General features: G+C 51.6%; 60 protein-coding genes. 44 read left to right on the plus strand and 16 right to left on the minus strand.

Annotated elements, in window-relative coordinates; genetic code table 11:
* Positions 1-156: 156 nt before the first annotated feature.
* The 3 genes from NBH16_RS17055 to NBH16_RS17065 form a co-directional block, all read right to left on the minus strand.
* The gene (locus NBH16_RS17055) at positions 157-921 is read right to left on the minus strand and encodes a TIGR03915 family putative DNA repair protein (RefSeq protein ID WP_005858438.1); all 765 of its coding nucleotides are present in this window, start codon (positions 919-921) and stop codon (positions 157-159) included.
* Positions 922-947: 26 nt separating this feature from the next.
* Positions 948-2,207: a putative DNA modification/repair radical SAM protein gene (locus tag NBH16_RS17060; protein WP_005868650.1), complete on the minus strand. Its 1,260-nt coding sequence runs from the start codon at positions 2,205-2,207 to the stop codon at positions 948-950.
* Between the two features lie 631 nt (positions 2,208-2,838).
* The gene (locus NBH16_RS17065) at positions 2,839-3,465 is read right to left on the minus strand and encodes a WG repeat-containing protein (protein ID WP_224262758.1); all 627 of its coding nucleotides are present in this window, start codon (positions 3,463-3,465) and stop codon (positions 2,839-2,841) included.
* 259 nt (positions 3,466-3,724) lie between these two features.
* Between NBH16_RS17065 and NBH16_RS17070 the strand changes: the two genes are divergently transcribed.
* From NBH16_RS17070 to NBH16_RS17105, 8 genes are all read left to right on the plus strand, one after another.
* The gene (locus NBH16_RS17070) at positions 3,725-4,027 is read left to right on the plus strand and encodes an immunity 17 family protein (protein WP_008627610.1); all 303 of its coding nucleotides are present in this window, start codon (positions 3,725-3,727) and stop codon (positions 4,025-4,027) included.
* 30 nt (positions 4,028-4,057) lie between these two features.
* On the plus strand, positions 4,058-4,576 hold the full coding sequence (locus NBH16_RS17075) for a hypothetical protein (protein ID WP_008627612.1): 519 nt from the start codon (positions 4,058-4,060) through the stop codon (positions 4,574-4,576).
* Positions 4,577-4,799: 223 nt separating this feature from the next.
* Positions 4,800-5,645, plus strand: coding sequence for a helix-turn-helix domain-containing protein (locus NBH16_RS17080; RefSeq protein WP_009040051.1), 846 nt, complete (start codon positions 4,800-4,802; stop codon positions 5,643-5,645).
* Positions 5,646-5,792: 147 nt separating this feature from the next.
* Complete coding sequence (locus NBH16_RS17085) at positions 5,793-6,629, plus strand: RteC domain-containing protein (RefSeq protein ID WP_004327325.1); 837 nt, start codon at positions 5,793-5,795, stop codon at positions 6,627-6,629.
* A 238-nt stretch (positions 6,630-6,867) separates the two neighbouring features.
* Positions 6,868-7,296, plus strand: a complete 429-nt coding sequence (locus NBH16_RS23460; protein WP_032581435.1) for a helix-turn-helix domain-containing protein — start codon at positions 6,868-6,870, stop codon at positions 7,294-7,296.
* Complete coding sequence (locus NBH16_RS17095) at positions 7,259-9,358, plus strand: bifunctional DNA primase/helicase (protein ID WP_009040054.1); 2,100 nt, start codon at positions 7,259-7,261, stop codon at positions 9,356-9,358. Before NBH16_RS23460 ends, NBH16_RS17095 begins: the two co-directional genes overlap by 38 nt.
* The gene (locus tag NBH16_RS17100) at positions 9,333-9,692 is read left to right on the plus strand and encodes a helix-turn-helix domain-containing protein (protein WP_004327328.1); all 360 of its coding nucleotides are present in this window, start codon (positions 9,333-9,335) and stop codon (positions 9,690-9,692) included. Before NBH16_RS17095 ends, NBH16_RS17100 begins: the two co-directional genes overlap by 26 nt.
* A gap of 408 nt (positions 9,693-10,100) precedes the next feature.
* Positions 10,101-10,592, plus strand: coding sequence for a dihydrofolate reductase family protein (locus tag NBH16_RS17105; RefSeq protein WP_008627633.1), 492 nt, complete (start codon positions 10,101-10,103; stop codon positions 10,590-10,592).
* A 248-nt stretch (positions 10,593-10,840) separates the two neighbouring features.
* Here NBH16_RS17105 and NBH16_RS17110 read toward each other — a convergent pair whose 3' ends face one another.
* From NBH16_RS17110 to NBH16_RS17130, 5 genes are all read right to left on the minus strand, one after another.
* A complete protein-coding gene (locus NBH16_RS17110) occupies positions 10,841-11,224 on the minus strand; it encodes a type II toxin-antitoxin system RnlB family antitoxin (RefSeq protein ID WP_005647599.1) in 384 nt (127 codons plus the stop codon).
* A 1-nt stretch (position 11,225) separates the two neighbouring features.
* Complete coding sequence (locus NBH16_RS17115; RefSeq protein ID WP_008627639.1) at positions 11,226-12,287, minus strand: type II toxin-antitoxin system RnlA family toxin; 1,062 nt, start codon at positions 12,285-12,287, stop codon at positions 11,226-11,228.
* A gap of 130 nt (positions 12,288-12,417) precedes the next feature.
* The gene (locus NBH16_RS17120) at positions 12,418-12,894 is read right to left on the minus strand and encodes a hypothetical protein (protein WP_009040056.1); all 477 of its coding nucleotides are present in this window, start codon (positions 12,892-12,894) and stop codon (positions 12,418-12,420) included.
* Complete coding sequence (locus NBH16_RS17125; RefSeq protein ID WP_008627642.1) at positions 12,891-14,993, minus strand: type IA DNA topoisomerase; 2,103 nt, start codon at positions 14,991-14,993, stop codon at positions 12,891-12,893. Before NBH16_RS17125 ends, NBH16_RS17120 begins: the two co-directional genes overlap by 4 nt.
* Positions 14,994-15,082: 89 nt before the next feature.
* Complete coding sequence (locus tag NBH16_RS17130) at positions 15,083-16,603, minus strand: DUF4099 domain-containing protein (RefSeq protein WP_008627643.1); 1,521 nt, start codon at positions 16,601-16,603, stop codon at positions 15,083-15,085.
* A gap of 277 nt (positions 16,604-16,880) precedes the next feature.
* Between NBH16_RS17130 and NBH16_RS17135 the strand changes: the two genes are divergently transcribed.
* The 17 genes from NBH16_RS17135 (at position 16,881) to NBH16_RS17215 (ending at position 28,374) form a co-directional block, all read left to right on the plus strand.
* Positions 16,881-18,011, plus strand: a complete 1,131-nt coding sequence (locus NBH16_RS17135; RefSeq protein ID WP_172884490.1) for a tyrosine-type recombinase/integrase — start codon at positions 16,881-16,883, stop codon at positions 18,009-18,011.
* A gap of 53 nt (positions 18,012-18,064) precedes the next feature.
* Entirely contained in the window at positions 18,065-19,147 is a 1,083-nt protein-coding gene (locus NBH16_RS17140) for a leucine-rich repeat domain-containing protein (RefSeq protein ID WP_115649216.1), read from the plus strand.
* A 64-nt stretch (positions 19,148-19,211) separates the two neighbouring features.
* Positions 19,212-19,838 carry an SMI1/KNR4 family protein gene (locus NBH16_RS17145; RefSeq protein WP_032851662.1) on the plus strand — a complete coding sequence of 209 codons (627 nt, stop codon included), beginning with the start codon at positions 19,212-19,214 and terminating at the stop codon, positions 19,836-19,838.
* Positions 19,839-19,887: 49 nt separating this feature from the next.
* Positions 19,888-20,469, plus strand: coding sequence for an SMI1/KNR4 family protein (locus NBH16_RS17150; RefSeq protein ID WP_250788906.1), 582 nt, complete (start codon positions 19,888-19,890; stop codon positions 20,467-20,469).
* 84 nt (positions 20,470-20,553) lie between these two features.
* Complete coding sequence (locus NBH16_RS17155; protein WP_250788906.1) at positions 20,554-21,135, plus strand: SMI1/KNR4 family protein; 582 nt, start codon at positions 20,554-20,556, stop codon at positions 21,133-21,135.
* 96 nt (positions 21,136-21,231) lie between these two features.
* Entirely contained in the window at positions 21,232-21,603 is a 372-nt protein-coding gene (locus NBH16_RS17160) for a hypothetical protein (RefSeq protein ID WP_118430375.1), read from the plus strand.
* 82 nt (positions 21,604-21,685) lie between these two features.
* On the plus strand, positions 21,686-22,249 hold the full coding sequence (locus NBH16_RS17165) for a hypothetical protein (RefSeq protein WP_004295267.1): 564 nt from the start codon (positions 21,686-21,688) through the stop codon (positions 22,247-22,249).
* 70 nt (positions 22,250-22,319) lie between these two features.
* Positions 22,320-22,697: a hypothetical protein gene (locus NBH16_RS17170; protein WP_117682415.1), complete on the plus strand. Its 378-nt coding sequence runs from the start codon at positions 22,320-22,322 to the stop codon at positions 22,695-22,697.
* A 69-nt stretch (positions 22,698-22,766) separates the two neighbouring features.
* Positions 22,767-23,765, plus strand: a complete 999-nt coding sequence (locus NBH16_RS17175; RefSeq protein WP_004328534.1) for an SMI1/KNR4 family protein — start codon at positions 22,767-22,769, stop codon at positions 23,763-23,765.
* 72 nt (positions 23,766-23,837) lie between these two features.
* Positions 23,838-24,458: a hypothetical protein gene (locus tag NBH16_RS17180; protein ID WP_032568665.1), complete on the plus strand. Its 621-nt coding sequence runs from the start codon at positions 23,838-23,840 to the stop codon at positions 24,456-24,458.
* A 70-nt stretch (positions 24,459-24,528) separates the two neighbouring features.
* Positions 24,529-25,044 carry an ankyrin repeat domain-containing protein gene (locus NBH16_RS17185; RefSeq protein WP_229532197.1) on the plus strand — a complete coding sequence of 172 codons (516 nt, stop codon included), beginning with the start codon at positions 24,529-24,531 and terminating at the stop codon, positions 25,042-25,044.
* 42 nt (positions 25,045-25,086) lie between these two features.
* Positions 25,087-25,440: a DUF7716 domain-containing protein gene (locus NBH16_RS17190; protein WP_032581402.1), complete on the plus strand. Its 354-nt coding sequence runs from the start codon at positions 25,087-25,089 to the stop codon at positions 25,438-25,440.
* Between the two features lie 79 nt (positions 25,441-25,519).
* Positions 25,520-25,921 (plus strand): SUKH-3 domain-containing protein, encoded by a 402-nt coding sequence (locus tag NBH16_RS17195; protein ID WP_032581404.1) that lies wholly within the window; start codon positions 25,520-25,522, stop codon positions 25,919-25,921.
* Between the two features lie 79 nt (positions 25,922-26,000).
* Positions 26,001-26,372 (plus strand): DUF2750 domain-containing protein, encoded by a 372-nt coding sequence (locus NBH16_RS17200; protein ID WP_005647538.1) that lies wholly within the window; start codon positions 26,001-26,003, stop codon positions 26,370-26,372.
* Positions 26,373-26,439: 67 nt separating this feature from the next.
* Positions 26,440-27,390 (plus strand): hypothetical protein, encoded by a 951-nt coding sequence (locus NBH16_RS17205; RefSeq protein WP_032581405.1) that lies wholly within the window; start codon positions 26,440-26,442, stop codon positions 27,388-27,390.
* A 32-nt stretch (positions 27,391-27,422) separates the two neighbouring features.
* Positions 27,423-27,917 (plus strand): SMI1/KNR4 family protein, encoded by a 495-nt coding sequence (locus NBH16_RS17210; protein ID WP_028728885.1) that lies wholly within the window; start codon positions 27,423-27,425, stop codon positions 27,915-27,917.
* Between the two features lie 73 nt (positions 27,918-27,990).
* On the plus strand, positions 27,991-28,374 hold the full coding sequence (locus NBH16_RS17215; protein ID WP_009017663.1) for an Imm44 family immunity protein: 384 nt from the start codon (positions 27,991-27,993) through the stop codon (positions 28,372-28,374).
* Positions 28,375-28,489: 115 nt separating this feature from the next.
* On the opposite strand, the gene NBH16_RS17220 is transcribed toward NBH16_RS17215, so the two are convergent.
* The 4 genes from NBH16_RS17220 to mobA form a co-directional block, all read right to left on the minus strand.
* Positions 28,490-28,885: a hypothetical protein gene (locus tag NBH16_RS17220; RefSeq protein WP_120010839.1), complete on the minus strand. Its 396-nt coding sequence runs from the start codon at positions 28,883-28,885 to the stop codon at positions 28,490-28,492.
* Between the two features lie 115 nt (positions 28,886-29,000).
* Complete coding sequence (gene mobC, locus NBH16_RS17225) at positions 29,001-31,007, minus strand: conjugal transfer protein MobC (RefSeq protein WP_129698451.1); 2,007 nt, start codon at positions 31,005-31,007, stop codon at positions 29,001-29,003.
* 274 nt (positions 31,008-31,281) lie between these two features.
* Entirely contained in the window at positions 31,282-32,577 is a 1,296-nt protein-coding gene (mobB, locus tag NBH16_RS17230) for a conjugal transfer protein MobB (protein WP_120010842.1), read from the minus strand.
* Positions 32,574-33,002 (minus strand): conjugal transfer protein MobA, encoded by a 429-nt coding sequence (gene mobA, locus NBH16_RS17235; protein ID WP_028728881.1) that lies wholly within the window; start codon positions 33,000-33,002, stop codon positions 32,574-32,576. The genes mobB and mobA overlap by 4 nt, the downstream gene beginning before the upstream one ends.
* Positions 33,003-33,045: 43 nt before the next feature.
* Here mobA and NBH16_RS17240 point away from each other — a divergent pair, with 43 nt between their 5' ends.
* From NBH16_RS17240 to NBH16_RS17330, 19 genes are all read left to right on the plus strand, one after another.
* Positions 33,046-33,378: a hypothetical protein gene (locus tag NBH16_RS17240; RefSeq protein ID WP_172884488.1), complete on the plus strand. Its 333-nt coding sequence runs from the start codon at positions 33,046-33,048 to the stop codon at positions 33,376-33,378.
* 367 nt (positions 33,379-33,745) lie between these two features.
* Positions 33,746-34,525 carry a ParA family protein gene (locus NBH16_RS17245; RefSeq protein ID WP_009017669.1) on the plus strand — a complete coding sequence of 260 codons (780 nt, stop codon included), beginning with the start codon at positions 33,746-33,748 and terminating at the stop codon, positions 34,523-34,525.
* Positions 34,506-34,910, plus strand: coding sequence for a DUF3408 domain-containing protein (locus NBH16_RS17250; protein ID WP_036632654.1), 405 nt, complete (start codon positions 34,506-34,508; stop codon positions 34,908-34,910). Before NBH16_RS17245 ends, NBH16_RS17250 begins: the two co-directional genes overlap by 20 nt.
* A 19-nt stretch (positions 34,911-34,929) precedes the next feature.
* Positions 34,930-35,517, plus strand: a complete 588-nt coding sequence (locus tag NBH16_RS17255; protein WP_117899802.1) for a DUF4122 family protein — start codon at positions 34,930-34,932, stop codon at positions 35,515-35,517.
* An 18-nt stretch (positions 35,518-35,535) separates the two neighbouring features.
* Positions 35,536-35,835 carry a DUF4134 domain-containing protein gene (locus NBH16_RS17260; protein ID WP_004327362.1) on the plus strand — a complete coding sequence of 100 codons (300 nt, stop codon included), beginning with the start codon at positions 35,536-35,538 and terminating at the stop codon, positions 35,833-35,835.
* Between the two features lie 11 nt (positions 35,836-35,846).
* A complete protein-coding gene (locus NBH16_RS17265) occupies positions 35,847-36,170 on the plus strand; it encodes a DUF4133 domain-containing protein (RefSeq protein WP_004327363.1) in 324 nt (107 codons plus the stop codon).
* On the plus strand, positions 36,167-38,668 hold the full coding sequence (locus tag NBH16_RS17270; protein WP_250788907.1) for a TraG family conjugative transposon ATPase: 2,502 nt from the start codon (positions 36,167-36,169) through the stop codon (positions 38,666-38,668). The genes NBH16_RS17265 and NBH16_RS17270 overlap by 4 nt, the downstream gene beginning before the upstream one ends.
* A 208-nt stretch (positions 38,669-38,876) precedes the next feature.
* Complete coding sequence (locus NBH16_RS17275; protein WP_057097671.1) at positions 38,877-39,239, plus strand: DUF3876 domain-containing protein; 363 nt, start codon at positions 38,877-38,879, stop codon at positions 39,237-39,239.
* 4 nt (positions 39,240-39,243) lie between these two features.
* Entirely contained in the window at positions 39,244-39,873 is a 630-nt protein-coding gene (locus tag NBH16_RS17280; protein WP_004327366.1) for a DUF4141 domain-containing protein, read from the plus strand.
* A 52-nt stretch (positions 39,874-39,925) separates the two neighbouring features.
* Entirely contained in the window at positions 39,926-40,930 is a 1,005-nt protein-coding gene (gene traJ, locus NBH16_RS17285) for a conjugative transposon protein TraJ (protein WP_117899799.1), read from the plus strand.
* A 48-nt stretch (positions 40,931-40,978) separates the two neighbouring features.
* The gene (gene traK, locus NBH16_RS17290) at positions 40,979-41,602 is read left to right on the plus strand and encodes a conjugative transposon protein TraK (RefSeq protein WP_117599371.1); all 624 of its coding nucleotides are present in this window, start codon (positions 40,979-40,981) and stop codon (positions 41,600-41,602) included.
* 5 nt (positions 41,603-41,607) lie between these two features.
* The gene (locus NBH16_RS17295; RefSeq protein ID WP_117599372.1) at positions 41,608-41,892 is read left to right on the plus strand and encodes a TraL conjugative transposon family protein; all 285 of its coding nucleotides are present in this window, start codon (positions 41,608-41,610) and stop codon (positions 41,890-41,892) included.
* Positions 41,867-43,033 carry a hypothetical protein gene (locus NBH16_RS17300; protein ID WP_117899798.1) on the plus strand — a complete coding sequence of 389 codons (1,167 nt, stop codon included), beginning with the start codon at positions 41,867-41,869 and terminating at the stop codon, positions 43,031-43,033. Before NBH16_RS17295 ends, NBH16_RS17300 begins: the two co-directional genes overlap by 26 nt.
* Before the next feature lie 20 nt (positions 43,034-43,053).
* Positions 43,054-44,445 carry a conjugative transposon protein TraM gene (gene traM, locus NBH16_RS17305; RefSeq protein ID WP_117899797.1) on the plus strand — a complete coding sequence of 464 codons (1,392 nt, stop codon included), beginning with the start codon at positions 43,054-43,056 and terminating at the stop codon, positions 44,443-44,445.
* Between the two features lie 36 nt (positions 44,446-44,481).
* Positions 44,482-45,420: a conjugative transposon protein TraN gene (traN, locus tag NBH16_RS17310; RefSeq protein ID WP_057097677.1), complete on the plus strand. Its 939-nt coding sequence runs from the start codon at positions 44,482-44,484 to the stop codon at positions 45,418-45,420.
* Positions 45,421-45,423: 3 nt separating this feature from the next.
* Positions 45,424-46,005, plus strand: a complete 582-nt coding sequence (locus tag NBH16_RS17315) for a conjugal transfer protein TraO (protein WP_149944399.1) — start codon at positions 45,424-45,426, stop codon at positions 46,003-46,005.
* Positions 46,006-46,029: 24 nt separating this feature from the next.
* On the plus strand, positions 46,030-46,479 hold the full coding sequence (locus NBH16_RS17320; protein WP_004326117.1) for a DUF3872 domain-containing protein: 450 nt from the start codon (positions 46,030-46,032) through the stop codon (positions 46,477-46,479).
* Positions 46,466-47,122 carry a hypothetical protein gene (locus NBH16_RS17325; RefSeq protein WP_132140434.1) on the plus strand — a complete coding sequence of 219 codons (657 nt, stop codon included), beginning with the start codon at positions 46,466-46,468 and terminating at the stop codon, positions 47,120-47,122. The genes NBH16_RS17320 and NBH16_RS17325 overlap by 14 nt, the downstream gene beginning before the upstream one ends.
* A 31-nt stretch (positions 47,123-47,153) precedes the next feature.
* A complete protein-coding gene (locus tag NBH16_RS17330) occupies positions 47,154-48,002 on the plus strand; it encodes a hypothetical protein (RefSeq protein WP_250788908.1) in 849 nt (282 codons plus the stop codon).
* A 151-nt stretch (positions 48,003-48,153) separates the two neighbouring features.
* On the opposite strand, the gene NBH16_RS17335 is transcribed toward NBH16_RS17330, so the two are convergent.
* The 4 genes from NBH16_RS17335 to NBH16_RS17350 form a co-directional block, all read right to left on the minus strand.
* Complete coding sequence (locus NBH16_RS17335) at positions 48,154-48,597, minus strand: JAB domain-containing protein (RefSeq protein ID WP_149944401.1); 444 nt, start codon at positions 48,595-48,597, stop codon at positions 48,154-48,156.
* Between the two features lie 376 nt (positions 48,598-48,973).
* On the minus strand, positions 48,974-49,195 hold the full coding sequence (locus tag NBH16_RS17340) for a DUF7688 family protein (protein WP_149944427.1): 222 nt from the start codon (positions 49,193-49,195) through the stop codon (positions 48,974-48,976).
* Entirely contained in the window at positions 49,192-49,794 is a 603-nt protein-coding gene (locus NBH16_RS17345) for a hypothetical protein (RefSeq protein ID WP_118032922.1), read from the minus strand. Before NBH16_RS17345 ends, NBH16_RS17340 begins: the two co-directional genes overlap by 4 nt.
* 109 nt (positions 49,795-49,903) lie before the next feature.
* A complete protein-coding gene (locus NBH16_RS17350) occupies positions 49,904-51,553 on the minus strand; it encodes a ParB/RepB/Spo0J family partition protein (RefSeq protein ID WP_502921422.1) in 1,650 nt (549 codons plus the stop codon).
* Positions 51,554-51,662: the final 109 nt, after the last annotated feature.

Consider the following 51,662-nt stretch of genomic DNA (forward strand, 5'->3'; position numbering starts at 1 on the left):
TGATAATAAGAATGAAGAAGATGCAATTTCTCTTCTTCGCTGTAATGCTCATGTTTTTTGCGCATAATAATTACACATTTTATTGTTATTGAATGTGTCTACCTATATCAGCATAAGACAAAAACTGTAATTGACTGATTAATAGCAATTATACTATTATCTCTTCTCCGGCATATATTTCCAAAAACGAGCCGGCATATGTTGGCGATGAAGCCGTGGGTTTAAACGCTCCTTGATAGCGATAGACTTAAAATACTCTTTCCACATACTTTGAAAAAGTTTCTCATCCTTATCCATGATATCCTCACTGAGCAATCCGGTCAATAAGTGTGAATCTTTCTCTTCGAAACGGACTTCTATCGTATCGTTAAGATCATAATAATATCCATACTCTCTTTTTAAGTCGTAAATGAGCCATTGCTGATCAGCGAAACGGTCTTGCGCATAAGGTAATACCAAAGGTAATACGTTATATATAGGTGCGATGGCAGCAAAGTAAGTTCCATCCGCCGCTTTTTGGAAACGAAAGAATTGCATCACTCGCAAGCGTTCGTTGTTTACTTTCTTCCAGATCTTGGCCGTTTCCAATATGTCCGGGTCACCAAGATTGAACTCAATCGTGGCTGGAGCGTCGATCGCTTTGCGGATATATCTGAATAACAACAGGTCTACTTCCGGTAATTCCGACAACCAAGTTACCGTCAGCCCGGAAAGAGAAGACTTGGAGATTTTCTTCTCAAGCCCTTTCCATACCCGTTCTGCTTTCCGGTCGTCCGTATAAATCCGGATCGCCTCGTCATAGAACAATGGAAATGGCTCGCCCTCGGTTACTAACAAATCCGGAAAAGTTCGACGGGAATAGGCATCGAATACAGCGGTAAGCAATCCCTCAAAAGTCTTGTCGTAAACAAATATAATCATTATCAATCCTTCTTATAAAACAGGCGTTAATCTATAAAAGGCAGTATAAGCTGCCGATCGTCTACTTTCTTTCCGCTCTTTCTCGTCAATAGTTGCCGGACGGTTTCAGGGCTGACCTCATTCACGGTCTGCGTCGGGAGTTCCCGGCAAGTAATAAAATAGCTAGCCTTTTTCATGACCACTCCTATTTTCTTCAACTGCTCTGAACCGAGATTAGCGTAACGCCGGGAAACGATTATGATCTTTGCCGATTTCACGCCAATTCCCGGAACCCGAAGAAGCATCTCGTAATCCGCTTTATTGATATCTACCGGGAAGACCTCCGGATGCCGCAGGGCCCAAGCCAACTTCGGGTCCACGTCTAGATCCAGATCCGGATATGCGTCATTGACAATCTCATCTACCTTGAATTGATAAAAACGCAATAACCAATCCGCTTGATATAAACGATTCTCACGGACCAGCGGAGGCGTGGTAAGTGCCGGAAGACGGTTATCATACGCATTTACCGGAATGAATCCCGAATAGTAAACACGCTTCATCGTAGGTCTCTGATATAAGGCCGATGATAGACGAAGTATGTCCTTGTCGGTATCCGCCGTAGCGCCAACGATCATCTGCGTGCTTTGCCCGGCGGGAGCGAATCGTGGGGCATACCGGAAACGCTTGCGTTCCTCGGCGCTTTGTAATACGCCTTGTTGGATATAACGCATAGGGGCAAATACGCTTTTAAAATCCTTTTCCGGAGCTAGAGTCCGCAAGCTCGCCTCATTCGGGATCTCTATATTCACGCTTAAACGATCGGCGTAAAGCCCAGCCTCATTTACCAATTCTTGGCTGGCTCCGGGGATACTCTTCATATGTATGTATCCATTGAAGTGATGTACGAGGCGCAAATCCTTGATGGCTCTCACCAACCGTTCCATCGTATAATCTGGGTTTCGAACCACGCCGGAGCTTAAAAACAATCCTTCAATGTAATTACGTCGGTAAAACTCGATCGTGAGATTCACCAACTCGGTAACGGAAAGCGTAGCTCTCGGTAAATCATTACTTCGCCGGTTGATGCAGTAGGCGCAATCATACATACAATAATTCGTCAGCATGATCTTTAAAAGCGAGATACACCGTCCGTCCTCAGCGAAACTATGGCAAATACCCCATCCCGCGGCACTTCCTATAGCCCCGCTCTTATGCGAACGGGAGGTTCCGCTGGAAGCGCAGGATACGTCATATTTTGCCGACTCGGCCAAGATTTTCAATTTCTCGAGCACTTTTTCGTCCATAATTTCACCGATATGTTTCGTACAAAGATAATGATCTCATGGGAAAAAGCCTCCATTTATAACTTCCTCATTATTTTTTTTGAGAAAAACAATCGTTTTTTTGTAATCGGTTGGTAGATAAGACTTAAAGAGTAGAAAGTTCGGTAGCCGGTAGCGATTTGGTAGCTGTGCGGGTTTCGCTGCATTGCTTCGCTCTGCTCTTGGAACTGATGCAAATATAGGAATTTTGACCGAAAAAGGGAAATGTTTCGGGGATTTTTTATTTTTCGGGATTACCGGATTACAGGAAAAGCATAAAATCAGGAGGCGGTGCAAAAAACGAGGTTGCACCCGTGGTTTTACTCGAAGTGTAAAATGTTGATTTTCAGTGTGTATTTCTGTGGTGCAAGGTGCAGCTATATTTATATATATAGCTGCACCTTGCACCAGCCACACAGGGCTGTTTTGCGGCTTGCACCGATATTCTTTTAAGTTTCTGTAAATGAGTTGGTTTTGAGTTTTGGTGTTTGTTTCGGGGGAAAGGTGGGATGAACGGGATGTTCCGATAGGGCTTGGCGGCTTCGTGTTTGCCCTGCAAGGGCTTGGCAGGTGGGGTGGCTGGAATGTCGGGCTTAGGGCAGTCTTGGGGCTTTTATTCAATCCTTTGCCCTTTGCGGTCGATGTAATACCAATCATCGCTTTCCCAATAGTGGTATTCCCCATCCGAACCGGGAGCTTCTTCCAGTTCTCCCGTGTCGGTTACTTTCGCCTTCCCGTTCTCGAAAGGAAAGCCAAAAGCGAAGCGTGGTTCTACGAGGGTATTGCCATGCTCGTCCGCATATCCGATACGCCCTTTTTCATCGACGATGCGGTAAACGCCTTCCTGCACGGGGTCGTTGCCGTTGTCATACCGGTACGGGACATAGAGGCTTGCGGGATGGCTGTTGCCGGAGGATATGGCCGTGCAGCGGTCATGATAAAGGGTGAACAGCCGTATTTCAAGCAGGATGGCAAGGACTGCAAGCACCGTGCAGACAAGGAAACGGAGGCGATAGCGTTGCCGTACCGATACATGGAACGCCCCGTAATAGTCGTGCATCATGCGGTAACGCTCCTCGGTATAGATGCGCATATTCCTCCAGAGCAATACGGGGAACGGCAGTATCAGCGGGAAAAGCGTAAGGCGGTCGTCTGTTTCGTAAAGGAAGCGGACAGCCGGAGTGCCCAAGAACTGTAAAGCGATGGCGACAGGAAACAGGAGGCAGGCGAACTGGACCACACTGATGACCGCAAAACTACGATCCGGGAAGCCGTGCCGACAACTGCGCCACGCCCAATAAAAGAGGTGGTCGAAGAATCCGGGGAGCTTCGGCCGACTGGTTCTTTTATGTGGGGAGGCTTTCTTCATACGTTGCGGCTATATAGGTGCAAATAAAACGTATTTCTTCCAAACGGAAAAGATTTTTGCGGTGAAACTTTTTGAGTGATTGGACTTTTCACTATTTTTGCTTTGATGTATAACGGTTCGTCCGTAAGGTATGAATTTGGCTTTTTCTGTTATTGCTATGGAATGGTTCGATAAGATAAGCGAGTTTATGGAGGGTCTGCCGGAGTGGTTGCAGGCGCATCCGAGGTACGGCTACCTGATCGTGGCGGGAATCCTGCTGCTGTGGCTTGTGGGGATTGTCTGCGGATGGCGGTGGACGTACTCCCGTCCGGGAAGTTGGGAAGGGAATTTCTGGCTGGGTACGCTGGGTGAAAGGAGTTACCGTTTCTGGCTGGGGCTGATCGTTGCCGCCGCAACGGGATGCGCCCTGTTGCTGTTCTTCGTAACGGGATAAGCAAGCGGAAAACAAGGAAAGGAGGAAGCTATGTTCAAGGAACCGGCATACTGGATGTATTACTTCTGGAGCAAGAACAAACGTGCAAGGAAAGACAAGGCGGTTATCTCCAATGCCACGTGGACGATGGCAATCCTGTGGCTTCTTAACCTGATGGCTCTCCATCTTTTGTTCGAGGCATGGGGATGGGATATGCTGACGGGCTGGTTCTCTTCCCTGACGGACAAGGTGGAATGGAGCAGGTTCAACCCGGTTGCCTATCTGTTCGCCGCAGCGACGCTCGCTCCTTTTATCTGGATTGCCAGAAAGCTGTATTACCGTCCTGCGAAGCTGAAAGCGATGCAGGCGAAGTACGAGACAGTGGGCGAATACCGGAAATTGCTCGGTCAATGCCTGTTCTGGCTGTATGTTATCGGCAGTTTTGCATCGTTCTTCATTATAGCCGAACAAAAGAACCATTCCAAGGAGCAACCACTGATCGAAAGGTTGCAGGAGATACGGGACGGCAAATATCCCGTTGAAAAGACGCACTCACCAACCGGCGAATGACTTTCTTCCGGCTCCCCCTGCTTACTGTCATGCCGTTCTGCGGGTGGAACCGGTACAGCCTTTCTGTTTTTTCACGACTGAATATCCGAACCTATGGAGCAAAATCCGAATCTGTAATTCAAGGAAATATCGTGACCGATACGGGGTGTCGGCAGGACATCTATTGCAAACAATTTGTAATTTCGTGTAAGATTTGTATTATTTAATATCGTGTTGAAACAAAATGAAACAGAATCTTACACTAATTCTAATGAATGAAGCCGTCCGGGAGGGATGGCGGGAATGGATGGAAAAGGTACGCAGGGTATTGCCGCAAACGGATGCGGAGCGTCCGGTGACATGGATTGCGGCGGAACGGCTCGCACGGGAGAACGGACGGATGGTGCGGCTGGTGGAGCTGCTGCGGGAACACTGCCCCGTACTTTCGTGCCGGGTAAAGGAGGAAGCCGGGCTGCTGATACTGGTCGCCTATCACCGCCACGGAAGCTCGTCAGACTTCCTGCTGGAAACGGCGGAGGCGTATTTCCGGGAGAAGGACTGCAGAGGATTCCTGTTCCTCTGCCGGATGCAGGCAAGCATCAACGCCTACGACGAATACCCGCACCTGAACGTGCTCTGCAACCGTCTGGCGGGACTGCTGTTCCGCTTCCGCCGTGAACGGGCGTCCGAGTACCGCAAGGGCATACCGCCGATGTTCGGCAAGGCGGACTTGCAGGAGGTGGAAAAGTACCTGCCGCACCTGCGGGGCTGCTCGTTCCGGGAAGAAATCGCACTGGCTCTGCCCAAGGTGAAGAACGTGGAGGAACTGGCACGGGAATGCGCCATGTCGGTCAATACGCTGGGACGGCGTTTCAAGGAGGAGCTGAACACCACTCCGCACCGCTGGCTGACGGAACAGCGGAAAGCGCACGTAACCTCCCTGCTGGCGGACACGGACATGCCCCTTCAAGAGATTGCCGACGTGTGCGGCTTCGCCACTCCGAGCTACCTGTGGGACTTCTGCAAGAAGCACCTGAAGGCTACTCCTGCCGAAATCCGTGAAATCGCCCGGTGCGCCCGTACAGTTTAGCCTCCCTTTTCCAGCCCTGCCGTGAAAAACCGACCGTCCGGGGTCGATTGGCGGACAATCCGAATCCGGCGGTGAGGATTCAGAACGTCCGTTTCCCTGCCGTCCGCTAACTTTGCGCCCTTATAAACAACATGAAACAAGATTTATATGGAAGAATATTTTAACGGGCTGCTGAAGGAGGTGGATCAGCGCATGGCGACCACAGCCCCCGGCATGGACGGCAAGGAGGTGATAGGCGTCTGCCGTGAGATGGTCTCGTACCTGAAAGGCAAGAACCGGGAACTGAAGGAGTACGCCCTCGCCCATCCGTTCGCCGGGGACGCGAAGGAGATCCTCTACTTCAAGTATTACAAACCCGCCCTGACGGGCAGGCTGCTGTACTATTACCGGGTGTACCAGATAGAGAGCGGCTGCCCCGCCTGCCTGCGTGTCGCCGAACCGTACTACCGCAAGGCGATGGAGCGTGCCGAGCGGATGATGGAACGCTACCTGCCCTTTTACCAGTATTATCACAGCGGGGCGACGTACCGGGACAGCTACTATTTCCTGCGGGCGAAGGGCGAGCTAAGCCCCGAGAGCGGCAGCTTCGTGCTGGACGAGGAGGCGGAGTTCTCCACGGGCTACGACATACTGGCGGCACGGCTGATCTCGGTGGAGATGCTGCTGGTACACTTGAGCCGCCGGATGGAGCGTGCGGCGCAGGGGACGGAGACGGAAGCCGTGCCGGAGAAGGAACACCGCTGGACGAACACGAAGGTTGCCGCCATACTGCTCGTCTATGGCATACACGTGACGGGAAGCGTGGACGAGGGCAACGCCGAGATCGGCGAGCTGGCTGCGCTGTTCGAGAAGCATTTCCACGTGGATCTGGGCAACGTGTACCACGCTTTCGGCAGGCTGCGGGGGCAACAGAACCCGACGGCGTTCTTGGACGAGATGAAGGAGAGGCTGCTGAAAAAGATGCGGGACATGGATAGCCGGTAGCAAGTTGGCAACGGGGCGGCAGAGACGGCAGGACACGGGAAGGGAGCGTCCGAAGGGCTGGAAAGAGCCTTCCGGACGCTCTTTTTTACCCCGTCTCGGTCCTTTTTACCGCCCGGAACGGCGGCAAGGGCGAAAATGCGCCCCGAAAAAAAATCTTTGCCAAGGTGCTGGTATAGTGGCAGGAAAAACCGGCGAATCGGGCGACATTTGCGGCAGAAACCTAAAAATGAGTACGACAATGGAAATAATGACCATCGAGAGCAACGCCTACCGCCTGCTCGTGGAGAAGATCGAGAAGATAACCGCCTACGTGGAGGAATCCCGGAACCGGGAGGAAACGGAGCGCAAACGGAAAGAGGAAGCGGAAAGCCCTGTGACCAAGGGACGGAAAGCCGACCCGAAGTGGATGACGCACAAGGAGGTGTGCGAGGCGCTGGACATCAGCCACCGCACCCTGCAACGCTACCGCCAGAAGAACATCGTCCCCTATTCGATGATCGGGCGGCAGATACGCTATCCCCGGCAGGCTGTCGAGAGCCTGCGTGAGCGGTGGATGGTGGAGACGCCCGCCGCCAAGATCGACCGGATGATAGCGGAACATCCCCTGCATAACCGAAAAAACGGAAGCTATGGTAAGAAAGGAAGAAGTGCTGGCAAGAACCAGTAACGGGCTGGACGTGTTCCGCCACTACCTGCCCGTGAAGTGGCGGGTGGGCAGGAACTTCCTGAACCCGCTGTACGCCGACAGCAAGGCTTCGTGCAACGTGTATTACGACCGCCGGAGCGGTACGTACCGGATGAAGGACTTCGGCAACGGGGACTATTCGGGAGACTGCTTCTTCCTCGTGGCGAAGCTGAAAGGGCTGGACTGCCGGAACGCCGCCGACTTCGTGGAGGTGCTGCACACCATCGACCGGGAGCTGTGCCTCGGACTGGACGGGGACAGCCCGACCGACGGGACGGTGGGAACCGGGGGCTGTCGGAGATTGCGGCTCGTGCCGGGCGCAAGGGGCGGCGGTGCCGGGGAAGCCGGAACGGACACGGAAGAGGCGGCTGTGTCCGCCGACCGTCCCGAACCGAAGCCCTACCGGGCGGCGGAGAAGCCCTTCACCGAGGGGGAGCTTGTCTACTGGGGCGCATCGGGCATCACCGTGGAGGTGCTGCGCCGCTACGGGACGGTATCGCTCGCCGAGTACCGGGGCGAGACGAGGGAGGGCAAGGCGTTCGGCTTCAGTTCCACCCCGGCGGAACCGATGTTCGGGTACAGGGGGAAATGGGGCGTGAAGGTCTATCGCCCGATGTCGGAGGTGCGCTTCGTCTATGGCGGGCACACGGGCGACAACTACTGCTTCGGGCTGGAGCAACTGCCCTCGAAGGGCGACCTGCTCTTCCTCACGGGCGGCGAGAAGGACGTGCTGACGCTGGCGGCGCACGGCTTCCACGCCATCTGCTTCAACTCGGAGACCTCGGTCATCCCGGCGAAGACCGTGCGCAAGCTGGTCTATCGCTTCAAGCACATCGTGCTGCTGTACGACACGGACAAGACGGGGCTGGAATGCTCGGAGAAGCACCGTGCGCAACTGGCGGAGTACGGGGTGAAACGGCTGGTGCTGCCATTGTCGGGGACGAAGGCGGAGAAGGACGTGACGGACTACTTCAAAGCCGGGCACACGAGGGAGGAGCTGATGGGGCTGTTCCTGAAACTGCTCGACACGCTGTACGGGGACACGCTGGCGATGCTGAAATCGTGCGAGATCGACTATGACCACCCGCCCGAACAGGCGGTCGCCATCGTTACCGCCGGGGACGTGCCGTTAGGCTCGGAAGAGAACATCCTCTGCATCACGGGCGGTGAAGGGACGGGCAAGAGCAACTACACCGCCGCACTGGTCGCCGGGGCGATCATGGAACGGGAGACGGACGCCGATCTCTTGGGGGTGCGGGTGGAACCGAACCGCAAGGGGCGTGCGGTGCTGCTCTACGACACGGAACAGAGCGAGCAACAGCTCCACAAGAACACGGGGCGGCTGCTGCGCCGTGCCGGGCGTGAGCGGATGCCGGAGTATCTGCACGTGTACTGCCTGACGGGGATGTCGAGAAGCGAGCGGTTGACCGCCATCGTGCAGAGCATGGACCGGTACTACTACCTGCACGGGGGCATCCATCTGGTCGTCATCGACGGGGTGGCGGACCTGATCCGCTGCGCCAACGACGAGGCGGAGAGCGTGGCGCTGATTGACGAGATCTACCGGCTGGCGGGAATCTACCGCACGTGTATCGCCGCCGTGGTGCATTTCGTGCCGAACGGACTGAAGCTGCGGGGACACCTCGGCAGCGAGCTGCAACGCAAGTCCGCCGCCATCCTCTCCATCGAGAAGGACGAGAACCCGGAGGTGTCGGTGGTGAAGGCGTTGAAGGTCAGGGACGGCAGCCCGCTGGACATTCCGCTGATGCAGTTCAGATGGGACAAGCAAGCCGGGATGCCCGTCTATGTGGGCGAGAAGCCGAGGGCGGAGAAAGAGAAGCGCAAGGAGAAGGAGCTGGCGGAGATGGCACGGGAGGCGTTCGCCCGGCAGGAGAAGTACGGCTACATCGAACTGTGCGAGCTGATACAGGAGATGCTGGAAGTGAAGGAACGGACGGCGAAAGGCTACATCCGCTATATGCGGGAAAAGGAAATCATCGAAAAGGAGGGCGACTGCTATGTACACGGACAGGGAAGAGTTTGAGGGCTGGATGGAGCGCATCATGGAACGCTTCGACCGGACGGAGAAATTGCTGGAAAGGGTGCTGAAGAAGAACAACACGCTCGACGGCGAGGAGGTGCTGGACAACCAAGACCTGTGCCTGCTGCTGAAGGTGGGCATCCGCACGCTGCAACGCTACCGTGCCATCGGGGTGTTGCCGTACTTCACCATCAGCGGCAAGGTGTTCTACCGCACGAAGGACGTGCACGAGTTCATCCGCACCCGTTTCGCCGACGTGGAGGAACGGGCTGCGAAACGCAAGGAGAAGGAAGCCCGGAAAGAGGAAAGGCGCAGGAAAAGGGGGTTGTTCCCGTGAAAATGACATTTTTCTGACGGTGCTTTTGGTGGATGAAGCCCTGCCGGATCGTGAGATTAGGCGGGGCTATTGTTTTGTTATTCGGGAAGTTTCGCTATCTTTGCTCCACGAAGACAGAAGGCGATGCTTTCGGGCACGCCCGCTGTCGTGACATAGAAGATTCATGCCCGGCTTGGAAACAGGCAGGGATTGATATACATATTGTACGTTCGCTGAACGTCTTGGAATAGAAAACTGGTAATTTTTGACAAACAGGACGGATGGTGTAATGCACATGCTGTATGCTTATACGGCGTGCGCTTACCTATTCTGTTTGTCGGGTATACCAGTGCCTCTATTCCGGAATAGCGTGAGTTCACGCCGTTCTTTTGGGTGCGAGGCGGACATAATCCTTAAAAACACATTGATATGAAACAGATTACCTTGCACGTGTACCAATCCATTGACGGTTGTCCGGTCAGATCGGACAAGTATTTCGATGCGGCGGTGGACGCCTCCGGCTGCGTGCTGATCGACGAGGAAACCTACCTGCGCATTTACCTGAACCATCTGGGCTGGCCGCTCACGGCAAAAGAAACTTTGGTCGTGACGGACGGCTGTATTGATTTGACGGAGAAGGAACGGGTGCGGTTTGTTACAGGGGATGCGGCAGCGGAACTGCGGGGAATAAAAGCGGACGGCGAAGGTACGGTAACGGCTTACGGAGCGGAAACCGGGGCTTTGCTCTTGGATAACGGGCTGGCGGACGAAATCGTGGTGATAACCGTGCCGGTACTGGTCGGCGGCGGTGAGAAGGCACTGGAGTGCGGGCTGAATGACGACAGGACGTGGGTCGTGCGGTCGAGCAAGGTATTGGAGGACGGGAAAATCCGGACGGTGTACGGAAGGGTATGCCCATGAAATGCAAAAAGCCACTGAAAAGTGGCTTGGGTCATTCAGGAAAGGATGACGGGTTATAAAAAAACGACCCGCCGATTTGAGCATTATCAAGAGGCTTGGCGGGTTCTATTGGTGCAAAGATAAGGTAAATTCTTTGAAAGACAAAAGAATATTAAATTTAGGTAATACCGTTGCCTAAATTTGAGGTACAAAATAACAAAGGTGCATCAATGATGCACCTTTGTTGTATAATATGTAACTGACAAACATTACAATGCCGTTGGCAATGACTGAGTGTCAATAATTCTCTTTTTATAAAAGATTTTTTGGAAAGAAGACAATACACTACTGTCAATCCATTTAGAATGTGAAGCAAAAAAAGTATCGGCAACCTTGATATATTCTTTGGGTGCCTCACATTTTCTTAATGAATTGGAAATTAACATCATCCCTTTAAGTTTAGACTTAAAGAATCTATTTTTTAATCCATTGCGGTACAGAAAATCAAAATAGACCTCTGCATCGGCAATGTTGAGATTTGCCAATTCAGTCTGAAGCTCTTTCCAGTAGTAGTTCGTCATTTCTGACGATAAAATAACCACTAACAAGCTCCGTCCTTGCAAGGGGATTATTTGAAATTCTTTATTTTCCATTTTACCAATTATTACATATATTATTAATAATAACAAGGCAGTCCTTAATAATGTTTACGGCTTCATCGTATTCAAGGGTTCTACTTGTTTCCACATTAAAACTGTCCACATGGAATGTCGAGTGCCTATGTTGATTGAAGAATGAATATCCTTGTTCCAAAGCCTGCTTCAAATGTAGATTGTTGTCATACGTTCCGATACCACTTTTAAAGCAATACGCCCCACTATTATTTTTCTGAAAATATGTCCCGTATTCGTCAAAATCAGGCGCATCTTCCAAAAGACGAGTGCGCAATACCGCATCTAACGCTTTCAAAATGCCAAAAGTATAACATCCATAATCATCCACCTTAACCGCAGAGTTAGCCAAATTGATTGAAGTATTGATAAAGTTTTCTATCACACTTCCATCAATATGCTCTCTGTTTCCAATATACTTGCTAAGATCGTTGTCTAATGCATAGCCAGCACGTGCTTGGATAGCAAACACTTCTTCTATAGCTTCGGAAGGAATGGAAGATATAGCTTGCAACACTTCGGTTATAAATTCCACATAAAATGATGTGATACATCCTTGTACCATTAATGTTCCGTTATTATAAAAGATAACAGAAACCTTAGCATCGTATTTCCCTTTCAGATGATATTGGTTCCGGATGTTCGGACTCTTATCCGTGTTTACTTCGGAAACAACAACATTATTATATTCTTTTACCGCTGAAATCAATGTATCAAAATCATCGCTCCTTACACCTTTCAATTTGAAGCATTTTTGATCCATATCCGGTATCGCAGTCTGTTCCACAATATACTCCCAACAATCCTTGCAAATTCCATTCAAAGTTCCATTTTTGCCTTGTATATTATGAGAAACTTGTCCACCAGTAATAAAACAATTTAATGTGCTTTTTTCCTGATTTTTTATATTGATAATCTCTATCTGCTTTTGCTTTCCTTGGTTACATTCCTTTATGTGAAGCGTATAAGCAGGGCGGGCAGCAATAAATTCTTTTGCTACTTCATCTATTTTCTCAATAGCCAGAGAGTATTTTTTAGTCGCCATTACATTCAAATTGGTCTGCAAAGTTATACATTTTATTTATATTACAATGTAGATCAGTATATTATTAACTATATTATTAATTTACAAGAGAACTACATGGTTGTTTTTTAACAATTGTGCTTAAAAGCCTTTACGGGTACAAGACCTTGAAATCCCGTGGGCTGCCGCCGTCTGTCAAGCCGTCCTGCCGGAGCCGCCGGAGGGTCTCGGCTGCCGATCCGCTGCCGAAGTTGCGGACACAGTACAGGCGGGAGAAGCGGAAGCGGTGGAGGTGGACGAGCAGGTGCTCCACGGTGAAGACGCCCAACTCCCGGCACGCCCGGACGATGCGCTGCGACAAGCCGAAGGTGTCGAGCGGGGTATCGAGCAGGCGGCGGAGCCTGCCCGGTCTGCCGGGCTTGCCCCGCTGTTGCGCCACGTCTTCGTAGATGGTGGCGACCCGGTTGCGGCTGAACAGGGCGGCAAGGGATGCGCCGTCGATCATCAGGATGCCGTCGAAACGGGCGTAGGCGATGTGGTTGCCGTTCATCCAGAGGGTGATGCGCAGCTCGTCCGTGCCGCAGAGCCGGGCGGCTTCCGCCACGGTGATCCAACCGATGCCGTTCATCGCCTGCGCTCCTTTCCTTTGGGCTTGTCCGTGCGGGGCGGGAACCCGTACACGGTGCGGAAGTCCTTGTCGAAGGTGAGGTACGCATCGAAGGGCTTGCCGTCCCTGCTCCTGAAGCCTTTGATAAGGGATGTTTTGCCTTTGGTCACGAGGTCGGCAATCTGGCTGTCGGTGAGCTGCTTCTCCCCCTTGTTGCGGAAGACGGTAAGCCCACAATCGACGTTGCTGCACTTGGCGACCTTCGGGTAAAGGAGGATGCGACCGGAACGGCACTTGGGACACGGGATATGTCCGCCGTCCGCCACCGATACCTGCACTTGCAGGAGTTCTTCGGTAATCTGGGCGGCATAGACCTCGATGCCCTTGCGGAAGGTGTCGGGATTCATCTCCCCGCTCTCGATCTTGGCGAGGGCGGTCTCCCACTGCCCGGTCATCTCGACATCGGCGATGCGCTTGTCCTTCACTATCTGGTACACGGCAAGCCCCTTGCCGGTCGGTACGAGGCTCTTCTTCTCCCGGCGCACGTAGTCCCGGGCAAAGAGGGTCTCGATGATGGAGGCACGGGTGGCGGGCGTGCCGATGCCGTTCCCTTTCAGGCTGTCCCGCAGCTCGTCGTCTCGCAACTCCCTGCCGCAATGCTCCATCGCCGAAAGGAGGCTGCTCTCGGTGTGCAGGGGACGGGGCTTGGTCTGTTTCTCCACGCACTCCGCCGATTGCAGGGGGAAAGCCTCGCCGGGCTGCAAGGGCGGCAAAGCGGCTGTACCCTCGTCGTCCTCGTCCCGCTCGCCACGCACGGCACGCCATCCGGCAGACCTGACGACCGTTCCCTTGGCGGTGAACACGCTGTTTCCCGCCGTGAAGGAGACGGTGGTAACATCCTTGAGGCAACGGGCGGAGAAGGCTTCGAGCAGGCGGGCGGCTACCATGTCGTACACCGTGCGCTCGTCGGCGGACAGCTCGCCGGGCAGACACTCGGTGATGATGAGCGCATGGTGGTCGGTAACTTTCCCCGCATCCACGCTGCGGCGGTTGAGCGAAGCCCCTTTCAGGGCGGCGGCATGGGCGGCGAAAGCCGGGTACCGCTTCAGCAGTGCGATGCGGTCGGGTATCTCGTCGAACACATCGTCCGAGAGGTAGCGGGAGCCGGTACGGGGATAGCTCAACACCTTCTTCTCGTAAAGCGACTGGGCGACGGAGAGGGTCTTGTCCGCCGAGAAGCCGTACCTGCCGTTCGCCTCTTTCTGCAAGGCGGTCAGATCGTAGAGCAAGGGAGGCTCTTGGCTCACTTCCCTGCGCTGCACGTCGGCAACCTGCACCGTCCCCGTTGCGGTAACAGCGGCGAGGGCGGCGTTTGCCGCCGGAAGGGTTTCGTAACGCAATTCAGAGATGGCGGCGAAGGGCGTGCCGTCCTTTTCCGCCGTAACCTTCAGCCGGAAATAGGTCTGCGGGGTGAAATCCCTGTTCTCCAGATAACGGGAGCAAATCATCATCAAGGTGGGCGTCTGCACCCGTCCGAGGGAGTAGATGCCCTGCCCGGCGGCGATGGAAAGCGCTTGAGTCGCATTCAATCCAATCTCCCAGTCGGCGATGGCACGGGCTTCGGCGGCACGGTAGAGGTTGTCGTAGTCGCTGCCGGGTCTGAGGTTGTCCAGCCCTTCCCGGATGGCACGGTCGGTCAGCGAGGAGATCCAGAGGCGCAGGCAGGGTTTGCGGCAGCCAAGGTAATTGTAGATGTACCGATGAATGGCTTCGCCCTCACGCCCGGCGTCGGTCGCCACGACGATACGGTCGGAACGGTCGAAAACCTCCCTGATGACCTTCAACTGTTTGAGCACGCCGGGGTCGGGCTTGTACTCCTTGCCCTCCCGTATCTGGCGGGGGATGTACTTGAACTCCTGCGGCAGAATGGGCAGGTTCTCACGCCGGAAGCCCGTGTAGCCGTATGCTTCGGGCATGGCGAGCTGGACGAGATGGCCGAACGCCCAGGTAACGAGGTAGCCGTTACCTGAGAGGTAGCCATCGTGCCGCTCCCGGACATTCAACACGTTTGCTATATCCTTCGCTACGGAAGGCTTTTCAGCGATGACTGCTGTAATCATATTTCTTTAAAATTTAACGGTTTGACAAAAGTTATCCCGCCGCTCGGACGGGATAACCGGGTAATTCATTTACAGAATGGCGGGGGAAATCATCGACGGACACCCCGGCTGCGCTTGGGCTTGTCGGGCTGTTCCTGCTTCTGTGCCTGTTTCCGGTCCTCTTTCTGCTCCTGCCTGCGCTCCTGCTGCTGTTTCTGCTCCCCGGTGGGTCGCTGCTGTGCGGATTGCAGGGCTTCTTTCAGGTTGCGGGTCGCCTCGACGGTCTTGCCCTCGGAATTGACCGCCACCTGCACCTCGTTCTCCACGGCGGGCTTGACACGCCCCTCTTCGAGCGCCGCCTTGTAGTCCTTGGGGAACATGAAGGCGGGCTTCTCGCCGGGCTTCCATGTGATGTAGCCTTGGTAGGCTTTTCCTTTCTTGTCCACCAAGCCGGAGACCTTGACCGTTCCCCCGGCTTCGAGTTCGAGGCGGGACTTCTCGGTAAGCTCCTGCTTGCGGAAGGTCTTCGGTACCTCCTGATTGGCGGTCTGTTTCAGGTTCGCCTTGTACGCATCCATCGCCAGCCTGCCCCGGTCGCCGAAGAGAAATTCGAGCTGCATCTTGGCTGCGCTGAACTGCACGGGTGCCGGGTAGAGCTTGGGCTGCTCCCCCTCCTTGGCTCTGGAAAGGAACTGGCAGACCACCGCCTCGCCCTGTTTGAGCCGGGCTATCTCGTCCGGGGTGAAGGTATGCCCGTTCTTCTCCGCCGGGATATTGACCTTGGAGAGCGGGAAGGCGACCAGCTCGTTGGTCTTGAGGTTGCGGCTGACAAGGGCTTCGACCTGCTCGCCCGCCCGGTTGGTGACAGTCGCCGGATGCCCCATGTTGCCCGTCTGCCGGAGCACCTGCTTGTCGGAGTCGGTGATGTCGTAGCCGAAGAACTGCTTCTGCATCTTCTCCGGGTCGAGGATGCCGTGGCTGCACACGGTCAGCCTGCCGTCCGTGCCGGGCTTGAGCGAGAGCTGGCTGTCGTTGCTGTGCGAGATGCCGTCGAAGTGGAAATGCACCCGGACGGTCTTGTCGGTCTGGAAGCCCCGGAGCATCTGGTCGAGCATCCCGTTGCCCTCGATCTGCTCCCGCTGCACGCCGAGGGCGGCGAGGCTGTTCCAGTCGATGTCCTCCGGGCGGTACTTGTACTGCGGGTTCTGTTCGGTCTGCCCGGCGGACTGCTGCGGCGCACCCTCCGGCTGTTGCTGCTGCCCGGCTTGGGTCTGCTGCTGCGCCTGCACGGGCGGCTGCACCTCGTACTGCGCAACGAGCGGCTCGCCCGTCTTGACGGACTGGCTCTCCCGTTGCCGGAAATCGGCGGCTACCCGCTGCACCTCCTCTTCCGGCACACGGAAGAAGTGGAAGCGGGTCGGGTCTTTCAACTGGTTCCAGAGGTTGGAAAAGAAATTCGAAAACATATCGCCGTGGCGATCCACCCGCAGGAGGTCGTTGTTGTCCTCCAGCGGGTTCTTGGTCTGTAACTCGCCGTCCTTTACTCCGCTGACGGCTTGGAGCGTGCCTTTCTCGTCCATGACGAGCAGGATGTCCATCAACTGCTGGCTGCTGTCCGGTCGTTCGTCCATAATCTAATGTTTTTAAATGGTGAATACTATTGGTTCTCAAGTGAAACCGGGCGTAAATATAGAGGGAGAAACACGGGGAACGTGCAAGTCCGGGGCGGGCTGTCCGCACTTGTCGTCCGGTTCGCAGGTTTGTCGCAGCCCTTTCCTGTGAAAAATACAAAAAAATCATGCCCCACACGCATTTTTCTCCTCCGGAAAACGGCGATAATTCGTTGTTTTCTCTATATTTGTAAAATATGGGTAATGAGGGACACGGTCTGTCATTGCCACCCATGCGATGCGTATGAAAGTTTATCAGAGCAAACCGAGAATAACGCTTTCACCTGCCATCCGTGACGGGCAGAAATACGTGGAAGTGGAGTTCGACGAGGACGATGCCATCCGGCTGTCGCTGTCGAAAGAGAAGGGCGTGCGGTTCGAGGGGGACAGAGCCTACCTGCCGGAAGAAGGCTTCGACCTGTCCGGCTTTTTCGACCGCCATGTGGAAACGGCGTATATCAATTACTCCGCCCTGAAAAACACCTTGCCCAAGAAGAGCGGGAAAACCAGCCCCGCCATCCCGCCCGGCTATGCCGAGACGCTGCGGCAACTGCGGTACAGCGAGCATACCGTCCGTGCGTACACTGTCTATTTCAGGGAGTTCCAGCAATACTTTGCGGGAAGAAACCTTCGCTACATCCGACCGGAAGAAATCAACGCCTACATCGTACACCTGATTGACACACGGAGGATCTCGTCGTGCCAACAGAACTTGCGCATCAACTCGATCAAGTTTTATTTCGAGAAGGTGCTGGGACAGGAACGGAAATGTTACGAGGTAAAGCGAGCCAAACGGGAACGGACGCTGCCCGACGTGCTGAGCAAGGAGGAGATAAAATCCATCCTTGACGCAACCGGTCCGGACATCCGGCTGTTCTGCATGTTCTCGTTGCTCTACTCCGCCGGGTTGAGAATCAGCGAGCTGCTGGACTTGAAGCCCCACGACATCAACGTGAGCCGTTCGCTGATACGGGTACGGCAGGGCAAAGGGAGGAAAGACCGCTACACGCTGCTGTCGAAGCCCCTTGTCAGGAAGCTGACCGAGTACGCCAAGCTGTACAAGCCGCAGGAATGGCTGTTCGAGCGGTACAAGGGCGAGCCGTTCACGGAGAGCATCGTGTCGAAGAAGCTGAAAGAGGCGGCGAAGGAAGCCGGAATCACCAAGCGGGTGTACCCCCACCTGTTGCGACACTCGTTCGCCACGCATCTGATCGAGCAAGGCACGGACTTGAAAATCGTAAAAGAGCTGTTGGGGCACAACCAACTGAAAACGACGGAAATGTACGTGCATATAGCCGACACTTTCAAGAGCAGCATCCGCACTCCATTGGATGATATTCTTGAAGGTGATAATGAGATAGTTAAATAAGAAAATAACAGCGAAAACCGCTGATAATTACATGTTACCCACGTAGTAAAGATATGTTTAGAACACAAATTGAAATATTTACTCCTCGCAGTTTTGGAAGAATTCCAAGACATCCCGAAGATGGTTACATGGCTGAAGATGTAACTGAATCCATAATTCATCAAATAAGCGAGGAAAAACTTATCAAGAGAGTTCAAATAAGCGATTATATTCCTAATACTGTTCTCGAAAAATTGAATCGCTTATTTATATTACGTCCTGATATTTCTTTTCGTGTATATGGAGGGGCTGACAAAAAATTTGGATATGGAGATGATTTCAATGGTTGGAATCTGGATTTCCTGCGATTTGTTCCTGATGTACAAAATATCGTAATAGGCGATTTTGAATATAAGAATACTGGCTTATCTATTCTTTCAAGTTTGTCAAATCTAAAATCATTGACATTAGATATTTATGATTTAAGGGGTTTTTCTTTTGTCAATACTTTGCCAAGCCAGTTGGAACATTTACATATAGATGCGGATTTGAAGAGTGGAAAGCCTGTGTTTGATTGCCAATGGCTTTTGCGCTTGAAAAATCTCCAATCCTTATTCCTTGGGAAATTAGATAAGAATCTTGAAGCTATCGTAGGTTTAAGTCAGTTGAGAAAGTTAGAATTAAGAGCTGTCAAAAATAAGGATTTGTCTTTCTTAAAACAAATGCTTATCAAGGACTTGTCTATTCTGTGGTGTGACAGTTCAAAAATAGACTTGACTGTTTTGAGTGATTTTAGAACTTTGCGCCAACTGAAACTTTTTAGAATATCCAAATTGGATGATATTTCATTCGTCAGTACACTCACAGGACTTGAAAAACTCGAATTGATTTGGTTAGCTAATATTACTAAGATACCCAACTTAGCCAATCTAAACAACTTAGCTGAAGTCTGTATTGATACGTTAAATAAGTTGGTTGATATTACAAGCCTTGTAAATGCTCCAAAATTGAGAAAAGTAAAGATGTTAAGCGTTAAAAGTATGACAAAAGAATCTGTATATGCAGTGTTGGATAATCTGAATGTGGAAGAATTACTCTGTTTTGGAGGAAAAGCAGAAATAAGCGATATACATATAAATCGAAAAAATAAAGAATAAATACGTGGGTAACAAGCGGATAAATCTCTCCGGAAAATTGATTATCCACCGGACATTAGTGATTATGAATCAAAAAAAGGAAATATTAGAAAAATTGGCTTTCATAAGACGCCATAAAGAATTTGCATCTTTTGGAGTAAAGGAACAAGAGGTATCTTATAATCCTTGTCTATCTGAAGAAGATATTAAGGAGTTTGAGCATAAACATTGTATAACTCTTCCTGATGATTACAGAACTTTTATTTCTGAAATAGGAAATGGAGGTTTTGGACCGGGATATGGATTATTGCCTCTTGATAAAGCTATTGTTGATTTCAAATTAAGAGACAAACCTAATATTTCCTTGAATGAAAAATTCCCATATCAAGATAGTTGGAATGAAGAATGGATAACCTCCTTTAATTGGAACGAGGGATACCCGGAAACGGAAATTGTTAATGCGTATATTAGTACCGCACATATTGCAGGCTGTCTGCAAATAAGTCATTTCGGACATGGATGTACATTTCTATTGGTGGTGAATGGAAATGAAAAAGGACATATTTGGTTTGATGGACGAGCTGATTATAGTGGACTTGTACCGAAATTAAAAGATGGGCAAAGAATATCATTTATAGAATGGTATGTAACCTTTCTTGATATGGAAATTGAGAACATAAATGAATCACTAACAAACAGCACTACCGCTTAAAGCAGAACGCTGACAAACATTAGTCGCTTGAAAAATAAAAAGAAAAAATATGAGTGCATTTACAGAAATAATGGAATACATTCAGACTTTTGAAAAGTATGGATGTAAAGAATATGAAAACGGGACAAAAGAATACGGTCATGCACCTTTCATTGCTCCTGAAGCATATAATTTTTGCGTCTTTGCTACGCTAAATGAAGATGATATTGTTGAGTTAGAACGAGATTTGAAAAGAGAAATTCCGTCTCAATTCCGCTCGTTTCTAATGACAGATACAAATGGATTACATCTTTTCCACCATTTCAGTTTATATGGAATGAGAAAATCTTACAACCGAGATTTAAATGCAACTCCGGAGCCTTTTGGCTTACTTGAGCCGAACATTTACGAAAAACCTAAAAATGCAAAAGACACTTATTTTTTCATAGGCGGATATAGATATGATGGTTCGAAGCTCTATATAGACTCTGAAGATGGAAAAGTTCATTTCTGTAAACGTAGAGATGCTTCATCTCTTTTAGCTTGGGATTCATTTGAGGATATGCTTTTATCTGAATCCAAAAGAATATTTACTCTTTATGATGATAGAGGTAGAATGCTTGTGCCAAGCGAAAAAACACTACCGATATAGAATTAAGCGACTAACAAACAGCACTACCGCTTAAAGCGGAACGCTGTCAAACCATTAGTCGCTTGAAAAATAAAAAGAAAAAATATGAGTGCATTTACAGAAATAATGGAATACATTCAGACTTTTGAAAAGTATGGATGTAAAGAATATGAAAACGGGACAAAAGAATACGGTCATGCACCTTTCATTGCTCCTGAAGCATATAATTTTTGCGTCTTTGCTACGCTAAATGAAGATGATATTGTTGAGTTAGAACGAGATTTGAAAAGAGAAATTCCGTCTCAATTCCGCTCGTTTCTAATGACAGATACAAATGGATTACATCTTTTCCACCATTTCAGTTTATATGGAATGAGAAAATCTTACAACCGAGATTTAAATGCAACTCCGGAGCCTTTTGGCTTACTTGAGCCGAACATTTACGAAAAACCTAAAAATGCAAAAGACACTTATTTTTTCATAGGCGGATATAGATATGATGGTTCGAAGCTCTATATAGACTCTGAAGATGGAAAAGTTCATTTCTGTAAACGTAGAGATGCTTCATCTCTTTTAGCTTGGGATTCATTTGAGGATATGCTTTTATCTGAATCCAAAAGAATATTTACTCTTTATGATGATAGAGGTAGAATGCTTGTGCCAAGCGAAAAAACACTACCGATATAGAATTAAGCGACTAACAAACAGCACTACCGCTTAAAGCGGAACGCTGTCAAACCATTATCGGCTCAATAAAATGTTCAATTTTTAATTGGAAGAAAAATGAATACTAAAACAAATGATTTAAAAGAAGTTATCAAAAGATGGATTGTCAATATTGATAAAACAGAAGAATTGCCTTCTGATATTGTGGCTTTGAGCTTTAATCTTTATGAACCTTATGGCTTAGAAATGGTCGGTTCTACTTGGTTTGATGAAAAGGATGAAGATTGGGCATGTGATGAAAGTTTTGAACCAACTCAAAGAAGTTGTCCTAATTTTGAAATTTCAGACAAACTAAAATGGGAAGAAGTGTTAGAAATAGTTGTAGCTATTCTTAAAGACTTACTCAATGAACTTGCTGACTTAAATATTTTTAGAGTAGAACATATCGCAGTTGGATTTGTAGATGGTGATTTGATTATCATTAAATAATCAATATGCCGATAACACGCACCGCAATCGCCTAAACGGTGATTAGCTGCCGGACATTATAATAAATAAAAATCAAAGCATTATGGCAAAATATGAGTTGGGGGCAATTTATAAAATTAATGGTCGAAGTGGTGAATTGTATTATGTAAGACTTTTGACAAACGACTGTTATGGCGTTTTTTCATCATTAGAAGGCGAGCTGAATGAAGAGACATTTGCTCAAACCCATTATCGTCTCTATTTTAGCTGTAACTCTTTTCCTATAAAACGAGGTATATGGGAAAAAGTCGTATCATCTCCAAACTGTACAGATATTGCACGGTGGCAACGCCCTCAATATTTAGCTAATTTTGCTAATTTCAACATGAAATTATTTCTTGATCAATGTAGAGTTTTTCATGAAGATGGGAACCTTTATCAATGTGAAAGTAAAGAGGAGTTTATTAGATTAGTAAAATCCGGTAAGATTTTATTTTGTTTTAATACTTATGAAATTATACCAGACTTTCTAATGAGGTATTACAAGGATTTCCCCAATAGCTATATTGTAAATAAAGATTTTATCCATAGTGGAACTTTGGAATACCAAAAAGAACAAACAAATGTATTAAAAGAATTAGGCTTTGATATTGGAAACTTATTATAACAAGCGGCTGAACATTCCTATAAAGGTTAGTTAGCCACCAAACATTAGCAGTCAATAAAAAAAGGAAGAAATGGAAAACGAAGAAGTATTAAATCAATTTGGAAAAATGTATATAGAGAGTGTGAGAGATAATAGTTTACACACTCTTGATAATATCCTTAATGGAGGTGCAAAAGCTTCATCAATAAAAAAATTGAATGAGGAACTAAAAAGTCTATCTCTTACTACCGATACCATAAAACTAATTCAGAGGATTGCGACACGGATGGTTGATGCAACTTTGCATAATACACTTTTCCTCTTTGAGCAAGAACTTGATGGCTGGCAAATTTCAAATCCAGACGAAGAGATAGATTCGATAACCAATATTTCTGATGGCTTGTCAGGCGAACTATATTCGTCAAACGGATGGATTAAGAAATATAGTCGTTATGAAGATTGTGAATGAGACTGCTAACAAACAGCAAACCGACTGAATAAGCGGAACGCTGCCGGACATTATCTGCCCATAAAAAGAATGAATATGAAAATAGAATTAGAAAATTGTCAAAAAAGTCTTACTCTCAAAGATTTTGAAGAAGTTGAGAGCAAGTTGGGTCATGTTTTGCCGGAAAGACTGAAAGAGTTCTATTTACAATATAATGGAGGAGAACCTAAACAGCAAACCATCTCCATAAACAAATATTACGAAGTGGAAATTAGAATTTTCCAACCGTTCAAATATAATAAGAGTTTTAAGAATGCTCTTTTTCATACTGTTGAAGGAGAAACCTTGGAGCATCGTAGTTCTAATTCGATTTCTGACAATATTCTGCTATTTGCCAGTGGACATAACAATTTGAGAAATATTGGTGTAATTGCAATCAATATAAAAAACAGAGCTGTATATTTTTATAAAATTATTGGTTTTGTAAAAAATAGCGATGCATTTATTTTTGATGAACCTCAATTGATAGCGGATTCAATAGATGATTTTTTCAATAATCTCGTTGCTTTCCCAAAAATCGAAGAGGAACAACAAACGGAGATTATAGAAATAGAAGGTGTAATGCCTGAACTTTCGGACTGTTCGGCTTCGCTAACAAAAGAAGATATAAAGAATTTTGAGGTTGAGTTGAATGTAAAGATTCCGGCAGGCATGAAGAACTTTTACCTCAAGTTCAACGGTGGTATGCCATCACCATATTGTTTTCAACCGCAGGACGAGGATTTGGATTGGGTGGAGATAAATGCGTTCTTTCCGATAAAGGAACGCACCAATGCTTTTGAAACAATTGAAGTCATAGCCAAAGACATGTGGAGCAGAAATCTAATGCCAAGCAACCTGTTGCCTTTTGCTATGGATTCGGGTGGAAACTATTATGCGTTGAACTTGAAGAATAAAAAGATTTACTATTACTTGACTGACGAGTGGGACGAAAACGCTTCAAGAGAATACAACTTTGAAACAAATACTCGTTACATCGCCCAGTCATTCAATTACTTTATAAATCATTTTATCGAAGAAGAGGAATAAAGCGGGCAGATAACAAGCGGATCAATCTCCTTTAATGATGATTATCCACCAAACATTAGCAACCCCAAAAAGATGGAAATGATTGGAGAAACTATAAGAATTGAATTTGAAGCATTGAAAAATGACTTTGAAACCATAAGGCAACAAATAGAAGACGATGTTGTCAGGACTGAGTTGTATAAGGGTGAGTTTTATGAACTTACTCCATATTCCTATCAGCGTAATGGTTGCAAACAAGGAAAACCTGTAAAGCGTCCTGATACAATAAAAAGCACCAAAAATCTTTGTATCTACGGATTTAATAACCAAAATCAAATCGTAGAAGTTAAGGTTGGTTGTTCTATTGAAAATCAGTTTTATCACACCTTCCTGTATTATACAGACAATCTTGTGAAAAGTATTTTATACGATAATGGAAAACATTTGATGAATGTATGCCATTACTTTTTTGAGGGCGGAAAGCTGAAACGGTCACAGTTATGTGGTAGGTATGGTTGCCGTGAAGAGAATTATATCTATAAAGAAAATGCTTTGACACATATTGAAGTCAAACAATATGATATTGAAGGTAATAGTGGTAATGATTTAATTCATATATTCCAATATCAAGACGATGGGGCTTTAGAAAGTATTACCAAATCATTTCCAAATGGATATTCTGAAATAATCTATAAAACGAAAAGAAGTTGCTAACAAGCGGCTTAACTACCCCTGAAAGGTCGGTTAGCCACCAAACATTATCAAATTCTAAAATAAAGCAGTTATGAGTACAAAATATAACGAAGAAGCAGAAGATCTGATGTTTGAATTATTCGACGAAGATGATTTTACAAAAGTCATATCATTTGTGGATAAGTATGGATGTGATTTTGTGGATAGAGATGGAAGAAATCTATTAATGAATTTCATTGTCGAAGGAAAGAGTACGTTTGCCATTGAACTAATAAAGCAATACAAAATGAATGGTTTGAATTTGGATTTGCAAGATGACTCTGGGTGGACGGCGTTGCATTTCGCTGCTCAAGAGAATAGCCCGGAAATTATAGAACTTCTTGCAGGGTCAAAGGCAAACTTAAATATCCAAGAAGAAAATGGTCGTACCCCGCTATTCATTGCCATTTTTGATAGAAATGACAAATCTGCGATTACATTATTGGAAAATGGTGAAGATATAACAGTGAATAATAATTCAGGTGTTTCTCCAATGTCATTTGTAACGAAAAAAGTAAAGAAATGGATAAATGAGAATTTGATAACAAACAGCAAACCGACTGAATAAGTGGAACGCTGCCAAACATTAGCATCATATAAAATTGAAATTATGAAAGAATTAGAATTAAGAAAACCATATCGTTTACAAGAAATTATCGAAATAGTTTCTAAAAATATAGCTAATAATGGCTTCACTGACTCTAACTATTGCTTATACTCCAATGAGGGTACAGCCCAATTGAATCAATTATGCTATTTGGAACTATATCCTACGATAGATGATAATGATGAGGAAGTATATCCAGATTTTGTAAGAGATAAGTCTTTGGATTTATTTTACTACGGGCAACAATTTGAAGATGTATTGATGTCCGTATTTGATCAAAAAGAAACTGCATCAATTAATGACTATATTGATGCGTTGAACTATTATATGGAAAATGATACGTTTATGGATTTCTGATGATGCTAACAAACAGCAAACCGACTGAATAAGCGGAACACTGCCAAACATTATCAATGTGCAAAATAAAAAAAGTAGTATGGAACTGAAGCAATATCTTAAAACGAATTGCCACTGGGAAAATCGGGTAATCATAAGCCCGAATGAACTTATGGCAATTTATTCTAAAGCAAACTACCAACCGACTTCAAAGTTGATAGATTTCCTTATTTATTTCTACAATCAGGAATTTCAGTTTCCAAAAGTGGATGTGCATTTTAATCTAAAGAAAACATTAAACGATAATCCGCATTACTTATTCTACGACCAATTTTGTGAACTACTCCATGTTTCGGATATTTGTCCTTTTGGGGAATACGAACATGGATATATGGTCTTGCTTGTTGATAGTAAAAACAACATATACGGCGTAATGGATGATTATGTTGAAGGGTTTGGAAATGATTATTTCAAAATGCTAAATCAACTTTATAATCGGTAAGGCATTGATAACAAACAGCAGACCGACTGAATAAGCGGAACGTTGCCGAACATTATGGTAGAAGTAAAAGAATAAAAATATGAGAAATAGTAAAATTGATAATGTGATAAATCTGACGGCATCGGAAAGATATGATTACTTCATCCGTAAAGTTGCAGATTTTGAAGAAGTCTGGGGCTTAAAGGATGCAGAAGGATGGGCTTTAATGGGAAGTGAAGAACAAGTATTGTTTCCAATATGGAGTGAAAAGGAATTTGCTGAATTGTGTAAATGGGATAATTATCAGCCAACTCCAATTCCTCTTGATGACTTCATGGAAAAATTACTGCCTAAGTTAGAGAAAGACAGTGTTATGTTGGCTGTATTCCCTTTAACACAAGGAAAAGGTATTATTCGTAAAGTTCAAGAGGTAAAATCTGATATAGAACAAGAATGTGAACAATATGAATAAATTACCATAACATACACATACGGATTAATCTCCCTAAATGATCGGTTAGCCAATAAATATTACAGCTATGGATATAACGAATAGAATTATTCTCGCCTTACTGGAACGAATGAAAAGTAGAAACAAAAACTTTTCATTATCAAGACCTAAGTTTCATCGGTTGTTTCAAATAAATCCCGATGGCTACTTATGGTATGGCGAGAAACTGGAGCGGCATTTACTTAACAAATATGGAGAATCGGCTGATACATTGAAATATCTTGATATGTATTATTTCATTGACAATATTGTGCGGTTGTATTACATGCCTAAAAATTCAAATTCGGAGGAAAACGAGTTTGGAAAGCTATACGCTTATGGCTCCATAATAGGGTTACACCGTTGTCATATTCCAGATAAGCGAATATATCTGAACCGATTGTTAAACACTTTACTGTTCTGTTGTCCGACTTCTGAAGAATATATCCGTAGATTCCGCTGGCAAAAAAACGGTATATATTACAAATCGCAGAATGTGGAAGTTCTTATTGCCGATACATTTACAGAAATACGGGAATCGGACAAACAATCAGAATCCATTGAAATAGTTGAGTCAATAGTCACTGAGACATACCGTTATCTGGTAGGCTCAAATACGGGGCTTCCATTTGTCCGTTCGGAAACTTTATTGCACTACAACCTGAATCCATCTGATTATATGTGGCTGTATCAGCACGATAAGGAATTGTTTTATACTTGTCTTGATACAGCAGCATTACAGTCGGAGATTTTCAGTTACAAGTCATTTGTGTACAATTTCAACCTGTATATTCTAAAAGACGCAAATATATTGGATGAATTGTCCAGATATTCCAAATGTTATGAAGCCGTTTTAGAACTGCTTTTCAAATCCGATTCAATTATGCAGAACTCCGTTATTCGGCAAATCAAATTATGTAGAAATGAAGATACCATTAAACAGAATAACAGATTGGGTGCTATTAACAAATGGTTCAACTCCCTAAACAAGATTGGTTAGCCACAGAACATTATAAATTCGTAAAATAAAATATGATTGAAGCACTGAAAAATATAGGATTCGTCGTTACAGAACGATTGGAAAGAAAAGAATTAAGCTCTGATTTACAAAATCGGTATTCCGAACTTCCTGCGGACTATCAGGAGTTTTTACAACGGTTTCAGACAATCACGAATGAAAGTGATAATGTATGGTTTAATTCCATAGAGGACTTTAACGGAGAAAGCGATAGCGGATTCCGTTGGAATGAATTTGAGCTGATGGGACTTGAGGCGTTGGCAGATGATAAGGAATCCTGTGATATGATACGCCTGTTTTGGGATAGCCATATTCCTATTCTTATGTCAGTAAAAGATGGATACCAATATTTGTGCATAGATTTATCTCCGGAAAATTACGGTAAAATCTATTATGGAGTTGAACCTGAATTTGAAGATTCGGCAGAATTTGTTTGCGATAGCTTCAATCATTTATTGGAAATGTTGTCTTCCAATAAAAAGAATGATATACTGACAAATTTCAAATAGGTTTATAACAAGCAGATAAATCTCTCTAAAAGATTGATTGTCCGCCAAACATTACTAACGATAACAAATTTGTATGAAAGTTTTTATTGGAGGTGAATTGGAACATAGTATTTCTGATAAGTTTCGTAAAGCAAGAAACTCTGTAATAGAATATATGGATTGTCTATGTGATATTTCATATATTAATGAACTAAGTTTCTATGTATTCTGCTTAAAAGGATTTACTGCAAATCCATTAAGTAGATATTCGAAAAAACGTAATCGGATAGAATTGGAAATTCTACTCCCATTTGATAAATTTGAAACAGCAAATGATTCTCAATGCGTTGAGATATTGAAACAAAGTATTCTTGATGCTATTGAGAACTATAAAAATAAAAACATTCCACAACAATATATTGATGTAATTGTAGAAAAAATGAAAGCATCAATTAATGAATTCGTTAGTAACAAATAGCACTACTGCTTAAAGCGGAACGATGATGATGTTTCGGCTTCTGCCGTGAAATGGAAATTAGCCGATATGTAAGTAATCCCAAAGATAGAACCGATGCTTATTCTCCTGCCATTTATCATGCCCAATGTATAAATCCAAGGTGAAACATCAGTGCGACATTCACCACGGTCAGGGCGATAGCGATAAGGACTATTTTGGCGAGCTTCCTGCCGGGATGTTTCATCTTTCCGTAATATTCACGGAGTGCTTCACGCCGCCCGGCTGTGTAGCGGAGTTGGCAGAACAAGTCGGGAAGAAAGCAAAGAATCATCACTATGGCAAAAGCAACAATCCAACTGAAATAGCGAAACATCAATGGTGTTCCAAGCGGTACGAGTATGGCAAAGAGCCAGCAAAAGAACAACAGCATACGCCCGTTAAGGTTGGTATGCTCCCTTTCGTGCCATATCTCGGCTACATACCACATATAGTCGATGAAGCAGAACCGGTATTTGCGATTGTCCTTATCCATCTTGTTACAAAAATAGTGTTTTCTACCCACTTAATCATTACTTCATACCGAAAAACACCACGCAAAATAAAAAATACCCCGTCGGCTTGTTCTTGCCGACGGGGTATTTTTATCCTCACTTGTCCTTAATCAAGTGCGACAGCTCCGGATCAGCCTTGATGCGCTCAATTTCGTCGGCGACAATCTGCCTGACCTCGTTCTTGATGCGGTAGTAGTTGGCATCAATCTGCTGCTGCATGGTGTCGTTGCCGTCCTTGTCGGTGAAGTCGATGATCTGCGGTATCTTCACGTAGCGGGCGGTCTCCCGCTTGACCTGCTCGTTGTCCACGACAATCTCGGCATGGAAAATCTTCTGCTCGATACGCTCGTCGAAGTTGTCGGCGACCGCCCCGACGAACATACCCTGCGTGAGGTTGGAAATTTTGCTTGCCGGAATGAGGCTGTCCATCTGGGTGTTGATGGAGACGGAGGTCTCGTTCCGGTTGATGGTCATGTTCTGCCGTTTCTGCAAGACCTTGCCGAAACGTTCACTTAACGTTTTGGCGGTTTCGGCAACTACCTGACCTGCAAATACATTGCCGACGGTATTGCAGATTACAGCGGACTCTTTGTCCCCGTAATCACGCTTTAGCTGGCTGAAATCCTGAAAGCCGAGCATGACGGCTACCTTGTTGCTTCGGGCGGTGGCAATCAGGTTATCCAGCCCACGCATGTAGATGGTGGGCAGCTCGTCGATAATCACGGCGGATTTGAGCCGTTTCTTCTTGTTGATGAGCTTCACGATGCGGGAGTTGTACAGTCCCAATGCCGCCCCGTAGATGCCCTGACGGTCGGGATTGTTGCCGACTACGAGCACCTTCGGCTCTTCGGGATTGTTGATGTCGAGGGTGAAATCATCCGCCGTCATCACCCAGTAGAGCGCTGGGGAGATCATGCGGGAAAGCGGTATCTTGGCACTGGCAATCTGCCCCTGCAACTGCTCCACCGCCGAGGATTCCCATGCGTCCATGAAGGGAGAAAGGTAGTTCTCCAGCTCCGGGTACGAGGTCAGGATGGGGAAAATGTCGGCGTACTTGCGGTTCAGGAACTCGATGGCATGGGGAAAGGTGCAATACTTGCCGTTCTTGTAGATTTTGAGATACCATATAATACTGGCTAACAGAATGATAGGCGATTCAACAAAGAAGTCGCCCTGTTTGGAAATCCACGTGCGGTTCAAATTTAACATAATCGTGTAGGCACTCTCGTAGGCATCGCTGATGTCGGTCATGAAGTCCGGGTGGATGGGGTTGCAGCGGTGGCTCTCCCTCGGATTGTCGAAGTTTATCACGTAGAACTTGGGCTTGACCTTGTAGCCGTCCAAATGGGCGAGCAGGTGGTTGTAGGCTATCTCGGAGAGGTCGGGGTACTTGAAATCATACAGGAAAAGCGAATAGCCCTTCTCGATGGTCTGTTTTATGTATTGATTGATAATTGCATAGGACTTGCCCGAACCGGGCGTGCCCAAGACCATCGTCGCACGGAAGGGATTGACAAGGTTGATCCATCCGTCATACGCCCTGCCCCGGAACCAGAAGCGGGTGCGGAGATTGACGGAATATTCGTTCTCCTTCAGCTCGGTCTCCTGCATGAAGGATTCGTTCTCTACATTGAACACGTCTTCGAGCAGGTCGGTCTTCAGCAGACGGGACATCCACAGCCCCGCCATGAGCAGGCAGATATACCCGGCGGTAAGGGTAGCGATATACAGCACGGTGTCCGCCGGAAGCGGCAGAGGAAGGGCGAGCAACCACCAGTTGCCGAAAAAGAGCAGCAAGCCGGACACGCCGCAAAGGATGATCCTGCGCCACGTGATTTTCTGTTCCTTCACGCCCTTTGTGCCGAGGCAGCTAAGGGCGAGGAACAGCACGGCGAAGAGCTTCGTCCAGAGGATATTGGAGAACAGCCCGGCGGTACGCTGGAAGCCGAGCAATATCCTATCGACAACGCCGATGTCGATGCCCCACTCCCGGACGGACTGGTAACAGAACCAGTAAATATTTACCACTACAAATAAAATGCTTATCGCACGCATGAACTCCATGACTTTGGCGAGTCCACGCAAATCGTCTTCGTTTTGCATAATTCGTTGAAAATTAATGATAAAACTTCGTTTTATTATGTATATGTACTTTTTCTTTTGTCTTGACACAAAAGAAAAAGATACCAAAAAGAAAAAGTCAAGACTGCATTTTCTCCGCTACTCTCTTCCTGCGTTTCGCTAAAGAAAAAGAACTCGCTTCGCTCAAACAGCTTTTTCTTTTTAACGCTACACTCCGGTCGTTCGCTTTACGCTGCGAAAATGAGGTCGGTATGCCATGCGGATGGTTGCTTGGTTAATGCTATCTTTTTGTTCTTTATTGCTGACGACCGTATCGTCGTTTTTTCTTCCTTTTTCGGGGCGGTACGGGCTGGTCGCCGGACGCTCCGCCGGGTACGGGGGCAAAGAGGTTGAAGGCGGCCGCCACGTTTTGGGTGGTGCCGTCCTTGTGGTCGGGACGATAGCCGGTATCGTGTCCGTCCCATTGGAAGGCGCCCGTATGCTCCTGCTGCCGGATGGGATGTTCCACCCCGGCGGAAGGTTGCGGCAGGTGAATACCTTCCTGCCCGGCGAAAAGGTCGTTGAACACGCCTGCGGAGAACTCCTTGCCCAGACGGGAGCCGTTGAAGACGGCTTTGGCGGCATGGTCGATGAAGGTCGCCCCATAGATGCGCCCGGTTTCATTCTGACGGAATACCACGCCGATACCCTGCCGCATGAGTTCCCGCTCGAACTGCGCCCGGTCATGCCCTGCGCTCTGCATGGCGGCTGCAACCTTTCCGGCGGTGGCGGCGGCGACCTCCTTGTGGGTCTTTTCCCATGCGGCAGCGTTGTGCATCCGCCTTTCGAGGGCTGCGACGCCCGCCTCCTTGCCGAACACGGAGGACTTGAAGGGCTTGCCGACCTTGTTGCCCTCCCTGTCGGTTGCCGAATAGGTCAAGCCGTGATACTCCCGCCCGCCGTATTCCCCCTTCACCTCGTCCACCGTGATGCCGTAAAGGGAAAGGACGGCACGGTATTCGCCCAATGTACGGAAACGCCACTCCCGGGCAAGCGGGCGGATGACTCCCGCCAACTGTCCCTTGAGGTTGCCGCCCCCGTAACTGACGGGCGACAAGGGCAGCCCCTCCTTCCACTGCTTGGGCGTAGCCGGGACAAGACCGAACTGCCGTTCCAGCTCCCGGCAGACCTTCATCGAACGCCCGTGCTCGTAGCTGTCGGAAATGGCACGCCCGGTTTCGTCCACCCGGACGGAGACGATGTGCAGGTGCTCCCGCCCGATGTCGTTGTGGCGATAGACGATATAGGGCTGGTCGCCGAAGCCCATGCGCCGCATATACTCCTCCGCCAAGCTGACAAACCGCTCCTCGCTCAAGCAATCCTTCGGGTCGGGATTGAGGGAGATGTGCAGGACGGGTTTCTCGGTCTTGCGGTTGGCTGTGAGGTAGTCACCGAACGAGCGGGAAAGATGCCCTATCGTGTAGGGGTTATCGCCCTGCGGCTCGATAATCCGGCTGGTGAAAAGCACGTCGGCGTGCCGTTCGTCCACCTTCAACTGGTTGTAGGCAAGCACCCCGTACAGGCTGCTGCCGTGCGAGATCTTGGCTATCATCGGACGGGGTATTTGCTCCGGAACTCCTCCACCAGTGCGGAAATCCGCTTGCTCAACTCGACCAGTTCGAGGGTGTGCCGCTCCAGCTTGTAGAGGAAAGCGAGGGCTTTCTTCTCCGAGAAATTGGATTTGAGCGCACGCACGCATTGGTTGTAGTTCGTGCCTATGGCACGGAACTGCGAGTGGAAAGTGGTCAGGCGCATGTAGAAATCCTGCGTCCCCTTATCCAGTTTAATGACCTTAATCTCCCTGCCGAAAAGTGCGGAAACGATAAACTCCGCCTTGGTCGCCTTGCCCGACTCGTCGAAAAGCGCGAGGAAACGGGCGTTGTCCCCGTCGTCCAGACGGAACACGTAGCGGTGGCGCATCTTGTCGGGCTTGGGCTTTCGCCCGTGGTTGCCCGCATACTTCTTCTGGTTGTCCATCATCCTGTAAAATTTTAAGTGAAACATGGTCTGAAAACGCCGTATGCCTACGGCTCTCCCCCGTGAGCAGCCCCCGACTCCGGAGGGGGATGCCACATCGAGGGGGCAAGGTGGTGGTGAGGCACGAAATTCATTTCGAGTGCCGCAGCACACAACTTGCCATTTTCGTTTGAAAATAAAATCCGTCCTGCCGGACAGATTGGGGATGCCCTTGCCTGCTGCGGAGTGCCGGGGCACTCCTTCGGGCGGTTGCCGCTCTTTTTCATTCTTGCTCCATTTTGGTTTCCGCCTGCAAAGTAACAGCCCTTTTCCCGTCCGGACACCATGCCCGGATGCGACAAACCTACGGGTGGGAAGACAATGCACGACACGCTGATAATCAAACGGATAAACTACCGGTATTTTGATATTCCTTTGCGCCGTGGAAGCGGTGAAACGACTGTCCGGATAGACAAGGAAACAGCCGGATAGCCGACCGGACGGACAGCCGAATGGCTGATTGTCTTGCCGGACAAACGGACGGACAACCGGATAACCAGCCGGATGATTGGCTAAACAGCCAAACGGCTAAATGACTAAGCGGCTAAACGGTCAAACGGCTGAACAGCCGGACAAGCGGACAGCCGGATGCCTGAACGAATGAACGGACGAATGACCGGCAGAGTGGCTGAAAGGCTGACAGATTGAGTGAACAGAGAAGCGGCTGCCCGGGCAGCCGGATGAATAACCAACAGAATGACGATATGGACAGACAGACATTGAACGTGGCTTTCGCCACACAGAAAGGCGGCAGCGGCAAGACGGCTATCACGGTGCTGGTGGCGGGCTACCTGCACTACCGCTTGGGGTGTCCGTTAGCGGTGATCGACTGCGACTTCCCGCAGTACAGCCTGTACGAGATGCGGGAACGGGACAGCCGGGCGGTACTGGAGAACGAATACCTGAAACGGGCGGCTTACGAACAGATGCGGCAGCCGGGGCGTGCCGCCTATCCGGTGCGCAAGTGCCGGGTGGAGCAAGCCCCCGACACGGCAAGGGAGCTGGCGGCGGAAGGCTGCTACGACCTGCTCTTCTTCGACCTGCCGGGCACGGTGAACTCGGCGGGCATCCTGCGCACGATCGCACAGATGGACTACATCTTCGCCCCGGTGAGTGCGGACAAGGCGGTGCTGGAAAGCACGCTCTCCTTCCTCGACGTGCTGCAACGGATGATGCTGGGCAAGGAAACGAGCCGCCTGAAGGGGCTTTACCTTTTCTGGAACCAAGTCGACAAGCGGGAAACGAGCGGACTGTACGAGAAGTACGGGCAGGTGGTCGCCGACATGGGGCTACCGATGCTGCAAACCCGCATCCCCGACACGAAACGCTTCCGCAAGGAGGCGGACGGCACGGGACGGACGGTGTTCCGCTCCACGCTGCTGGCTCCCGACAGGCGGATGCTGGCAGGCAGCGGCATCCCCGAACTGACCCGTGAGATAGCAACCATCCTCAAACTGGAAGGCTATGAAGAAACAGCGGAATGAGAAGCCCATCGACGAGGAGCTGCTGATGCGGATGATGGCGGGCGAGGCGGCAGGGACGGGAGAACCGGGAACCGGAAAGGGGGAAACCGCCGTGCCGGTGGAGAAGGCGCAGGAGGGGAAGGCGGCGGAGACAAGACGGCGCAAGGGAAGGCAGGCGGACTACGAGACGACCTTCCTCAAGGGCATGGACATCCCCGCCCGCTACGGCAAGCCGGTCTATGTGAGGCGTGAGTACCACGAGCGCATCGCCAAAATCTCGGTGATGCTGACGGGCGGCAAGGTGTCGCTCTCGGCATACATCGACAACGTGCTGGCGCAGCACTTCGAGCAATACCGGGAGGAGATCGAGGCGGCATACGCAGGGAAACTAGAGAACCTCTTTTAAAAAGGAAGGAGGAAACGGCATGATACTGAAATTATCGCTCACCGTCCTGCTGCTCTATTACCTCGCCGTGCTGTGGAAATACTACCGGCAGGACATCGCCGGGATGTTCGGGACAGCGGAGACGGACGAAGGCACGGACGAGCCGGATCAGGAGCCGGGGCAACCGGGCGAGCCGTACACGGTCATGGGCGGAAGCACCTACCTGCCCTTCGCAGCGGAGGACGGGGAGGAAGCGGCAGCCGGAGCCGTGGACGAACCCGCAGCGGAGGACGACGGGGCGGACTACTCCGACATCGAGCCGGAGGAGGACGAGGAGGAGACGGACTATGAACCCACGCCGGAGGAGATCCGGGAACTGGAGGAGGACGAGGAATTAGGGGCTTATTACCCGGACGGCAACCCCGACTTCGCCACGGGGTACTCCTTCGATGACCTGAAAAAGGTACGCCGGGTACTGGTGTCGGACGATGCGGGCGAAAAGGCGGAGCGGGAAGCCCGTGAGGTGCTGCCGTCCGTGATGGGGTCGGACATCTGGGAGGCGATGCTGGACGAGTTCGAGGGCGCACGTGAGCGTGTCGCCCGGCTGATGGACAACCATAATGTTTAATTAAAATTTTAAAGACAAATGAAACAGAAAAGAATCTTTTTTACGGCGGCCTGCATACTGGCTGCCGTGGGCGCAATGGCGCAGGGAAACGGGCAGGCGGGCATCACCGAAGCCACGCAGATGGTCACCTCGTATTTTGAGCCGGGGACGAAACTGATTTACGCCATCGGTGCGGTGGTCGGCTTGATCGGCGGGGTGAAAGTGTACGGGAAGTTCAGCGCCGGCGATCCGGACGTGAGCAAAGTCGCCGCAAGCTGGTTCGGAGCCTGCATCTTCCTGATCGTGGCGGCTACCATCCTCCGTTCGTTCTTCCTGTAAAACAGCGGACTATGGACTTGGAAATCAACAAGGGGATCGGCAGGAACGTGGAGTTCAAGGGGCTGGAAAGCCAGTACCTCTTCATCTTCTGCGGCGGTCTGCTCGCCGTGTTCGTGGTGTTCGTCATCCTGTACATGGCGGGCGTGAACCAGTGGGTGTGCATCGGCTTCGGCGTGGCTGCGGCTACGCTGCTGGTATGGCTGACCTTCCGGCTGAACGCCCGGTACGGCACGCACGGGCTGATGAAGGCAGCCGCCCGCAGGCGGCATCCGAGGTACGTGGTGAACCGGCTGAAAATCCCCCGATTATTCACCTTTAAACACTGGCAAGAATGAGAAACGTAATGAAAGCGGCGACGCTCGAAAGCAAGTTCCCGCTGCTGGCGGTGGAGAACGGCTGCATCGTGAGCAAGGAGGCGGACGTGACGGTCGCCTTCAGGGTGGAACTGCCGGAACTGTTCTCCGTTACGGGGAGCGAGTACGAGGCGGTCCACTCGGCTTGGCACAAGGCGGTGAAGGTGCTGCCGGAGTATTCCATCGTACACAAGCAGGACTTCTTCATCGAGGAGAAGTACCGGCCGGAAACGGACAGGGACGACCTTAGCTTCCTGAGCCGGAGCTTTGAGAGGCACTTCAACGAACGCCCGTTCCTGAACCACTTCTGCTACCTGTTCCTTACCAAGACGACGAAGGCACGGAGCCGTCAGGAAAGCACGTTCTCCACCCTCTGCAAGGGCAGGCTTGTCCCCAAGGAGATCGAGGACCGGGAGACGGTTACGAGGTTCATCGAAGCGGTCGGTCAGTTCGAGAAGATCATGAACGACAGCGGGCTGGTCAGGCTGCGCCGCCTGACCACGGACGAGATCACCGGCACGGAAGCGGCGGCGGGCATCGTGGAGAAGTACCTCTCGCTCTCGCAGCACGACACGACGGTGCTGAAGGACATCCAGTTGAACCCGGAGGAGATGCGCATCGGCGACGACATCCTCTGCCTGCACACCCTCTCTGACACGGAAGACCTGCCGGGCAAGGTGGCGACGGACAGCCGCTACGAGCGGCTCTCGACCGACCGCTCGGACTGCCGGCTGTCGTTCGCCGCCCCGGTGGGCTTGCTGCTGGACTGCAACCACTGCTACAACCAGTACATCTTCATCGACGACCACGGGGAGAACCTGAAACGCTTCGAGCAGACCGCCCGGAACATGCACTCGCTCTCCCGCTACTCCCGCTCCAACCAGATCAACAAGGCATGGATCGAGGAATACCTGAACGAGGCGCACTCGAAAGGGCTGACCTCGGTGCGCTGCCACTGCAACGTGATGGCGTGGAGCGACGACCGGGAGGAGCTTAGGCGCATCAAGAACGAGGTGGGCAGCCAGCTCGCCCTGATGGAGTGCAAGCCGAGGCACAACACGGTGGACGTGCCGACGCTCTTTTGGGCGGCGATACCGGGCAACGAGGGGGACTTCCCCTTCGAGGAGAGTTTCTACACGTTCATCCCGCAAGCCCTGTGCTTCTTCACCGAGGAGACGAACTACAAGGACTCGCTCTCGCCCTTCGGCATCAAGATGGCGGACAGGATGACGGGCAGACCGCTGCATCTGGACATCAGCGACCTGCCGATGAAGAAAGGGGTGATCTCGAACCGCAACAAGTTCGTCCTCGGTCCGAGCGGGAGCGGCAAGTCGTTCTTCATGAACCACCTCGTGCGCCAGTATTACGAGCAAAACAGCCACATCGTGCTGATCGACACGGGCAACTCGTACCAAGGGCTGTGCGAGCTGATCCACCGCAAGACCAAGGGCGAGGACGGGATTTACTACACGTACACGGAGGAGAAGCCCATCAGCTTCAACCCCTTCTTCACGGACGACTACAAGTTCAGCGTGGAGAAGAAGGACAGCATCAAGACGCTGCTGCTGGCGCTGTGGAAGGGCGAGGACGAGAAGGTCACGAAGACGGAGAGCGGCGAGCTGGGCAGTGCGGTGTCGGCGTACATCCGCCGGATACAACAGAACCGGGACATCGCCCCCTCGTTCGATACCTTCTACGAGTACATGCTGAACGATTACCGGAAGGAGCTGGCTGCAAGGGACATCAAGGTGAGCCGGGAGGATTTCAACATCGACAACTTCCTGACCACGCTGCGGCAGTATTACAAGGGCGGGCGCTACGACTTCCTGCTGAACTCGAACGAGAACATCGACCTGCTGCACAAGCGGTTCATCGTCTTCGAGATTGACGCCGTGAAGGACAACGCCGAGCTGTTCCCCGTGGTTACGATCATCATCATGGAAGCCTTCATCAACAAGCTGCGCCGCCTGAAAGGGGTGCGGAAGATGCTGATCTGCGAGGAGGCTTGGAAAGCCCTTTCCTCGCCGAGTATGAGTGAGTATTTGAAATATATGTACAAGACCGTCAGGAAATATTTCGGCGAGGCGATTGTCGTCACGCAGGAGGTGGACGACATCATCTCGTCCCCCATCGTGAAGGAGGCTATCATCACCAACTCGGACTGCAAGATCCTTTTGGACCAGAAGAAGTACATGAACAAGTTCGACGGCATCCAGTCGATGCTCGGTCTGACGGACAAGGAGAAGTCGCAGATACTCTCCATCAACCTCGCCAACCATCCCGGACGGAAGTACAAGGAGGTGTGGATCGGTCTGAACGGGGTGCAGTCGGCGGTGTACGCCACGGAGGTGTCGGCTGCCGAGTACCTGACCTATACCACCGAGGAGAGCGAGAAGACGGAGGTGTTCGCACTGGCGGAAGAGCTGGGCGGCGACTTGGAGCTTGCCATCAAGCGGCTGGCGGAGACGAAGTATAAATAATGTGCCGATGCGCTGGCGGGGAGCGGTGGACAGGTTGCCGGACGGGTGGTTGATTGACCGGACGAACGGCTGAAGGGTCGGATGATTGACCAAACGGCTAAACGGTCAAACGGTTAAACGGCTGGCTGGCTAAACGGCTGGATGTACAAACGGCTAAACGGCATGGAGAGAATAAAATTTTGTAAAACTTAAAAAAAACGGAATCAAGATGAGACGATTGAATTTAATCCTGCTGCTGTCGGCGGTGACGGCGGCACTGGCGTTTGTCATTTCCTGCAAGGAGACAAATGCGGAACGGTTGGAAAAGATGTGCGGCGAATGGGTCAGCACGGGCGGAAAGCCGCCCTTCACCCTCTGGGAAGAGGACGGCAGGTACCGTGTGACGGTCATGCACAGGAACCACAAGGGCGGCAGTGAAGCGGAGACCTACCTCGTCCGGGAAACGGAAGGGGTGCTGTTCATCGAGACGGGCTTCGCCGTGATGATGGACTATGACCGGGAGAAAGACCGCATCCGGCTGTCGCCGGGCGGAGAGTACAGGAGAAAGAGTGACGGAACCCTAAAACAGTAAGGACATGAGAACGATAAAGGCAATCATCGTGGGCGTGGCGTGCCTGACGGCAGGTGCGGCCAACGCCCAGTGGGTCGTACACGATCCCGGCAATCTGGCGCAGGGCATCATCAACACGACCAAGGAGATCGTGGAGACCTCCGCCACCGCACAGCACACGCTGGACGGGTTCAAGGAGACGGCGAAGATATTCGAGCAGGGACGGAAGTATTACGATGCGCTCAAGGCGGTGCATGACGTGGTGAAAGGCGGCGTGAAGGTGAAGAAGTCCATCGAGATGGTGGCGGACATCTCGGAAATCTACGTGCGCAACTACCAGAAGATGCTCGGCGACCCGAACTACACGCCGGACGAGCTGTCAACCATCTCGTTCGGGTACGCCAAGCTGCTCTCCGAGAGCGCGGACATCCTGCAAGACCTGAAGAACGTGGTGAACGTGACGGGAATGTCGCTCTCGGACGCCGAGCGGCTGGCTATCATCGACCAGAGCTACAAGCGGCTGCTGGAGTACCGCAACCTCGTGCAGTATTACACGGACAAGAACATCTCGGTGAGCTACCTGCGGGCGAAGAAGAAAAAGGACGCCGACCGGGTGGTGGCTCTCTACGGGGATGCGGAAGACCGTTACTGGTGAGGCGGGCAAATATATAATAACGTATGCGTACATATAATAAAAATACAGGACTATGTTGTTAGCGATAGACTTCACGAACCTGCACGAGATATTGCAGGCATTGTATCAGGACATGATGCCGCTCTGCGAGAAGCTGACGGGTGTAGCCAAGGGAATCGCCGGGCTGGGTGCGCTGTTCTACGTAGCCGCCAAGGTGTGGCAGGCGCTCGCCCGTGCCGAGCCCATCGACGTGTACCCGCTGCTGCGCCCGTTCGCCATCGGGCTGTGCATCCTCTTCTTCCCCACCTTCGTCATCGGCACGATCAACACGGTGCTCTCGCCCGTGGTGAAGGGCTGCCACGGGATGCTCGAATCACAGACCTTCGACATGAACCGATACCGGGAACAGAAGGAGACGCTGGAGAGGGAGGCGTTCCGGCGTGACCCGGAGAAGGCGTATCTGGCGAGCAAGGAGGACTTCGACAAGAAGCTCGACGAGCTGGGCTGGTCGCCCAAGGACTTGAAGACGATGGCGGTGATGTACATTGACCGGACGGAGTACAACATGAAGCGGAGCATCCGGCTGTGGTTCCAAGAACTGCTCGAACTGCTGTTCCAGTCGGCTGCGCTGGTCATCGACACGATACGGACGTTCTTCCTGATCGCCCTCTCCATCCTCGGTCCGATAGCGTTCGCCCTCTCGGTCTATGATGGGTTCCAGAGCACGCTCACGCAGTGGATAACGAGGTACATCTCCATCTACATGTGGCTGCCCGTGAGCGACCTGTTCAGCTCGGTGCTGGCACGCATCCAAGTGCTGATGCTCACCCGTGACATCGAGGCGATGAGCGACCCGACTTTCATCCCGGACAGCTCGAACACGGTGTACATCATCTTTTTAATCATCGGGATATTCGGGTACTTCACCATACCGACCGTCGCCAACTGGATCATCATGGCGGGCGGGGTGAGCCACGCCAACCGTGCGATGAACCAGACCGCCACGAAGGTAGGCAACGTCGCCGCAGCGGGTGCGGGCGCAGCCGTGGGGAACATCGCCGGAAAAATCGTCAAGTAGCGGCGGATGTCCCAAGAAAATGAGTCATAACGAATAAAAACCGGAAACATGGAATTTAAAAGTTTGAAAAATATCGAAACAAGCTTCAGGCAGATACGGCTCTTCACGCTGGTATTCGCCTGCCTGTGCGCCGTGGTGACGGGCTTCGCCCTGTGGAAGTCGTACAGCTTCGCCGAGGCGCAGCGGCAGAAGATCTACGTGCTGGACAACGGAAAGAGCCTGATGCTGGCACTCTCGCAGGACGTGCGGCAGAACCGCCCGGTGGAGGCACGGGAGCACGTGCGCCGCTTCCACGAGCTGTTCTTCACGCTCTCGCCCGACAAGTCGGCTATCGAGGGTAACATCAGGCGTTCGCTGCTGCTGGCGGACAAGAGCGCCTTCAACTACTACAAGGACCTCTCGGAAAAGGGGTATTACAACCGCATAATCAGCGGTAATATCAACCAGATGATAGAGATAGACAGCCTGCGGTGCGACTTCGACAAGTACCCGTACAGCGTGCGGACATTCGCCCGGCAGATCATCCTGCGGGAAAGCTCGGTTACGGAGCGCAGCCTTGTGACCCGCTGCCGCCTGCTGGATGCGGTCAGGAGCGACAACAACCCGCAGGGCTTCATCATCGAGGGCTTCGAGGTCACGGAGAACAAGGATTTGCAGACCCTCAAACGCTGACGGCTATGATAAGGAAATTCATCACAAAGGCGCAGGATTGGGCGGACGGGAAGCTCCGCCGCCTCGCCGGGCGTATCTCACCCGACATGCGTGTGGCAATCATCCTCGTGATGCTGGCGGCGTTCGGCGCACTGTCGGTCTATATGACCGTCGCCTCCATCTACCGCATCGGCAGGAACGACGGGAAGGAACTGGGGATAGAGCATGTCAGGCGCCTGCAATTGCCCAATGACAGTATTATCAACCCTTTTGAAAGCGGACGGCATGGGACTGGCGGAGAGGTTGAGTGAGTGGCTGCTCCGCCGCCGGGAGCGGCAGGAGGAGCGGAACATGAGGCAGGTGACGGCGTATTTCGGGAGCCTGCTGAAAAAGAGGCGTGCGGATGCCGGCGCAATTCTCCAGTCCGTCAGGGACTACCGGGACTGCCCGGAGGTGACAAGGAAACAGGCGGAGCTGCTGCTGGAACACAGGTTCTTCCGGTACGTGTACCAGACGGGCTATCCCGAATGGCGGGCGGTCATGGACGCCCTGAAAGAGACCCGTTACGGGATGCGTGAGGGGGCGGCAATCCCCCGGAGCGTGAAGGAGGCGGCGGAAAGCCCGATGCTGCGTCTGGAGGCGCAATACAAGGTGCTGGAGCACGAGTACACGAGGCGCAACGCCCCGCAGCCGCTATCCCCCGAAGCGCAGGCGGAACGGGATGCGGCGCACCGGCTGCTGAACTGCTGCATGAGGGAGGGCGACCTCGACGCACTGAAAAGGCTTGCCCTGAAAGGCGAGAAACCGGACGACTCGGTGGCCATCCGCCACGGGCTGGCGGAAGGCTACCGCAGGCTCGAAGAACTGAGCCGGGAATGGAGCGAGGAGATGCGGGGCGACAACCACACCGTCATGGAACAGATCGAGTTGCGGGAGGCGGACGAGCGGGGAAAGCTGATGCGGCAAGCCGCCGCCCTTTACGAGAGGAAGACGGGCGGCAGACTGCCCGGCGACTATCTGGAAGCGGCGAAGGCAGAACGGGCGCTGCTCCACGGGCTCGCCCGCCACGGCTGGGACGGTCAGCGGGAAGTGCCGAAGGAGACGGTGGAGAAGTACGGGCTGACGGAGGATTTTGCCGGCATCGCCCGGCTAAGGTGGGACTACCACCTGAGCGAGGACAACGGCGACCTCTCCCGGGACTACCCGGAAGCCGCCATCGGACGCCACAACCGTGCCATCCGGGAGCGGGCGGCGAAAGAACTGGCAGGTCTGGAAGCGAGGCTGTTCCCCGAAAAGGCGGCAAGCCGGGAACGGAAGGCTGCGCACCTGCGGGCGGACAACCGGGCAAGCCCCACGGCATCGCTCAAACGGGAACGGAAGGAACCGCCCGGCAAGCGGCAAGCCGGGGAGACAGGCAGGCGGAAGCCTCCGGGGAGAAGAATCAGAATGTAGGACAACCATAAATTTTTGACATGATGGAAGAACAGAACCAAGAAAAAGCAACGGCAACGCAGCACGTGACGGTGGCGGATGCCGCAGCCCCGGAGACGGGGAACGGAAAGAAGGAGGACAAGGGCGGCGGAAAAAAGGAGAAGAAGACAGCCAAGCCACTCACGCCGAAACAGTTGCAGCAACGGAAAAAGCTGATGGTATATCCGCTGATGGGCTTGCTGTTCCTCGGCTCGATGTGGCTGATATTCGCACCTTCGGAGGAGCGGGACGTGAACCGGGACACCGTGGGGGCGTTCAACGCCGACATCCCCCTGCCGGAGAACGACGGGATCATCGGCGACAAGCGGAAAGCCTACGAGCAGGCGCAGGCGGAAAGGCGGCAGGCGGAGAAGGTGCGCTCGCTGGAGGACTTCGCCTTCTCCGAAGAGAGCGATACGGACAGGGTGGAAATGGAACTGCCGGACAGCGAGCCTGAACGGGAACCGTTCAGGGACTACTCGGGCAACGGCGGCGGCCGCTCCTCCGTCGCCGCCTACCGGGACATCAACCGGAAACTCGGCTCGTTCTACGAGGAGCCGAAGGTGGACGAGGAAAAGGAGGAGCTGAAAAGGCAGGTGGAGGAGCTGACCGCCAAACTGGAAGAAAGGGAACGGCAGGCGGGCGGAATCGACGATCAGGTGGCGCTGATGGAGAAGAGCTACGAGCTTGCCGCCAAGTACATGGGGCAGAACGGGCAGGACGGCGCAACCGTGCAGGCACCCGCCACCGGGCAGGGCGGCAACGGTCTGGGACAGCCCGCCGTGGCGGTGCAGGCGGCACGGGAGCGGACGGTATCGGGGCTGCGACAGCCCCTAAGCGATGCGGAGTTCATGCGGCGGTACAGCCAGCCGAGGAACTACGGCTTCAACACGGCGGTGGGTAGCGGGTACGCCCTCGGGAAGAACACGATAGCCGCCTGCATCCACCAAGACCAGACGGTTATGGACGGTCAGCAGGTGAAGCTCCGGCTGCTCGAACCGTTGCAGGCGGGAAACCTGATTATCCCACGCAATACGGTGGTATCCGGTACAGGCAAGGTGCAGGGGGAACGGCTCGACATCACGGTATCGTCCGTCCAGTACCAAGGTAACATATTGCCGGTGGAATTGGCGGTCTATGACAACGAGGGAATGAAAGGACTGTGCATAGAAACCTCACTGGAGCGGGAAGCGGCAAAGGAGGCGATGGCGAACATCGGCGGCGGGCTGGGAACGAGCATCTCGTTCGCACGGAGCGCCGGGCAACAGGTGGCGATGGACATCACCCGTGGACTGATGCAGGGCGGCAGCCAGTACCTCGCCAAGAAGTTCCGCACGGTAAAGGTGCACCTGAAAGCGGGTGATCCGCTGATGCTCTACGCCAAACAACAATAAATCAACAAATTATAAAACCATCAAAAAGTAAAGACAATGAAAAAGATTTTTGGATGGGTCGCCCTGCTTGTGGGCATGGTGACGGGTGCGAACGCACAGGTGAACGACACGATACAGCGGACCACGGGCAACGACCTGTATCAGGGGATTACACGGAAGCTACCCTACCGGCAGATGGTTACGCCCCACGGGGTGCAGGTGACGTTCGCCAAGACGGTGCATATCATCTTCCCCTCGGCGGTGCGGTACGTGGATTTGGGAAGCGACCGGATTATCGCCGGGAAAGCGGACGGTGCGGAGAACGTGATCCGGGTGAAGGCGACGACCGAGGGGTTTCCGGGGGAAACGAACTTTTCCGTCATCTGCGAGGACGGGAGCTTCTATTCGTTCAATGCCCGGTATGCGCACGAGCCGGAGATGCTGAACATCGAGATGAAGGACTTTTTGGAGAACGGGGACACGACGGACTTTTCGCATACCCGCATGAACCTCCATTTCCGTGAGCTGGCGGGCGAAAGCCCGCTCTTGGTGAAGCTGATCATGCAGAGCATCTACAAGGAGGACAGGCGGGAGATCCGGCACTTGGGCTGCAAACGCTTCGGGGTGCAGTTCCTCCTGAAATCCGTCCACTCGCACAACGGGCTGTTCTATTTCCACACGGAAACGAGGAACAGGTCGAACGTGGCTTTCCGGACGGACTTTATCCGGTTCAAGATCGTGGACAAGAAAGTGCCGAAGCGCACCGCCATTCAGGAACGGGTGATCGATCCGGTGCGCAGCTACAACGAGGTGCTGGTGACGGAGGGGAAAAGCGACGTGCGCACGGTGTATGCCGTCCCGCAGTTCACCATACCGGACGACAAGCTGCTGGTCATCGAGCTGTTCGAGAAGGACGGCGGCAGGCACCAGACCATCCGGGTGGAGAACGCCGACCTCGTGGCGGCAAGACAGATTAACGAACTGAAAATCAAATAAGCGATGAAAAGGTTACTGTTCATTATCCTGCTTTTCGGGGTGTGCCTGACTTTCAACCGGGCACACGCCCAACGGTGCCTGTCCGGAATGAGGGGCATACAGCTCACGGGCGGGCTGTCGGACAACATGCGCTGGAAAAACGGCGACGGCTTCGGCTACCACGCCGGGATAGCGGTGAGCACCTACACGAAGAACGCCCACCATTGGGTGGTCGGTGCGGAATACTTGGAGAAGCGGTACGGCTACCGGGACTGCCTCTATCCGGCGAGCCAGCTCACGGGCGAGGGCGGCTATTACCTGAACTTCCTGTCAGACCGGAAGAAGACGTTCTTCGCCGCACTGGGGCTGTCCGCCCTTGCCGGGTACGAGACGGTGAACTGGGGCGAGAGCCTGCTGCCGGACGGCTCCCGACTCACGGATGAGGACAATTTCATCTACGGGGGTGCACTGACGCTGGAGCTGTCCGCCTACGTGACGGACAAGATTGTCTTGCTGGTAAACGGTCGCCAACGGGTGCTGTTCGGCGGCGACTGCGGGAAGTTCCACACGCAGGTCGGCGTGGGAATACATTTTATGATTCGATAACTGCTATATTATAATAATGTATATATGAGGACAATGATTTATAAAATACTCACGGGCTGCTACATCGTGGCCGCCCTCGTGCTGGTCGCAGCCTGTAATGACGGGCTGGACATTCAGACGAAATACCCGTTCACGGTGGAGACGATGCCCGTCCCGAAGGAGCTGAAAGTGAACGAGACGGCGGAGATACGGTGCGAGCTGAAACGGGAAGGACGCTGGGAGGACACCCGGTACACGATCCGCTGGTTCCTCTTCGACGGGGAAGGGACGCTCAAACTGGACGACGGCACGGTGCTGCTGCCCAATGACCGCTACCCGCTGGAGAAAGAGACGTTCCGGCTCTATTACACCCCGCTGTCGGACGAACAGAGCGGCTTCACCGTCTGGGTGGAGGACTCGGACGGTCAGGCGGTCGAGCTGGAGTTCGACTTCAATGCGGACAACGACAAGGAGGACGGGTATGGAACGGAATGAACTGGTTCTATACCTCGACATACCGGAATTTTCCGAAGCCCTGCATGCCTCGAAGTGGCGGACGGACATTGTCCTTCCACAAGCGGGGGACAATATATGTCCGGAAAACCTGCTGTCGGAGAAAACGCTCGCCATGCTGGAGACGGTTTCCGCCGGGGAGGTCTGGGAAGACATGAAGGACGACTGCCGGACCATGCGCCGGGTCGTGGAGCACGAGCTGTTCCGAGTGACGGAACGGGGATTTCACCTGCGCAGGGACGGGACACCGTGCTGTACGCTGACGCTGCAAAGATACCGTGTGCACGATGCCGGAAGGCGGATGAAAACAGAAGTGCCGCCACCTTGTCCAGCCCGGGGCGTGGAACGGAAAAGCGGGAAAATCCGGTTTTATTTCCGGAAATACTTTGTGCATATCGACGTGCCGGACACGCTGCCGCAATACCCGGAGGTGCGTGAGTTCGTGAACATAAAGTCGCTGCTCTCGGAGGCGGATAGAAAACTGCTGGCGGAAACGGAATGCGATGAAGCGGAAAGCCTGCTGGAGTGGATAGAGAATGAAGGCTATTGCCATGTCCGGGCGAGGTGCTGGACGCCGGACGAGGAGAGCGGCGGATGGATGTGCGTGTTGTCGGTGGATGTTTAAAGGGGTTTATAACAAGAAAAAATGTAAAAACATGGAACGAGAAGAAAGAATGTATCAGGTGCCTCTGGAGATGATATGCAGGCACGACCGCACGGCGGAGGTCTGCCGTGCCGCCGTTGAAGAGGACGGCTGGCAGTTGGAGAACGTGCCCGAAGAGTTGAAGACACCGGAACTGTGCCGGAAGGCACTGGAAACGGAAGCGGGATTCGGGAACGACTTCCACCGGGGGCTGGTCCAGCATATCCCGTCCCCGGAGGTGTGCATGGAGGTGCTGAAGGAGTGCCGGGAGAACAACCCGGAAGAACTCTACGGGGTGGCGGTGGCTATCCGCCCGGAGGTGATGAACGGCGAAATGGCGGACTTCCTGCTGCCGCTGGACGGCAGGTGCATCAGCATCCTGCCCGTACACCTGCAAACGCCGGAGCGGGTGCGGGTGGCGGTGGAAACGTCGGGGATGTCCGCCGTCGGGCGTGGCGGAGTGCCGAAAAGCCTGCTCACGCCCGATGTGTATGTCAGGTGCGCCGCCCACAGCCGGGAGTCGCTGATGATGATCCCGTGGGCGGAACGCTCGCCGGAGGTCTGCCTGATGGCGAAGACGCTGTACCCGGACTGGATGAGGAATCACCCGGAGTTCGTGCCGGAGAGCGTGCGTAACCAAGACAGCGTATATACGCTGAACAGCCTGATGGAAAGCCTGACGGGGGAAAAGTTCAGCTACCGGCAAATGACGGACTTCTACAACGGGAAGCCGCTGAATGTGAAACGGATGGAGACGCCGGACGGCGTGCAGAAGGACAAGTCGGTGAAGTTCGACAAGGAGACGGGGAAGTTCTCCTTCTCCGACATCCGGCAGGAGCGGAAACGGGGGTTGAAGATGTAGCGTGAGCCGGACGAAATGGAAAGCATCCTTCGGGATGCTTTTTCCATATCCGCCCTGCCGCTTTCCGGTTTCTTTTGCTTCTTGTTCTTTTCCCGCCCCGCTCACGAAAGAAAAGAAGTGCAAAAAGGATAGCGAACAAAAAAGGGGACGCTTAAAGCATCCCCTCGTCCATGTAGCTGAGATAGGTGTCCTCGGTCAGTATGATGTGGTCCAAAAGCTGTATGCCGATTGCCTCGCAGCCTTTCTTCAACTGGCTGGTCAGGTTGTTGTCCGGCGTACTCGCCACGGTCGAGCCGGAAGGGTGGTTGTGCGAGAGGATGATTCCCGAGGCATGGGAGACGAGAGCCGTCTGGAGGACGATGCGTATGTCCACCACCGTGCTGTTCATGCCGCTGCGTGAGACGCACGAGACGCCCAGCAGCCTGCCTGCGCCGTTCAGGTACATCGCCCAGCACTCCTCGTGGTGCTGCATACAGTCCTCGTAGAAGGTCTTGAGGATGTCGTAAGACTCCTTGGAAGAGCGGATTCTAACTCTCTTGGATGCGTCAGCGTCCTTGTAACTTACGGTGATTTGAGGAAAAGACAGTGTATTCATAATGCAAAAAATTAAAAGTGAAACATTTATTTTTTGCTTTGGGGCACGGGGAAAGAACGGACTTCATGCAAGGCTTTTGCGTGGAATACGACCCGAAGGTGTGGAGATTGCGCGCAAAACCGTCAGGTTCAGCCTTGCCACTTGTCCGTTTTTCCCCGTAGGTTTGCTAAAAAATGAGTGTGGAGCTTGGCTAAAAATCCGGTGGGTCAAAGGGTTTCTTTTTGCTTCTTTGTCTTTGTCCGCCCACGGCTCACTGAAAGAAAAAGAAGTGCGTCCGAAAATCGGGTCAATCCTTTCCCACGGGCGGGTAAAAAAAGAAGTCCGGGCGGATCGCTACCCGTCCCGGACTTCCGGCGATGAAACACAGAGGGGGATGTTATGGCGTGATTTCCCCCGTTGCGATTAGGTTTCCGTCCGAATAATACTCTATCTTCCCGTAGGTAAATCCCATGTCGGGAATGGCTACGAAAGCGATATAGTCCGAATACTCCCTGCCTTTGAGGTTCTTCCCGACAAGGTTGTTGAATATCATGGGGATGCTATGACCGTCCTCGCTGTGAAGGACGGTTCTCCCGTTCTGTCTGATTTCCCGCTTCATGCCGTTTCCTTGAAAAGTGTCCCGTCGATAAGGTACTCCCAATTATTCCTGTGGCTCTCGTCCGTGAAATACTCCTCGCTCTCGCAATACTCGCAATCGTCTCGGCACGAGCGGAAGAAGTTTTCCAGACAGTCACGCATGAGTTCCTTGAAATTCCGTGTGTCGGGCGAGCGCATGAAGTCCATGAGGGGCTGCAAGATGATTTCGTCCGACACAACGCCCGTGAAGGGGCATTCGCAAGTGACGGAGATACGGCTCCTGCGTCTTTTCTTGCGGTCTTTCGTCCAATAGACCTTGGGCTTGTACAACTCCGCATGGAAGTTGTTATAGAGGTAAGCCAGCAAGCGGACGCCTGAAAGTTCCTCCGTGTCCGCCTCGTGCTTGGTATAGAAACGGTAAGCGTATGTGCAACTGTCGTAACGGTAGTTGGTGCAGGCAATGCGGAAAAGGTTGCAGAAGGCTTCGAGCGTGTCGCAGTTCTCGGAAGCATACGGGTAATCGTTTCCCTTGGCAAGCCAGTCGGTATAGGCTCTCTGACGGGCTTCGTCCTCCAGTTCCGCAATGCCGAATAGTGTATAGGTTCTTTGTACGGTTCGCATAAGTTTGAAAATTTGAAAGTTTGAAAATCGGTTTCTTTGCTATCTTTCTTTTTCGCTACGGCTCACGAAAGAAAGTAGCGGGCGGATTTCTCCGCCCTGCCCTTTGTCCTTAGGCTGCAATCTCTTCGGGTTGCGGTTGTTCCTCGGGTTGCGTTACCTTGCGCTCCCTTGCCCGTTCCTGCACCAAGAGGACGGCTTTCTTTTCCTCGATGCGCTGGTGACGCTTCTCGTACACCCCGTTGTACTCCCTTTCGATGTTGGCGAGTTCCTCCGGCATGTGCCTGCGTGCGAAGTCAAGCAAGAGGGTCGCCACGGTGTTGTTGCCGTATGCTCCCTTGAAATTGGCTACAAGGAAGTCCCTGCGGATGATGGTCTTCATCCTCACGGTGAGGTTGCCGATAATCCCCATCTTGTCCTCGTCCGTGATATACGGCTTGTCTTCCGCAATCCCCACGGCTGCGAAGTGTTCCTTTCGGAGCGAGGACAGAAGGAAGAAGTACAACATGGTATCTTCATCGGCACTGAACTTACCGCCCGTGATGTCGGCTTCGAGAATCTGTTTCTTGGTGTCCTCCACCGTGCGTTCGAGTGCGATTTCCTTGTTGCGCTCGTCCTGCTTCTCCAACTTCTCCACGGGTGAGAGCGGTGCGGGTGCGGGCGTTCCGTCCGCTGTCCCGGTCTCTGTCACGTTCTCCACGTAACAGAATGTAATCTCCTTCTGCCCGATTTTGGCATAGACGGTGATTTCCCCCGCTCCGCTCCTGCGGGTGATTTCCTCCTCCTGCTCCATGTAGTCCGCCCATTGCTGCTCGTAGCGGGTGCGGGCTTCCCCGTAGCGTTCGGGGTCGTTGAAATTTTCGGCTTTGGGTTCTTTGGGGCAGTTTGGAAAGGCGGTGTACCTGTCAAGGGTCTCCACCTCGTAGCCCGAAGCGGTTAGCCGTTCTACCACCGTCTCGTTGGTAGTGTAGCGGTCACGGCAGAGCGACACCTCCGGCTGGTTCCGCATGATTTGCACGGCTCGCTCCATGAGGTAGGATGCGTTCATCTCGGCAAGGCACGTGCGGTTGGCGCAATGCCCGCACCCGCCATCATGGAACAACAGCAAGTTATTGGTGTTGTGTGCGCACGTGGCGCACTCGGTCTTGTCGAAGCGGTAGTATTGCAGGTCGGTGGTGAAGTTCTGCTCGATGCGCCTTGCGACATCGGCGGCTTTCAGTCCCCGCCAACTGTTGTACGTTCCCTCGTCCTGCAAATGCTTCTCGTACACTTCCTTTTGAATGTCCTCCCCGTATCGGCAGATTTCAGCCGCCACGCTGATGGTGATTTCATCCGCATCCAAGAGGGCGGCGATTTCGGGGATAAGGGCGGTGAATTTCAGCCGTGTGCGGATGTAGTTCTCGTTCTTTCCGAAGAGTTGCGCCAAGGTCTGCACGGTGTGGCGTCCGCTCTCGATAAGCCGCTGATAGGCTGCGGCTTCCTCCACGGGTGTCACGTCCTTGCGCTGCAAGTTCTCGGTAATCGCCATTTCCTCGGCTTCCTCGTCCGACAACTCGGTTACGATAGCGGGAATTTCGTCCCTGCCCGCAATGACGGACGCACGGTAACGGCGTTCCCCGAAAACAATCCCGTAACGGTCTGTCCCGTCAACGGGGCGCACGGTGATGGGCTGCAACATGCCCTGCTGCTTGATGCTCTCGGCAAGCTCGTAAAGGCTCGTTTCATCGAAACGCTTGCGTGGGTTGAAACGTAAGTATTCGATAAACTCCCTCGTATATTGGGTAACGTATGTTCATAATGTCGTTTATTCATTTTATCGTTCTATGATTTATTGTTACATCAATTCAACCCAAAGATGTGCGGGTTCTATA

Origin of the sequence: Parabacteroides sp. Y3-G-102 (genome assembly GCF_023656845.1) — a bacterium.
Lineage (GTDB): Bacteria > Bacteroidota > Bacteroidia > Bacteroidales > Tannerellaceae > Parabacteroides > Parabacteroides distasonis.

Bases quoted from the DNA above. Each gene is read 5' to 3' on its own strand.
- NBH16_RS17140 (WP_115649216.1), top strand. From the start codon at position 18,065: ATGTTTAGAACACAAATTGAAATATTTACTCCTCGCAGTTTTGGAAGA.
- NBH16_RS17085 (WP_004327325.1), top strand. From the start codon at position 5,793: ATGGAAGAATATTTTAACGGGCTGCTGAAGGAGGTGGATCAGCGCATG.
- NBH16_RS17215 (WP_009017663.1), top strand. From the start codon at position 27,991: ATGAAAGTTTTTATTGGAGGTGAATTGGAACATAGTATTTCTGATAAG.
- NBH16_RS17110 (WP_005647599.1), bottom strand. From the start codon at position 11,224: ATGGAAAATAAAGAATTTCAAATAATCCCCTTGCAAGGACGGAGCTTG.
- NBH16_RS17240 (WP_172884488.1), top strand. From the start codon at position 33,046: ATGCCTACGGCTCTCCCCCGTGAGCAGCCCCCGACTCCGGAGGGGGAT.
- NBH16_RS17120 (WP_009040056.1), bottom strand. From the start codon at position 12,894: ATGAACGGCATCGGTTGGATCACCGTGGCGGAAGCCGCCCGGCTCTGC.
- NBH16_RS17125 (WP_008627642.1), bottom strand. From the start codon at position 14,993: ATGATTACAGCAGTCATCGCTGAAAAGCCTTCCGTAGCGAAGGATATA.
- NBH16_RS17115 (WP_008627639.1), bottom strand. From the start codon at position 12,287: ATGGCGACTAAAAAATACTCTCTGGCTATTGAGAAAATAGATGAAGTA.
- NBH16_RS17150 (WP_250788906.1), top strand. From the start codon at position 19,888: ATGAGTGCATTTACAGAAATAATGGAATACATTCAGACTTTTGAAAAG.
- NBH16_RS17180 (WP_032568665.1), top strand. From the start codon at position 23,838: ATGGAAATGATTGGAGAAACTATAAGAATTGAATTTGAAGCATTGAAA.
- NBH16_RS17070 (WP_008627610.1), top strand. From the start codon at position 3,725: ATGAATTTGGCTTTTTCTGTTATTGCTATGGAATGGTTCGATAAGATA.
- NBH16_RS17170 (WP_117682415.1), top strand. From the start codon at position 22,320: ATGGAAAACGAAGAAGTATTAAATCAATTTGGAAAAATGTATATAGAG.
- NBH16_RS17145 (WP_032851662.1), top strand. From the start codon at position 19,212: ATGAATCAAAAAAAGGAAATATTAGAAAAATTGGCTTTCATAAGACGC.
- NBH16_RS17080 (WP_009040051.1), top strand. From the start codon at position 4,800: ATGAAACAGAATCTTACACTAATTCTAATGAATGAAGCCGTCCGGGAG.
- NBH16_RS17185 (WP_229532197.1), top strand. From the start codon at position 24,529: ATGAGTACAAAATATAACGAAGAAGCAGAAGATCTGATGTTTGAATTA.
- NBH16_RS17190 (WP_032581402.1), top strand. From the start codon at position 25,087: ATGAAAGAATTAGAATTAAGAAAACCATATCGTTTACAAGAAATTATC.
- NBH16_RS17220 (WP_120010839.1), bottom strand. From the start codon at position 28,885: ATGGATAAGGACAATCGCAAATACCGGTTCTGCTTCATCGACTATATG.
- NBH16_RS17340 (WP_149944427.1), bottom strand. From the start codon at position 49,195: ATGAAGCGGGAAATCAGACAGAACGGGAGAACCGTCCTTCACAGCGAG.
- traM (WP_117899797.1), top strand. From the start codon at position 43,054: ATGATGGAAGAACAGAACCAAGAAAAAGCAACGGCAACGCAGCACGTG.
- mobA (WP_028728881.1), bottom strand. From the start codon at position 33,002: ATGGACAACCAGAAGAAGTATGCGGGCAACCACGGGCGAAAGCCCAAG.
- traN (WP_057097677.1), top strand. From the start codon at position 44,482: ATGAAAAAGATTTTTGGATGGGTCGCCCTGCTTGTGGGCATGGTGACG.
- NBH16_RS17325 (WP_132140434.1), top strand. From the start codon at position 46,466: ATGGAACGGAATGAACTGGTTCTATACCTCGACATACCGGAATTTTCC.
- NBH16_RS17270 (WP_250788907.1), top strand. From the start codon at position 36,167: ATGAGAAACGTAATGAAAGCGGCGACGCTCGAAAGCAAGTTCCCGCTG.
- NBH16_RS17345 (WP_118032922.1), bottom strand. From the start codon at position 49,794: ATGCGAACCGTACAAAGAACCTATACACTATTCGGCATTGCGGAACTG.
- NBH16_RS17105 (WP_008627633.1), top strand. From the start codon at position 10,101: ATGAAACAGATTACCTTGCACGTGTACCAATCCATTGACGGTTGTCCG.
- NBH16_RS17260 (WP_004327362.1), top strand. From the start codon at position 35,536: ATGAAACAGAAAAGAATCTTTTTTACGGCGGCCTGCATACTGGCTGCC.
- NBH16_RS17055 (WP_005858438.1), bottom strand. From the start codon at position 921: ATGATTATATTTGTTTACGACAAGACTTTTGAGGGATTGCTTACCGCT.
- NBH16_RS17300 (WP_117899798.1), top strand. From the start codon at position 41,867: ATGGGACTGGCGGAGAGGTTGAGTGAGTGGCTGCTCCGCCGCCGGGAG.
- NBH16_RS17095 (WP_009040054.1), top strand. From the start codon at position 7,259: ATGGTAAGAAAGGAAGAAGTGCTGGCAAGAACCAGTAACGGGCTGGAC.
- NBH16_RS17135 (WP_172884490.1), top strand. From the start codon at position 16,881: ATGCGTATGAAAGTTTATCAGAGCAAACCGAGAATAACGCTTTCACCT.
- NBH16_RS17200 (WP_005647538.1), top strand. From the start codon at position 26,001: ATGAGAAATAGTAAAATTGATAATGTGATAAATCTGACGGCATCGGAA.
- NBH16_RS17295 (WP_117599372.1), top strand. From the start codon at position 41,608: ATGATAAGGAAATTCATCACAAAGGCGCAGGATTGGGCGGACGGGAAG.
- NBH16_RS17160 (WP_118430375.1), top strand. From the start codon at position 21,232: ATGAATACTAAAACAAATGATTTAAAAGAAGTTATCAAAAGATGGATT.
- NBH16_RS17250 (WP_036632654.1), top strand. From the start codon at position 34,506: ATGAAGAAACAGCGGAATGAGAAGCCCATCGACGAGGAGCTGCTGATG.
- mobB (WP_120010842.1), bottom strand. From the start codon at position 32,577: ATGATAGCCAAGATCTCGCACGGCAGCAGCCTGTACGGGGTGCTTGCC.
- NBH16_RS17130 (WP_008627643.1), bottom strand. From the start codon at position 16,603: ATGGACGAACGACCGGACAGCAGCCAGCAGTTGATGGACATCCTGCTC.
- NBH16_RS17315 (WP_149944399.1), top strand. From the start codon at position 45,424: ATGAAAAGGTTACTGTTCATTATCCTGCTTTTCGGGGTGTGCCTGACT.
- NBH16_RS17335 (WP_149944401.1), bottom strand. From the start codon at position 48,597: ATGAATACACTGTCTTTTCCTCAAATCACCGTAAGTTACAAGGACGCT.
- NBH16_RS17330 (WP_250788908.1), top strand. From the start codon at position 47,154: ATGGAACGAGAAGAAAGAATGTATCAGGTGCCTCTGGAGATGATATGC.
- NBH16_RS23460 (WP_032581435.1), top strand. From the start codon at position 6,868: ATGGAAATAATGACCATCGAGAGCAACGCCTACCGCCTGCTCGTGGAG.
- NBH16_RS17210 (WP_028728885.1), top strand. From the start codon at position 27,423: ATGATTGAAGCACTGAAAAATATAGGATTCGTCGTTACAGAACGATTG.
- NBH16_RS17075 (WP_008627612.1), top strand. From the start codon at position 4,058: ATGTTCAAGGAACCGGCATACTGGATGTATTACTTCTGGAGCAAGAAC.
- mobC (WP_129698451.1), bottom strand. From the start codon at position 31,007: ATGCAAAACGAAGACGATTTGCGTGGACTCGCCAAAGTCATGGAGTTC.
- NBH16_RS17165 (WP_004295267.1), top strand. From the start codon at position 21,686: ATGGCAAAATATGAGTTGGGGGCAATTTATAAAATTAATGGTCGAAGT.
- NBH16_RS17060 (WP_005868650.1), bottom strand. From the start codon at position 2,207: ATGGACGAAAAAGTGCTCGAGAAATTGAAAATCTTGGCCGAGTCGGCA.
- NBH16_RS17175 (WP_004328534.1), top strand. From the start codon at position 22,767: ATGAATATGAAAATAGAATTAGAAAATTGTCAAAAAAGTCTTACTCTC.
- NBH16_RS17205 (WP_032581405.1), top strand. From the start codon at position 26,440: ATGGATATAACGAATAGAATTATTCTCGCCTTACTGGAACGAATGAAA.
- NBH16_RS17265 (WP_004327363.1), top strand. From the start codon at position 35,847: ATGGACTTGGAAATCAACAAGGGGATCGGCAGGAACGTGGAGTTCAAG.
- NBH16_RS17245 (WP_009017669.1), top strand. From the start codon at position 33,746: ATGGACAGACAGACATTGAACGTGGCTTTCGCCACACAGAAAGGCGGC.
- NBH16_RS17100 (WP_004327328.1), top strand. From the start codon at position 9,333: ATGTACACGGACAGGGAAGAGTTTGAGGGCTGGATGGAGCGCATCATG.
- NBH16_RS17280 (WP_004327366.1), top strand. From the start codon at position 39,244: ATGAGAACGATAAAGGCAATCATCGTGGGCGTGGCGTGCCTGACGGCA.
- NBH16_RS17255 (WP_117899802.1), top strand. From the start codon at position 34,930: ATGATACTGAAATTATCGCTCACCGTCCTGCTGCTCTATTACCTCGCC.
- NBH16_RS17155 (WP_250788906.1), top strand. From the start codon at position 20,554: ATGAGTGCATTTACAGAAATAATGGAATACATTCAGACTTTTGAAAAG.
- traJ (WP_117899799.1), top strand. From the start codon at position 39,926: ATGTTGTTAGCGATAGACTTCACGAACCTGCACGAGATATTGCAGGCA.
- NBH16_RS17320 (WP_004326117.1), top strand. From the start codon at position 46,030: ATGAGGACAATGATTTATAAAATACTCACGGGCTGCTACATCGTGGCC.
- NBH16_RS17195 (WP_032581404.1), top strand. From the start codon at position 25,520: ATGGAACTGAAGCAATATCTTAAAACGAATTGCCACTGGGAAAATCGG.
- traK (WP_117599371.1), top strand. From the start codon at position 40,979: ATGGAATTTAAAAGTTTGAAAAATATCGAAACAAGCTTCAGGCAGATA.
- NBH16_RS17275 (WP_057097671.1), top strand. From the start codon at position 38,877: ATGAGACGATTGAATTTAATCCTGCTGCTGTCGGCGGTGACGGCGGCA.